This is a genomic window from Pseudochrobactrum asaccharolyticum (genome assembly GCF_003314995.1).
GTDB lineage: Bacteria > Pseudomonadota > Alphaproteobacteria > Rhizobiales > Rhizobiaceae > Pseudochrobactrum > Pseudochrobactrum asaccharolyticum.
Window position 1 is genome coordinate 114,142 of record NZ_QNRH01000008.1, and the last position, 50,136, is coordinate 164,277.

At 50.3% G+C, this 50,136-nt stretch carries 40 protein-coding genes, 2 tRNA genes and 1 pseudogene (1 of these 43 only partly in view); 18 read left to right on the forward strand and 25 right to left on the reverse strand.

Going from position 1 to position 50,136, the window contains the following annotated elements; translation table 11 throughout:
• Both DFR47_RS17435 and DFR47_RS17440 read left to right on the forward strand, forming a co-directional pair.
• Nucleotides 1-12 carry the final stretch of a hypothetical protein gene (locus DFR47_RS17435; RefSeq protein WP_113945719.1) on the forward strand. Its footprint begins 324 nt before the window's first position, so only the last 12 of its 336 coding nucleotides appear in the window; the start codon falls outside the window, past its left edge; its stop codon occupies nt 10-12.
• Nucleotides 13-195: 183 nt separating this feature from the next.
• The gene (locus DFR47_RS17440) at nt 196-1,086 is read left to right on the forward strand and encodes an endonuclease (protein ID WP_113945720.1); all 891 of its coding nucleotides are present in this window, start codon (nt 196-198) and stop codon (nt 1,084-1,086) included.
• Here the strand turns inward: DFR47_RS17440 and DFR47_RS17445 are convergent.
• From DFR47_RS17445 to DFR47_RS17455, 3 genes are all read right to left on the reverse strand, one after another.
• Nucleotides 1,073-1,618 (reverse strand): histidine phosphatase family protein, encoded by a 546-nt coding sequence (locus DFR47_RS17445; RefSeq protein ID WP_170137536.1) that lies wholly within the window; start codon nt 1,616-1,618, stop codon nt 1,073-1,075. The genes DFR47_RS17440 and DFR47_RS17445 overlap by 14 nt on opposite strands.
• 336 nt (nt 1,619-1,954) lie before the next feature.
• A tRNA-Thr gene (locus tag DFR47_RS17450) sits at nt 1,955-2,030 on the reverse strand.
• Nucleotides 2,031-2,449: 419 nt separating this feature from the next.
• Nucleotides 2,450-2,525: transfer RNA gene (locus DFR47_RS17455), tRNA-Thr, on the reverse strand.
• 141 nt (nt 2,526-2,666) lie between these two features.
• Here DFR47_RS17455 and DFR47_RS17460 point away from each other — a divergent pair.
• Nucleotides 2,667-3,440, forward strand: a complete 774-nt coding sequence (locus DFR47_RS17460) for an NAD kinase (protein WP_113945724.1) — start codon at nt 2,667-2,669, stop codon at nt 3,438-3,440.
• Nucleotides 3,441-3,701: 261 nt separating this feature from the next.
• Entirely contained in the window at nt 3,702-5,240 is a 1,539-nt protein-coding gene (locus DFR47_RS17465; RefSeq protein WP_113945725.1) for a DEAD/DEAH box helicase, read from the forward strand.
• Nucleotides 5,241-5,300: 60 nt separating this feature from the next.
• Here DFR47_RS17465 and sufA read toward each other — a convergent pair whose 3' ends face one another.
• Nucleotides 5,301-5,681, reverse strand: coding sequence for a Fe-S cluster assembly scaffold SufA (gene sufA / locus DFR47_RS17470; protein ID WP_113945726.1), 381 nt, complete (start codon nt 5,679-5,681; stop codon nt 5,301-5,303).
• Between the two features lie 448 nt (nt 5,682-6,129).
• On the opposite strand from sufA, the gene DFR47_RS17475 reads away from it, so the two are divergent.
• The gene (locus DFR47_RS17475; RefSeq protein WP_113945728.1) at nt 6,130-6,981 is read left to right on the forward strand and encodes a hypothetical protein; all 852 of its coding nucleotides are present in this window, start codon (nt 6,130-6,132) and stop codon (nt 6,979-6,981) included.
• A 53-nt stretch (nt 6,982-7,034) separates the two neighbouring features.
• On the opposite strand, the gene DFR47_RS17480 is transcribed toward DFR47_RS17475, so the two are convergent.
• Nucleotides 7,035-7,481, reverse strand: coding sequence for a carboxymuconolactone decarboxylase family protein (locus DFR47_RS17480; RefSeq protein WP_113945730.1), 447 nt, complete (start codon nt 7,479-7,481; stop codon nt 7,035-7,037).
• A gap of 87 nt (nt 7,482-7,568) precedes the next feature.
• Between DFR47_RS17480 and DFR47_RS17485 the strand changes: the two genes are divergently transcribed.
• The gene (locus DFR47_RS17485; RefSeq protein ID WP_113945731.1) at nt 7,569-8,063 is read left to right on the forward strand and encodes an RrF2 family transcriptional regulator; all 495 of its coding nucleotides are present in this window, start codon (nt 7,569-7,571) and stop codon (nt 8,061-8,063) included.
• A 182-nt stretch (nt 8,064-8,245) separates the two neighbouring features.
• On the opposite strand, the gene DFR47_RS17490 is transcribed toward DFR47_RS17485, so the two are convergent.
• The 6 genes from DFR47_RS17490 to DFR47_RS17515 form a co-directional block, all read right to left on the reverse strand.
• Nucleotides 8,246-8,662 carry an SUF system Fe-S cluster assembly protein gene (locus DFR47_RS17490; protein ID WP_113945732.1) on the reverse strand — a complete coding sequence of 139 codons (417 nt, stop codon included), beginning with the start codon at nt 8,660-8,662 and terminating at the stop codon, nt 8,246-8,248.
• Nucleotides 8,659-9,903 (reverse strand): cysteine desulfurase, encoded by a 1,245-nt coding sequence (locus tag DFR47_RS17495; RefSeq protein WP_113945734.1) that lies wholly within the window; start codon nt 9,901-9,903, stop codon nt 8,659-8,661. Before DFR47_RS17495 ends, DFR47_RS17490 begins: the two co-directional genes overlap by 4 nt.
• Nucleotides 9,904-10,036: 133 nt before the next feature.
• Entirely contained in the window at nt 10,037-11,326 is a 1,290-nt protein-coding gene (sufD, locus tag DFR47_RS17500; RefSeq protein WP_113945736.1) for a Fe-S cluster assembly protein SufD, read from the reverse strand.
• 8 nt (nt 11,327-11,334) lie between these two features.
• Nucleotides 11,335-12,090, reverse strand: a complete 756-nt coding sequence (gene sufC / locus DFR47_RS17505) for a Fe-S cluster assembly ATPase SufC (RefSeq protein ID WP_113945738.1) — start codon at nt 12,088-12,090, stop codon at nt 11,335-11,337.
• A gap of 90 nt (nt 12,091-12,180) precedes the next feature.
• Nucleotides 12,181-13,704, reverse strand: coding sequence for a Fe-S cluster assembly protein SufB (gene sufB, locus DFR47_RS17510; protein ID WP_113945739.1), 1,524 nt, complete (start codon nt 13,702-13,704; stop codon nt 12,181-12,183).
• Between the two features lie 222 nt (nt 13,705-13,926).
• Complete coding sequence (locus DFR47_RS17515; protein ID WP_113945741.1) at nt 13,927-15,141, reverse strand: cysteine desulfurase family protein; 1,215 nt, start codon at nt 15,139-15,141, stop codon at nt 13,927-13,929.
• Between the two features lie 286 nt (nt 15,142-15,427).
• Here DFR47_RS17515 and DFR47_RS17520 point away from each other — a divergent pair, with 286 nt between their 5' ends.
• Nucleotides 15,428-16,102, forward strand: a complete 675-nt coding sequence (locus DFR47_RS17520) for an alpha/beta hydrolase (protein ID WP_113945742.1) — start codon at nt 15,428-15,430, stop codon at nt 16,100-16,102.
• A gap of 74 nt (nt 16,103-16,176) precedes the next feature.
• On the opposite strand, the gene DFR47_RS17525 is transcribed toward DFR47_RS17520, so the two are convergent.
• Nucleotides 16,177-17,298 (reverse strand): anhydro-N-acetylmuramic acid kinase, encoded by a 1,122-nt coding sequence (locus DFR47_RS17525; RefSeq protein WP_113945744.1) that lies wholly within the window; start codon nt 17,296-17,298, stop codon nt 16,177-16,179.
• Nucleotides 17,299-17,550: 252 nt separating this feature from the next.
• Here DFR47_RS17525 and tyrS point away from each other — a divergent pair, with 252 nt between their 5' ends.
• The gene (gene tyrS / locus DFR47_RS17530) at nt 17,551-18,804 is read left to right on the forward strand and encodes a tyrosine--tRNA ligase (RefSeq protein WP_113945746.1); all 1,254 of its coding nucleotides are present in this window, start codon (nt 17,551-17,553) and stop codon (nt 18,802-18,804) included.
• A gap of 150 nt (nt 18,805-18,954) precedes the next feature.
• Here the strand turns inward: tyrS and DFR47_RS17535 are convergent, their stop codons facing one another.
• Nucleotides 18,955-22,602 (reverse strand): AsmA-like C-terminal region-containing protein, encoded by a 3,648-nt coding sequence (locus DFR47_RS17535; protein ID WP_245416623.1) that lies wholly within the window; start codon nt 22,600-22,602, stop codon nt 18,955-18,957.
• A 354-nt stretch (nt 22,603-22,956) separates the two neighbouring features.
• Between DFR47_RS17535 and bcp the strand changes: the two genes are divergently transcribed.
• A complete protein-coding gene (gene bcp, locus DFR47_RS17540; protein ID WP_113945797.1) occupies nt 22,957-23,466 on the forward strand; it encodes a thioredoxin-dependent thiol peroxidase in 510 nt (169 codons plus the stop codon).
• 351 nt (nt 23,467-23,817) lie between these two features.
• Complete coding sequence (locus DFR47_RS17545; protein ID WP_113945748.1) at nt 23,818-24,174, forward strand: hypothetical protein; 357 nt, start codon at nt 23,818-23,820, stop codon at nt 24,172-24,174.
• A gap of 68 nt (nt 24,175-24,242) precedes the next feature.
• Here the strand turns inward: DFR47_RS17545 and prfB are convergent.
• From prfB to DFR47_RS17560, 3 genes and pseudogenes are all read right to left on the reverse strand, one after another.
• A protein-coding gene (gene prfB / locus DFR47_RS17550) for a peptide chain release factor 2 (protein ID WP_113945750.1) occupies nt 24,243-25,371 on the reverse strand; the annotation gives its coding sequence in 2 pieces (ribosomal slippage) (nt 24,243-25,301 and nt 25,303-25,371; 1,128 coding nt in all).
• 147 nt (nt 25,372-25,518) lie between these two features.
• Nucleotides 25,519-27,981 (reverse strand): penicillin-binding protein 1A, encoded by a 2,463-nt coding sequence (locus DFR47_RS17555; protein WP_113945751.1) that lies wholly within the window; start codon nt 27,979-27,981, stop codon nt 25,519-25,521.
• Nucleotides 27,982-28,300: 319 nt separating this feature from the next.
• Nucleotides 28,301-29,431 (reverse strand): annotated as a pseudogene (locus DFR47_RS17560) (N-acetylmuramoyl-L-alanine amidase); the annotation flags it as partial.
• 1,301 nt (nt 29,432-30,732) lie between these two features.
• Here DFR47_RS17560 and DFR47_RS17565 point away from each other — a divergent pair.
• Nucleotides 30,733-33,732: an Rne/Rng family ribonuclease gene (locus DFR47_RS17565; protein WP_113945754.1), complete on the forward strand. Its 3,000-nt coding sequence runs from the start codon at nt 30,733-30,735 to the stop codon at nt 33,730-33,732.
• 99 nt (nt 33,733-33,831) lie between these two features.
• Here DFR47_RS17565 and DFR47_RS17570 read toward each other — a convergent pair whose 3' ends face one another.
• Nucleotides 33,832-34,935 carry a pyridoxal phosphate-dependent aminotransferase gene (locus tag DFR47_RS17570; protein WP_113945756.1) on the reverse strand — a complete coding sequence of 368 codons (1,104 nt, stop codon included), beginning with the start codon at nt 34,933-34,935 and terminating at the stop codon, nt 33,832-33,834.
• A 597-nt stretch (nt 34,936-35,532) separates the two neighbouring features.
• On the opposite strand from DFR47_RS17570, the gene DFR47_RS17575 reads away from it, so the two are divergent.
• The 6 genes from DFR47_RS17575 (at nt 35,533) to aat (ending at nt 41,081) form a co-directional block, all read left to right on the forward strand.
• Nucleotides 35,533-36,894 (forward strand): M48 family metalloprotease, encoded by a 1,362-nt coding sequence (locus tag DFR47_RS17575; RefSeq protein ID WP_374788324.1) that lies wholly within the window; start codon nt 35,533-35,535, stop codon nt 36,892-36,894.
• 114 nt (nt 36,895-37,008) lie between these two features.
• Nucleotides 37,009-37,782, forward strand: a complete 774-nt coding sequence (locus DFR47_RS17580; protein WP_113945758.1) for a DsbA family protein — start codon at nt 37,009-37,011, stop codon at nt 37,780-37,782.
• 178 nt (nt 37,783-37,960) lie between these two features.
• Nucleotides 37,961-38,410 (forward strand): type II 3-dehydroquinate dehydratase, encoded by a 450-nt coding sequence (gene aroQ / locus DFR47_RS17585; protein ID WP_113945760.1) that lies wholly within the window; start codon nt 37,961-37,963, stop codon nt 38,408-38,410.
• A 115-nt stretch (nt 38,411-38,525) separates the two neighbouring features.
• Nucleotides 38,526-38,999, forward strand: coding sequence for an acetyl-CoA carboxylase biotin carboxyl carrier protein (accB, locus tag DFR47_RS17590; RefSeq protein ID WP_113945761.1), 474 nt, complete (start codon nt 38,526-38,528; stop codon nt 38,997-38,999).
• 106 nt (nt 39,000-39,105) lie between these two features.
• On the forward strand, nt 39,106-40,461 hold the full coding sequence (gene accC / locus DFR47_RS17595) for an acetyl-CoA carboxylase biotin carboxylase subunit (RefSeq protein ID WP_113945763.1): 1,356 nt from the start codon (nt 39,106-39,108) through the stop codon (nt 40,459-40,461).
• A 5-nt stretch (nt 40,462-40,466) separates the two neighbouring features.
• Nucleotides 40,467-41,081 carry a leucyl/phenylalanyl-tRNA--protein transferase gene (gene aat / locus DFR47_RS17600; RefSeq protein WP_113945801.1) on the forward strand — a complete coding sequence of 205 codons (615 nt, stop codon included), beginning with the start codon at nt 40,467-40,469 and terminating at the stop codon, nt 41,079-41,081.
• 134 nt (nt 41,082-41,215) lie between these two features.
• Here aat and DFR47_RS17605 read toward each other — a convergent pair whose 3' ends face one another.
• The 6 genes from DFR47_RS17605 to tig all read right to left on the reverse strand — a co-directional run bounded on the left by DFR47_RS17605 (nt 41,216) and on the right by tig (nt 46,700).
• A complete protein-coding gene (locus DFR47_RS17605; protein WP_113945765.1) occupies nt 41,216-41,662 on the reverse strand; it encodes a DUF2155 domain-containing protein in 447 nt (148 codons plus the stop codon).
• A gap of 209 nt (nt 41,663-41,871) precedes the next feature.
• Complete coding sequence (locus DFR47_RS17610; protein ID WP_113945767.1) at nt 41,872-42,267, reverse strand: NADH:ubiquinone oxidoreductase subunit NDUFA12; 396 nt, start codon at nt 42,265-42,267, stop codon at nt 41,872-41,874.
• A 188-nt stretch (nt 42,268-42,455) separates the two neighbouring features.
• Nucleotides 42,456-42,959 (reverse strand): GNAT family N-acetyltransferase, encoded by a 504-nt coding sequence (locus DFR47_RS17615; RefSeq protein WP_113945769.1) that lies wholly within the window; start codon nt 42,957-42,959, stop codon nt 42,456-42,458.
• Nucleotides 42,959-44,458 carry an Asp-tRNA(Asn)/Glu-tRNA(Gln) amidotransferase subunit GatB gene (gatB, locus tag DFR47_RS17620; protein ID WP_113945770.1) on the reverse strand — a complete coding sequence of 500 codons (1,500 nt, stop codon included), beginning with the start codon at nt 44,456-44,458 and terminating at the stop codon, nt 42,959-42,961. Before gatB ends, DFR47_RS17615 begins: the two co-directional genes overlap by 1 nt.
• A gap of 246 nt (nt 44,459-44,704) precedes the next feature.
• Complete coding sequence (locus DFR47_RS17625) at nt 44,705-45,181, reverse strand: GNAT family N-acetyltransferase (protein WP_113945772.1); 477 nt, start codon at nt 45,179-45,181, stop codon at nt 44,705-44,707.
• 103 nt (nt 45,182-45,284) lie between these two features.
• Nucleotides 45,285-46,700, reverse strand: a complete 1,416-nt coding sequence (gene tig, locus DFR47_RS17630) for a trigger factor (protein ID WP_113945803.1) — start codon at nt 46,698-46,700, stop codon at nt 45,285-45,287.
• A 609-nt stretch (nt 46,701-47,309) separates the two neighbouring features.
• Between tig and DFR47_RS17635 the strand changes: the two genes are divergently transcribed.
• A complete protein-coding gene (locus DFR47_RS17635) occupies nt 47,310-47,807 on the forward strand; it encodes a hypothetical protein (RefSeq protein ID WP_113945774.1) in 498 nt (165 codons plus the stop codon).
• A 71-nt stretch (nt 47,808-47,878) separates the two neighbouring features.
• Here DFR47_RS17635 and DFR47_RS17640 read toward each other — a convergent pair whose 3' ends face one another.
• Entirely contained in the window at nt 47,879-48,316 is a 438-nt protein-coding gene (locus tag DFR47_RS17640; protein WP_245416626.1) for a hypothetical protein, read from the reverse strand.
• 72 nt (nt 48,317-48,388) lie between these two features.
• Nucleotides 48,389-49,858: a metal-dependent hydrolase family protein gene (locus DFR47_RS17645; RefSeq protein WP_113945775.1), complete on the reverse strand. Its 1,470-nt coding sequence runs from the start codon at nt 49,856-49,858 to the stop codon at nt 48,389-48,391.
• Nucleotides 49,859-50,136 lie beyond the last annotated feature (278 nt).

Below are 50,136 nucleotides of genomic sequence, written 5' to 3' on the forward strand. Positions count from 1 at the left end.
AGAAATGAATGACAAAAGCCGAATTTTATAAAAACAAATTTTCTGCGCCTGCAACGCAAGCAAACAGCTTAATCTATACGTGTGCGCCGTTAAAATCTCAGCACATTTTCCATTCGTAAAAACGCTCAGCCCTAATTGTGTCGCTTTCGTAAAACATTAAGAACACCACAGATAAAGACCGAGACAGCAGGCTTCATGTTCCCTCACCATCTTCCCTCGCAAAAAGCGGCACCGGATGATGTGCTGTATCAGTACCCTGCCTCATTGAGAGAACAAGTGGCCGCCTCACCTCAGGTTCCGGGTGTTTATATTCTTCACGGGGCGAACAATCATTATCCGCTCTATATCGGTAAAAGCATCAATATCAGAACGCGCCTGCTCTCCCATTTGCGCACGCCAAAAGAAGCACGCCTGCTAAAGCAGACAGCCCGTATCAGCTATATTCCGACCGCCGGCGAGATAAGTGCTCTCTTACTGGAAGCACAGATGATTAAGCAGCAACAACCGCTGTTTAATCGCAGATTGCGAAAAACCAAAGACACCTGCTCATTTGTGCTGAATGAAACAGGGCTGCATATCCAATATACGGATGACATGTCCAATGAGCCTGACAATAATGTCTATGGCTTATTCAAAAACCAGTTTTACGCCAAAGACCGCCTGCGCGAACTCGCAGACGAATATAAATTATGCCTGAGTGTTCTTGGTTTTGAACCGCACACCAAAGGCAGAGGCTGTTTTAGGTCGGCAATACAGAAATGTGCCGGTGCCTGCTGCGGTAAAGAAGATACAGATCAACACAATGCGCGTTTAGAGACAGCGCTTAAACAATTCACGCTGGCTGCATGGCCCTATAGCAGTGCGATTGCCGTGAAAGAGAGCTTCGGCCGGTTGAAACAATATCATGTACTGCATAACTGGCGCTATCATGGCAGTTATAAATCCATGCAAGGTCTGAAAAACTACCGGCTGGATAAAGACACACTCTTCGACGCCGATATGTACAAAATCCTCGTCAAGCCAATCCTGTTTGGCAGTGCTGAAATTCTGGCTTTACCTGAGCCGTCTCGCTTCAATTGTGAATAGACCTGTACTCTTCGGGCACACGTATAATCGTCACATTAACGACAGCGTTACCTTCATAATGTAACCGGACACCTTCGCAATATCCCGCTGCATCGCCCCACTCAGCATGATTGAGCAATGGTGCGCTCGCCACTGCGCCAAGTTCTACTACACCACCATGCGTAATGATGAGCCCATGTTCGCCATCAGATAGTTTTTCTGCAATCTCTTTCCATAATGCAGCCTGCTTATAGGCATATTCTGCGCATGCACCACCTGATTTTATAATCTGCATCACACCGGAATATGAGTTTGGCCAAGCAATTCCTCTGGTCGTCTCTTCGGAAATGCCACTTAAACCATCAATAATTTCATGTACTTCAAATCCCATGACCAAGGCTGTCTCTATCGCTCTGGGTAAAGGACTAGAAAAAACACGATCATAGGCTGCGGCAGCATCCCCTACCAACCGAGCTAAAGTAATACCATCTTGAGACAAATGAGCCCCTGGTTTTCGCCTCATCGTATGACGCAAGACATCTAGTGTTTTCATTCGGCATCCCTCACTCTTTACCACAAGCACTCTAACCAAAGCATATTCAACTGAGCAATCATATGAAATTGGGTAAAAGCCAGTTTCAAGGCACGCTTCAATACAGCCATGGAATTTTCCATTTTCAACTGCTTGCATGACATGAAAAGAAACACGAAAATAACAGCTTGTTCGCATCAGAATAAGCGATGATTATTGGCAAAGAATATGCATAAAAAGGTCGATGGGATCAGGGAAGAGATAAGAAGCGCCTAAACAAAGCAGCGCTATGCAAGCAAATTTCATCAAAGAAATTCGTTGCTAAAAACACAACAATTACAAAGAGAAGATTGTAAGTGGTGCCCCCAGAGAGACTCGAACTCCCGACCCCCTGATTACAAATCAGGTGCTCTACCAACTGAGCTATAAGGGCAACAACGGCTAGATAGCATATTCTTTTCGTTTGTAAACTGCAAACTCTGCAAATAGATCAGAGAAAACCACAGGATAATGCAAACCGGCACTAAAATGTTGATTTTGTCAGCTGTGTGCTTCTTTTATTGATATAAAATTGCCCAAAATCCCAGCATTTCAAAAACACTAACTGCGACTCACAAAAGCAAAATACCAAACAGAATCAAAAGCACTCTGAAAGTTGAATAGCAAAGATCAGATATATAGCTGTGCTGAAACAGACAAGATCAAACCATAAAAACGCCGGAGCATCCAACAGGTGATACCAGCGCTCAATCGTCAAAATAAAATAATGAGAAAATTTTGTATGCGTTTACAGTACCTATCCTATAAATAGGATCAGTCATAAAATGCAACAATTACAATGAAAGATGTAAGTGGTGCCCCCAGAGAGACTCGAACTCCCGACCCCCTGATTACAAATCAGGTGCTCTACCAACTGAGCTATAAGGGCAACTGACGGCTAGATAGCATATTCTTTTTGGTTGTAAAACGGAAAATCACATCGAACCGTAAAAAATAACAATGTTTTGCCTCTTATCCACATTTAGGCTACAAAACCTCATCCAATCATGCAGCTTTTCGGCGGAAACTGATGAAATATCCATATAAAAAATTCTTTTATATCACCTCAGGCACCCCGGAATCCGTCTCAGCAGCGGAATCATTGCGCAAGCGCTATGGTGAAACACCCGCGGAAGAAGCCGATGCGCTCATTGTACTGGGTGGCGATGGTATCATGTTGCAGGCTCTGCACGACCATATGAATCAGAGCCGCCCGATTTACGGCATGAATCGCGGCTCAGTTGGCTTCCTGATGAATGAGTATCATGAGGATGATTTGCCAAAGCGTGTTGCCGCAGCCCATGCCGAAACAATCCGCCCTCTGGAGATGATTACAGAATCCCTTGAGAGCGGCACCGTCAAAGCATTGGCCATCAATGAGGTTTCGGTTTTGCGCCAATCCTATCAGGCTGCCAAAATCCGCATCAGCATTGATGACAAGGTGCGGCTGGAAGAACTGATCTGCGATGGTTTGATGGTTGCCACACCCGCCGGTTCCACCGCCTATAATCTGTCTGCCCAAGGACCGATCCTGCCGCTGGACTCTCCGCTGCTCGCCCTCACACCTGTCAGCCCTTTCCGCCCGCGGCGCTGGCGCGGTGCCTTATTGCCAAAATCGGTCGCGGTGCGGATGGATATTCTTGAGGTTGAAAAACGGCCGGTCAACGCCGTTGCCGACCATACAGAGGTAAAATCAGTGACTTCCGTGACTGTGCGTGAAGATACACAAAACAGCGTAACCCTACTTTTTGATGAAGAACACACATGGGATGAGCGCATCTTGAACGAGCAATTCCGCTATTAAAATGGCGAAACCAAACACTTCAAGAGCAATGAGCGGCATCTATTAACTTGGCGCAGAGTAATAGCCTGCCATAATGACAATTAAATCACCCTATTTTGCAGCAAAAATGGCATTTTTGTTGACTTTTTGAGCCGTTCCCCGTAACGGCTTTATTAATTTTAACGCAATGCGCAAACATAAGCGCTTTTCCTGTCCTGTTGTCATGCGGACATTACCGGTCGGGTCCAGTGCGCTTCTTCCAAAAAGAGAGCTACGCCTCCATTGACGACATTTGCAGAACTCGGTCTGTCACCGAAAATACTGGCAGCGGTAGAAGCCGCCGGTTACACCACCCCTACTCCTATTCAGGCTGGCGCCATTCCTCATGCTCTGGAACGTAAAGACGTTCTCGGTATTGCCCAGACCGGCACCGGTAAAACAGCATCTTTCGTGCTACCGATGCTGCACTTGCTTGAAAAAGGCCGCGCCCGTGCACGTATGCCGCGCACGCTTATTCTCGAACCAACCCGCGAGCTTGCGGCTCAGGTAGAAGAGAATTTTGTAAAATACGGCGTTAATCATCGTATCAATGTGGCTCTGCTGATCGGCGGCGTTTCCTTTGAAGAACAGGAACGCAAGCTGGAACGCGGTGCCGATGTGCTGATCGCGACACCAGGCCGCCTGCTCGACCATTTTGAGCGCGGCAAGCTGCTGCTGACCGGCGTTGAAATTCTGGTTATCGACGAAGCAGACCGTATGCTGGATATGGGTTTCATCCCTGATATCGAGCGTATCTGCAAGCTGATCCCTTTTACCCGTCAGACCTTGTTCTTCTCAGCCACTATGCCTGCGGAAATCACCAAGCTGACCGAGCAGTTCCTGCATTCGCCAGCCCGCGTTGAAGTTGCGAAAGCATCGACAACCGCAAAGACTGTGACCCAGCGTCTGGTTAAGTCGGCCAAGAAGCCATGGGATAAGCGCGCAGTGCTGCGTGATCTCATTCAGGCTGAAGGTGATGAGCTGAAAAATGCGATCATTTTCTGCAATCGCAAAATGGATGTGTCCGAACTGTTCCGCTCGCTGGTAAAGCACGGCTTTAACGCCGGTGCTCTGCATGGCGACATGGATCAGCGCGCGCGCATGACTATGCTGAGCAATTTTAAAGACGGCAATCTTCAGCTGTTGGTCGCCTCTGATGTGGCTGCCCGCGGTCTGGATATTCCGGATGTCAGCCATGTGTTCAACTATGACATTCCGATCCATGCGGAAGATTATGTTCACCGTATCGGCCGTACCGGTCGTGCCGGTCGTTCGGGCAAGGCTTTCTCGATCATTACGGCTTCCGACACAAAACATCTCGATGCCATCGAAAAGATGATCGGCGAAAAGATCGAATGGCTGGATGGCGATCTTTCAACTCTGCCTGCGCAGGAAGAGACTGAAGAAACCGGTCGTCGTGGTCGCAACAGCCGTGGCAAAAACGGCAAGAAGCCGCGTGATGCAAAAGAACATAAAGAAAAGCAGGCTCAGCCGCGCGTAGCAGAAGAAAAAGCTGCTGAGGCACCGGTAGTGGCAGATATTTCTGCTCTTGATGCGCCGCAGCCGGTTATTCCGGATAATGTTTCTCTCGGTACAGCCGTTACACAGGAGCCGGTTCGCCCTGCTCCGCATAAGAATGGCAATGATGAACGCCGTCAGAACCACACGCAGAATGGCCAGCAGAATAATAAGCGCCATCGTCGTGATTTTGATGATGAGCCGTCACCGCTGGGCTTCGGCGATGATATTCCGGCTTTCATGCTGATACCAATCAACATCTAAAAATAAAGAAACCCGCCGAATGGCGGGTTTCTTTTTATTCTCTGTTATTCAGAACGAAACTCAGGCTGCATTATGGGCAGCGTCCAGAGCTTCCTGCGAGACCGGTGTCAGCTCAACAGATTCACCACAACCGCAAGCCGAGGTCTGGTTCGGATTGTTAAACACAAATCCGGTGCGCAATGTCGTCACTTCAAAGTCCATCTGCGTGCCGAGCAAAAACAATGCAGCTTCCGGAGCGATATAAACTTTCGCACCATCAAGCTCGATCAGATCATCACCGGCTTTGGCTTCCTCAGCCAGCGCGATGGTATATTCCATACCGGCGCAACCGCCTTTTTTCACACCCACGCGAATGCCTAAAGCATCCTCATGGGAGGCCTGAATTTCGCGCACGCGTTCCGCTGCTGCGTCAGTCAGGGTCATTATGGCAAAACGTCCCATAAAATATCTCACTTGTATCTGTACACGGTTCAAGGCCGTGCAGTTTCAACCTGTCAGGCAAGTGGTCAGATTTTCGCATCAATTGCTGAAAACCGGCAAGCCTCTGATATTCTATCTAGTCTCACATAGTCGTCACTGCAAGTAAAGGACGCGGCATATCAGCCATTTAAAGCATTTCCAGCAAAAGTGCGAAGCGGTTTTGCGTAAGGATAATGCGTAAAAACAAAAAAGATAGAGCGGTTACAACGGTTCAATATTAACTGGAACCGCTCTACCTGCATTTTCTGTAGTTTACAGGCGAGAGCGCCGTGCGCCAGACTTAGCAGACGGCGCTCTAAAAGAATAAAATAGAATATTGTCATATAGCGTAAAATTGCCATGATCTGTTTGCAGTCTTTTATTCTGTAAAGACATCAAAGTTTTAGACTTCTGATCAGCGGAGACTTTAATGGGCATTCAGCAGAACCGTCATTCCCCCGCATCACGGCGTCCGGTTGCACTGGCAATCACACAGGATCGTGCTCAGCATCATCGCCTTGCAATCATCCGCCTGCTCGGAACCACAATCATCGGCGCAGCTCTGCTCACCGGAAGCGCACTTTATGCCAAAGCCGCAGGCACCGCTGAAACCAAAGACAAGGCAACGACGCAGCAGAAGGTAAAACCGGAGGCTTTGAAAAAAGCCGGTGAAGCAGCGACCAAAGATTCTGAGGAAGAAAAGGCGAAAGTCGAGAAAGCTAAGACCGATAAAACAGACGCTGAAAAGCCAAAGGAAGAAGCAGCCCCTGCTGATAAGCCTGATGCTAAGAAAGCGACTGAGGCCGAGAAGCCTGAAACCACAGAACCGGAAGCCACCAAAGAAGTTGCCGAAGGTCTGCTGCTGCCGGATTATCTGGACGACCGCAGCACGCCGCAAAAACTTCTCGAATCCTATTACAATGCGATTAACCGCAAAGAATATGCCCGCGCCTATAGCTATTATGCTGAAGGCCAGCTGGGCGATGATTTTGAAAAATACGCCAAGGGCTATGCCGGAACTGAATCTGTAAGTGTCAAAATCGGCAGCAGCGAGCCAGACCCGGGTGCCGGTCAGATTTACTGGTCAGTACCAATTGCAATTGAATCCAAGCTGGCAGAAGGCAAAGCGCAGGTTTATACCGGTTGCTATACCATCAGCATGAGCAATCCTGCCATGCAGGCTGTGCCGCCATTCAAGCCAATGGCAATCATGGCTGGCACTCTATCAAAATCACCCCTGCCGCTGGACAAAAGCGTGCCTGAGGAATGCGGCGCACCTTAATCCCTGTGCTCAGTATTTTAGAAAGCCTGTCATCACTGACAGGCTTTTTTGTTTTACGGCTTACGCGGATGAATAAGCTGCGTGCTGACGCCAATCCGGTTCCACAAATTAATCATACCGACAGCCACAATCAGTTTAGCAATCTCTTCTTCGGAGAACAGTGCTTTCACACGCTCATAAAGAGCATCCGGCACGCCGAGTACCGCAATCTGCGTCAGGTGTTCTGTCCATTCCAGCACTGCGCGGTCACGCTCATAAAAACACGGCGATTCACGCCATGCGCTCGTCATATAGAGTGTCTGCATATCCATCCCGTCCTGATGGGCATCACGAATGTGCAAGTCAGTGCAATAAGAGCAGCCATTAATCTGCGAAGAACGGATTTTCAGAAGATGGAGTAAACGCGGCTCCAGTCCTGCCGCATCAACCGCTGCGTCCAATGCCTGTATGGACTGATAGAGAGCCGGAGCGACTTTCGCGACATTCATTCTGTTTTTCATAACCTATGCCTTGCAATAAGAGTTTGCCTTAAAATCATCGATATAATATATCCATGATTAAGACAAAACAAATCACAGGTTTGTAACATGCGCAGAATGAGTGACGGGGTTGAGGCGGCATTGCATTGCGCTCTCGTATTGTCAGGACTACCGGAGGATAAGGTTCTGGCAGGCAAACATCTCGCAGAGCTGCACGGCGTATCTGAGAGCTATCTGCTGAAGCACCTGCGTGCCCTCACCGCTGCTGATGTGATCATTGCTGTGCCGGGGCCGCGCGGCGGCTACCGCCTCGCGCATCCCCCACAGCAAATTACCTTGCTCGATATTGTGGAAGCGATTGACGGCAAAAAACCTGCTTTTATCTGTCGGGAAATCCGCCGTCGCGCACCCGGAAAGCCAAAAGAACCTTGCCACTACAAACAGGATTGTTTCATCAAATCGCGTATGCTGGCGGCTGAAAAACTATGGCGGGATGCTTTGCGCAGCCAGAGCGTTGCCGATCTCATTCAGGATGGCGAACAGCAAATCAGCCCCGTCAGCAAGCAGGTTGTATCGGATTATCTTAGCCTGCATGCCCGCTAGAGCATTTTCAAATTATGATAAACAGATGAATTGGAACTGCTCTATTTTTTTGTGACGCATTATCCTACGCATCGAAGCGGGTAAGAAAGCAATCCAGTGAATTGCTTTCCCCGCGAAGGCGATTCCCACTTTTGCTGGAAATGCTTTAAATAAAAAACGCTGCGTTTCCGCAGCGTTTAAAATCAGTACCAGCCCACAGCAACCTGAGCTTCTTCGGACATGCGATCCGGCGACCATGGCGGATCAAATGTCATAGTCACTTCCACATGGGAAACGCCCTCAACAGTACTAACCGCATTTTCCACCCAGCCCGGCATTTCACCGGCAACAGGGCAACCAGGTGCAGTCAGCGTCATATCGATTTTGACTGTACGGTCATCCTCAATATCCACTTTATAAATCAGGCCGAGTTCATAAATATCCGCCGGAATTTCCGGATCATAGACAGTTTTCAACGCGCTGATGATATCATCAGTCAGGCGTAGCAATTCCGCTTCCGGAATTGCGGAAGCGGAAAACACCTTTGAGGCGCCGCTTTCATTTTCTGAGGCTACGGCCTCTGCAGCCGGTACTTCCGGTTTCGTATCCATATTCGTCATCCAAAAAACTGTCTTGCTTTTTCAAGCGCTGCAACCAGAGCATCCACTTCCGCACGGGTATTATACATACCGAAGGAAGCACGGCAGGTCGATGTCACACCAAAGCGCTGCAACAGCGGCTGAGCACAATGCGTTCCTGCCCGCACTGCAATACCGGCACGGTCAATCAGAGTTGAAACATCATGGGCATGAATGCCCTGCATTTCAAATGCGATGATCGCGCCTTTATCCGGTGCATTACCAACAATACGCAGCGAGTTGATTTTCGCCAGAGCTTCATGCGCATAGAGACGCAAATCAGCTTCATGGGCAGAAATCGCCTCACGACCTATGTTCTCTATATAGTCAAGGGCTGCGCCCAATCCAATAGCCTGCACGATCGGCGGTGTTCCGGCCTCAAAACGATGCGGCGGATGATTATAAGTGACATTATCAAGCGTCACTTCTTCAATCATTTCCCCGCCACCCATAAACGGGCGCATCTGTTCCAGCATTTCCATACGGCCATACAGCACACCGATACCGGACGGGCCATAGAGCTTGTGGCCGGTCATAATATACCAGTCACAACCGAGACCACGCACATCCACCGGCATATGCACGGCAGCCTGTGAACCATCCACCAATACCGGAATACCGCGCGCATGCGCCAGTTCGACGATCTTTTTAATCGGCAGAACCGTACCCGTCACATTGGACATATGGGTCAGGGCAATCAGTTTGGTTTTCGGAGTGATGCATTTCTCGAATTCTTCAAGGTGGAACACACCTTCATCATCCACCGGTGCAAAAACCAGTTTGGCACCCTGGCGCTCACGAATGAAATGCCACGGGACAATGTTGGAATGATGCTCAAGAATGGAGAGCAGGATTTCATCACCCTCACCGATTTTCGGCATACCATAACCATAGGCGACAGTGTTGATCGCCTCAGTCGCCGATTTGGTAAAAATGATCTCGTCTACAGAACCGGCATTGAGAAAGCTGCGTACTTTTTCACGCGAACGCTCATAGGCATCGGTTGCGGCATTGGAGAGAAAATGCAAACCGCGATGCACATTGGCATATTCATTGGAATAAGCGTGCGTTATCGCATCAATAACCGCCTGCGGCTTCTGTGCCGAGGCACCATTATCGAGATAGATCAGCGGCTTGCCATAGACTTCACGCGACAGAATCGGGAAATCACGACGGATTGCTTCAACATCATAATTTTGCAGTACAGACGATAATTGATTCATAATCGTACTCCTGAGCACTTTGTGCTCAAAAAAGCAGGCAAGAGCACTGCGTGCTCACAAAAATCAATAAGGGCAACAAGTGCTCTATATCAGGGAAGAAGAGCGGGAAATTTCCCGCTCTCTATATGCATTATTATGCGTGCTTTTCGAGCCACGCCTGCAAGATATCTTCCAGCTTTTCAACGAGAACCTCGTTTTCCAGCTCTTCGATAACTTCTGCGATAAAGGCTTTGACCAGCAGGCCACGGGCTGCATTTTCAGGCACACCGCGCGCCATCAGATAGAAAAGGTGATCCTTTTCAATCTCACGCACAGTTGCACCGTGACCGCAGGCTACATCATCAGCAAAGATTTCCAGCTCAGGTTTGGCTGCAAATTCCGCATCGTCTGACAACAGCAATGTGTTACAAGCCATTTTCGCGTCTGTTTTCTGAGCGATCTGAGCAACGCGGATCATGCCCTGAAAAATACCACGCGCTTTGTCTGTCACCACGTTACGCACAACCTCGGTTGAGGTAGTGTTTTCAACGAGATGACCAACATTCATGGTCACGTCAGTCACTGTTTCGCCGCCAAGCAGGTTGAGCGTACGCAGCTGGAAGTCAGAGCCTTCGCCCTGCACATCCACATTGATTTCCTGACGTACCAGCTTGCCGCCGGCATTCATCACGAACAGGATCAGCTTGGAATTCTCACCAATTGTCACATTAATCTGCGACAGCTGTGTGGAGAGATCCGTATGCTCACGCACGATAACCCAGACGATTTCTGAATTATCAGCAATGGTCACATGGCCGACACTGGTTGCAAAGGTCTCAGCTTCGCCACCGATCTGACGCTCAACAAATGTCGCTTTGACATTCGAGCCGATCTTCACCGGAAAACGCACATGGGACTGGCCGGAAGGCTGCAAATTCTGCAACTCAATCGCCTGTTCCAGCTCGGTACCGTCAGCAACAGACAGACCCCAGCCATCGCTGGCATAGGCTGCGTTGATCTGGCCGATCGCATCATCGTCACCACGGACTTTCAGGGTATGGGCAGCAATGCCCTGTCCCAGAATATCGCGGATAGCTTCAACGCGTACGCCTTCAACCTGCACGGATTTCTGCGCAATGCCATTGGCAACGGTCAGAACGGCAGAACTGTCGAGCAGCGGCGCAACAGATTTATGCGTCACATTCGCATCAAACGGCGCAACAGAGCGCAGCAGTGTACGCAGATCTGTATAGTGCCATGTTTCGATACGACGGCCAGGCAGACCGTTGATTTTCAAAGCTTCCAGTGCGTTATCACGGGCGCTCAGAACTTCTGTGTCACCCGGCAGATCACCAACGCGAACAGCGAATGCATCAAGCAAAGCATTCTCAGCCGGTGTTCTGATTTTTGAGGCCGGATTTTGAGAAATGACGTTCATATTCATCCCTCTCTTTAAGCAACAGCGCCGATGATTTCAGCGTAACCGTTTTCTTCCAGATGCAGTGCGAGACTCTTATCGCCGGATTTGATCACCTGTCCTTTGTAGAGAACATGCACGCTGTCCGGTACGATATATTCCAGCAGACGCTGATAGTGGGTGATCACAATCACTGCACGGTCAGGCGAACGCAGAGCATTTACACCATCGGAAACGATCTTGAGCGCATCGATGTCCAGACCGGAGTCGGTTTCATCCAGCACGCAAAGTGATGGCTCCAGAAGCTGCATCTGCAGAATTTCTGCACGCTTCTTTTCACCGCCGGAGAAGCCGACATTAAGCGGGCGCTTCAGCATGGCCATATCCATGTTCAGGCCACCGGCAGCTTCTTTAACGCGCCGCAGCAGTTCAGGAATTTTCAGCTCTTCTTCACCACGGGCTTTACGCTGTGAATTCATCGCAACTTTGAGGAATTCCATTGTGGCAACGCCCGGAATTTCCAGCGGATACTGGAATGCAAGGAAGATGCCCTTGGCTGCGCGTTCCGCAGGATCCAGCTCCAGAATGCTTTCGCCGTTATACAGAATGTCACCGGATGTCACTTCGTAGTCCGAACGACCGGCCAGAATGTAAGACAGGGTGGATTTACCCGAACCGTTCGGGCCCATAATCGCAGCCACTTCACCGGCTTTAACGGTGAGGTTCAGACCACGGATGATCTCTGTATCCGTGTCAGCGATTTTGGCGTGCAGATTAATGATCTCTAACATGAGTGTAACCTTTAATGCCGGATCTCTCAGGATCCGAAAATATCAATGAATGCTGATTAAAGGGGCGAAGTCTCACTCCGCCATCCCTGTTTAACCAACCGAACCTTCGAGTGAGATGCCGATAAGCTTCTGAGCTTCCACGGCAAATTCCATCGGCAGTTCCTGAATTACTTCTTTCACGAAGCCGTTCACGATCAGAGCAATCGCCTCTTCTTCCGGAATACCGCGCTGCATCACGTAGAACAGCTGATCTTCAGAAATTTTCGAGGTTGTTGCTTCATGCTCGAACTGCGCAGTCGAGTTTTTCGCTTCGATGTAAGGCACAGTATGCGCACCGCAATCATTACCGATCAGCAATGAGTCACACTGGGTGAAGTTACGGGCATTGGTTGCTTTACGATGGGCAGAAACCTGACCGCGATAGGTATTGTTGGAATTACCCGCTGAAATACCTTTGGAGATGATGCGGCTCGATGTGTTCTTACCGAGATGGATCATCTTGGTACCGCTGTCGATCTGCTGATAACCGTTGGATACCGCAATCGAGTAGAACTCACCGCGGGAATCATCACCACGCAGAATGCAGGACGGGTATTTCCATGTAACTGCAGAGCCGGTTTCGACCTGCGTCCAGGAAATCTTCGAGCGGTCGCCACGGCAGTCGCCGCGCTTGGTCACGAAGTTATAGATACCGCCCTTGCCTTCCTTGTCGCCCGGATACCAGTTCTGGACGGTGGAATATTTGATTTCAGCATCATCAAGCGCGATCAGTTCAACAACAGCTGCATGGAGCTGGTTTTCATCACGCTGCGGTGCTGTACAACCCTCAAGATAGGAGACGTATGAGCCTTCTTCGGCAATAATCAGCGTACGCTCGAACTGGCCGGTATCTTTTTCGTTGATACGGAAATAGGTCGACAGCTCCATCGGGCAGCGAACGCCCTTAGGTACATAGACGAATGATCCGTCGGTAAAAACAGCCGAGTTGAGTGTGGCGTAATAATTGTCTGAAACCGGCACTACGGAAGCCAGATATTTCTTCACCAGTTCCGGATGCTCACGAATAGCTTCCGAAATCGAGCAGAAAATCACACCGGCTTTAGCAAGCTCAGCCTTAAAGGTGGTGACAACAGAAACACTGTCAAACACCGCATCAACAGCCACGCGGCCTGATGCGTAGACATTGTCAGCCGGATTGCCGTCAATCTCGCTTGGTTCACCCTGTTTGCGTACACCGGCCAGAATTTCCTGCTCACGCAGCGGAATTCCGAGCTTTTCATAAGTACGCAGCAGTTCCGGATCAACTTCATCCAGAGACTTAGGGCCGGTCTGATTTTTAGGGGCCGCATAATAGCGGATATCCTGAAAATCAATTTCCGGATAATCTACGCGAGCCCATTTCGGCTCTTCCATAGTGAGCCAGCGCTTATAAGCGTCCAGACGCCATTCCAGCATCCATTCCGGCTCTTCTTTTTTCGCGGAAATGAAACGGATAATATCTTCGTTCAGCCCCTTCGGAGCTTTATCCATTTCGATGGTTGTTTCAAAACCATATTTGTACTGGTCCACGTCAAGCGTGGCGACCTGATCGATCGTTTCCTGCACTGCAGGCATCGCCGTTCTCCATCCTTGTCAGAGTCAAGGCCCGACAGTTAAAAACGCTATGGCAGCAATCATGTTGCTGTCATAAACATATAGTGCGCATTGATGCGCTATAAAAGTCTGACTGCTGGCCATGTTAAAAACAGGCACGGCTCCAGACTTCGAACTCCGGCCAGTTTTGCATCACATTGCTGTGCGCTCGACATAAACGGCCATTTAGAAGCGCTGAGCCAATCAGGCAGCGCTGTTTTCCGATTCGCCCAAAAGCGGAGCCTGAACCTGACTGCGTGTCTGATCCCGTCTGGCTACCAGTCTTTCGAAAATCGTCAGAAATGCTTCTGCGTCCTGCATTGTTGCCGACTTTTCAGTCGACACGCGTAATGCACCGCATTCATCGTCAAAGCCCATCGCGGCCAGCACATGGCTTGGCCCCACTTTGCCCGATGAGCAGGCAGAACCGGCAGAAAGTGCAATACCGCCCAGATCAAAAGCGATCTGCATGGTTTCAGCCTTCATGCCGGGCAAAGAAATAAAACTTGTATTCGGCAGGCGATCCGTTGCCGCGCCATGCACCACAACATCACCGGCCAGCCTGCGCACACCATTTTCAATTGTTGTACGAATTGTATCCGACCAGCGCGGCAGATTGCTACCCTCTTGCTGCGCTGCTAAGGCCTCACGCGCTGCGGCACCAAATCCTGCAATCAGTGGCAGTGCCTCAGTACCGGCACGATGCCCCTTCTCCTGCCCGCCACCGCGCACCAGCGCAGACGGCATAACCAGATCAGAGATCGCAACCACAGCACCAACGCCCTTAGGGCCGCCGATTTTGTGGGAAGAGAGAATAAGATAGTCAGCAGAGGCCGCAGCAATATCAAGCGCAATGCGCCCTGCGGCCTGTACGGCATCGACAATAAAGAAGCCGCCCGCAGCTTTTACCAGCGCGCCGATTTTAGCTACCGGCTGAATGACGCCGGTTTCATTATTTGCCCACTGCACTGCAACCAGCGGCAGGCCTTTGGATTTGTCATGCGCTTTCAAAGCCTGTTCCAGCACATCCAGATCAACAATGCCCTGATGATCAACCGGCAGCACAGTCATGTTTTCCGCAGCAAAGCGCCCGCCGGACAACATGCAAGGATGCTCGGTCGCAGAAACATAAAGATGTGACAGGCGCAATTCCGAGCGCCCCATTTTATAAACCGGTGTCAGCAGTGTTGTGGCAGCTTCGGTTGCACCGGAGGTAAAAAACACATGATCCGGCTTGGCATTGCAAAGCGCAGCCACATCGCGGCGCGCAGCTTCAATCAGGGCTCGCGATGCGCGGCCTTCCTGATGCACAGAAGAAGGATTACCTGTAATTTGCAAAGCCGCGATCACAGCCTCACGCGCCGCTTCACTTAACGGCGCACTGGCATTATAATCAAAATAGATACGCGGCTTTGACATTGCAGACTCTTTCGCGAAGCACCATATTTGCGTTAAACGCGCAATTATCTTGAAATTTCAAACCAGAGCAGACTATTAAGCTGCATGAGTGTTTTTTACACCCTCCAGTTTTGAAAGATTCTAAAGTCGGTTTTAAGTTTTATGAGCGAAACAGTCAAGGATTTGCTCAGAATTTAAGCCGTAAAGTCGTGATTGGTAACAATCAGGCTTATAAATAACAAATACGACACTTGTGTTGCGAACCGGCCAAATGGTCACGCAACCCGGCGGTTATAGCGGAGTACATATGCCAGAAGTAATCTTTAATGGTCCTGCAGGTCGTCTTGAAGGGCGTTATCAGCCTTCAAGCGAAAAGAACGCACCAATCGCCATCATCCTGCACCCGCATCCGCAATTCGGCGGCACTATGAATAACAAGATCGTTTATGATCTGTTTTACATGTTCCAGAGCCGCAATTTCACAACGTTGCGGTTTAACTTCCGCGGAATCGGACGCAGTCAGGGTGAATTCGACCACGGCGCCGGTGAACTGTCCGATGCGGCGAGCGCACTGGACTGGGTACAGTCTTTGCACCCTGATTCGAAAAATTGCTGGGTTGCCGGTTATTCCTTCGGCGCGTGGATTGGTATGCAGCTTCTGATGCGCCGTCCGGAAATCGAAGGTTTCATGTCGATTGCACCGCAGCCGAACACTTATGATTTCTCGTTCCTCGCACCTTGCCCTTCATCGGGTCTGATTATTCATGGCGATCAGGACAAGGTTGCGCCACCAAAGGATGTGCAGGTTCTGGTTGATAAGCTGAAAACCCAGAAGGGTATCACCATCACGCAAAACACGATGGCCGGTGCCAACCACTTTTTCTCCGGCATGGGCGATGAACTGATTGCCGAATGTTCGGAATATCTGGATCGCCGCCTGATGGGTGAGCTGACAGAGGTACGCCAGAAGCGCTTGCGCTGATAGCATCAATAAAGCAGCGTCTGCGCTGATAAAATCGCAACAAAAAAAGACCGGCTAATCGCCGGTCTTTTTATTTATGCCTTTACCAAGACCCCGCCACTCACTGGCCTGTCGCAACCGGTTGTTGAGGGATAAGTCAACGGCAAACCTTTCAAACTGCGAACAGCCAGATAACCCCAGGCCTCAGCCTCCATGGAATCACCATCCAGTCCTGCTGTATCCGCATCAATCACCACTGCACCTTCAGCTTGTGCCAAAGCAGTCAGCTCGGCCATGATTGCTGCATTCTTACGTCCCCCGCCACTCACAACATAGCTGCAAGGCTTTTGCGGCAGATGGGATGCCGATTGCAAAATAGAAGCCGCCGCGACATAGGCCAATGTGCGGGCACCATCTTCCAGTGATACAGCACCTAGCGAAGGCACGGAAAAATCCCCGCGATCCAGTGAGCGGCGCTGATTGCCGCTAAAGAATGCATTGCTTAAGTAATGTGCTGCCAGATCGCTATTCACCGTGCCACGCAATGCCAGTGCACCACCCGCATCAAAACTACCCTGCGCGTGCAATTCCATCCACTGATCAACCAACATATTGCCGGGGCCACTATCAAAAGCTGCCAATTTCCCTGTTTCATCGACATAGGTCAGATTAGAAATCCCGCCAATATTGACGAAAACAACCGGCATATTCGGCTTCTGCTCCAGATTATGCGCTAAGGCCGCATGATAAGCGGGGATCAGCGGCGCGCCCTGCCCGCCATAGTGCATATCCTCTGCGCGCATATCATATACCACATCAATTCCGGCTTCCTGTGCCAGCAATGCACCGTCACCGATCTGTACTGTCAGTGCATCATCAGGGCGATGCAGAACCGTCTGGCCGTGAAAACCGATTACATCCACGTCATCCGCGCTCAAACCATGCGTGAACAAAAAGTCCTGCACGGCAACGGCATGCAGCAATGTCAGATCATGCTCAAGCTGTTTGAGGATACCACTTCGCTCATCACGCTGCGTCATGCCTCTGGCATCAACAAGCCCTTGTTTCAGACGGGCACGAAACGCATCAGAATAATTCTGACTACCCGCAGCAATACGCTCCACAACCTGCTCGCCGTCTGTTTTGATCAGCGCCAGATCAATACCATCCATGGAGGTGCCGCTCATCAGTCCGATGGCGCGATATAATGCGGTCATAATCACTCTTTCCGGTTCAAGGCATTGCCGTTTTATCACTCATACAGACGCAAGCAGATCACATCTCATACAAAAACAGCATAAAACGACAGTATTTTGCCACGAAATCAACGTCAGGCTAGCAATACCTTTATTGTGGTTTGCCCTGCAATAATGTTAAAGGCTGGATTGTGTCAGTTACCGGAATAATATTCACGGCCTGCTCTCTGGGGTTTCCCCTATCACAATCCTTTTGTCAGACAGGAAAAATCAATGTCCGGCTTTAAGTCCGATTTTCTACGCACACTATCCGAACGTGGCTTCATCCATCAGATGTCCGATGAGTCGGGTCTGGATGAACTCTTCACCAAGGAAACTGTGACTGCGTATATTGGCTTCGACCCGACAGCATCCAGTCTGCATGCGGGCGGCCTCATTCAGATCATGATGCTGCACTGGATGCAGAAAACCGGCCATCGTCCGGTTGCGCTGATGGGCGGCGGCACCGGCATGGTCGGTGATCCGTCATTTAAAGAAGAAGCTCGCAAGCTGATGACGGTTGAAACCATTGCCGACAATATTGCAGGCATCAAAAAGGTTTTCACCAACTACCTCACTTTCGGCGAAGGCAAAACCGACGCACTGATGGTCAATAATGCCGACTGGCTGGCAGGTCTCAACTACCTCGAGTTCCTGCGTGATGTCGGCCGTCATTTCTCCGTCAACCGCATGCTGTCCTTTGACTCGGTTAAAACCCGCCTCGATCGTGAACAGTCGCTGTCGTTCCTTGAATTCAACTACATGATCCTTCAGGCTTATGACTTTGTTGAACTGAACAAGCGCTACGATATGCGTCTGCAGATGGGCGGTTCGGATCAATGGGGCAATATCATCAATGGTATTGATCTCGGCCATCGCATGGGCACACCACAGCTCTACGCACTAACCTCGCCGCTGCTGACCACTGCGTCAGGTGCTAAAATGGGCAAATCGCTCAATGGCGCAGTCTGGCTCAATGCGGATCTGTTGAGCGCCTATGACTTCTGGCAGTACTGGCGTAATACAGAAGATGCCGACGTAGAACGCTTCCTCAAGCTCTACACCACCATGCCTATGGATGAGATTGCTCGTCTGGCAGCGCTTGGCGGTTCGGAAATCAACGAAACCAAGAAGATTCTGGCCACCGAAATCACCGCTATGCTCCACGGTCGTGAAGCTGCGGAACAGGCTGCGGAAACTGCACGTAAAACTTTTGAAGAAGGTGCAATTTCTGACAATCTGCCAAGCCTGAGCATTGCCAAAGACGAACTGGCTGCCGGTCTCGGTATTCAGGCTCTGCTGGTTAAAGCTGGCCTTGCATCATCTAACGGTGAAGCCCGTCGTCATATTCAGGGCGGTGCGGTGCGCATCAATGATGTGGCTATTCAGGACGAACGCGCCGGTATCACTGCCGGTGACGTGACTGAAGACGGCATCATCAAACTGTCACTGGGTAAGAAAAAGCACATTCTGGTACGTCCGGAATAAGCTTTTCCACACCGAGGAAAATACCAAAAAAAGCGGACAGAGCGGTTTATACCGCTCTGTTTTTTTATAACGCAGTTTCGGACGAAAAACCGGCTTCCACTTTTTCTGAAACTGCTTAAATCCGCGCTTTTTTATTTGTCCGATTACAAATCAGAACTCGAAGATCGAGCGGAAAATACCGGGTGCAATAACCGAAATCGGATTGACGATAATATTCGGCTGCTTGGCGTTCCCTGCCAGCTTGTAGGTAATCCCGATCAAACCGCGATCGCGACCATTGCCAAGAATTGCACCCAGAACCGGAACCTCGCCGAACAGGCGGTTGAGGCCATAGGCAGGCATGAATGTACCGGTAACAGACATATTGCCGTTACGGTCATACAGAACACCCTGAAAAGTCGCGCCGATCAGCGGCCCGCGGATCACACCATTTTTCAGCGTCAGATAGCCGGAGCCTTTTTCGATCTGCGCATAACCACGCTCAAAATCCACCCGCGTCACATCAATATTCTTGTTTACAGCCTGACTAAGACTCTTACCACCACTGGAGCTGCTGGAAACCAGCTTATCGAGACGCGGCTCATTGATCACCGAGAAATCACGGGCATCAATATTCCCGTAAAGCGGCCCTTTGCCCTGCGAGGTCAGATTGACCGTTATTTTGCCGCCGCGCATCTTATCGTAGAAATCAAAAAACCGCAGCACAGCGCCCGCATTGGCCGAGCTGAGTGCCACAGAACTGGCATCATTCTGACTGCTGGAAGTGGCGCTGACCTGCGCATTATTCGAAGTTACAGCGTTCAGCGACACACCGGAGACTTTCGCCCCTGCGGTCTCGTAAGACACAGTAACATTGCGCAGGCTCTCGTCATAAAAGCCTTTAACATCATCAATCTGGGCATTCACAACGATGCGTGGAATAACTCCGCCCTTGCCTTGGCGGTCTTTCTTCTCATCCACATTGCCGGAAACAGCCTGCTGGATCAGCGCCCGCGCATCAAAAGCCTTGCCGCGCACATCGGCACGGAAGCCATTACCGGATTTGCGCACCTCAAGACTCAGATCATCATTGCGTGTCAGATTAAGCTTACGGATACTTGCTGATTGCAATTCGTTATTCTCAAGTGTCAGATCACCGTTAACGTGAAATCCTGTGCCACCAAAGACGAAGTTGCGCACTAGTACCGGCCCTTTGCCATCCTTCGGCAGCTTCAGATCAAGTGTCAGTTTTGCCGGAATGCCTGAGCCTTTTTTCCAGCCGAGCCAAGGCAGGCTCACTTCGGTCTTGCCAAGATCGGCAGAGATTTTGCGTGTATCGCCCTGCTCTTCACCCAAATCCAGTGTCAGAGGACCTTTGAATATTTCATTCAAAGCCGGATACTGGGCAGCGCGGGTTTTGTCATCCAATTCCAGCCGCACATTCTGCTGGCGCTTGATCGTCGTATCAGCCAAAGGCTCAATCAGTGATAATTTGGCCGGAATATTATTGAGCTTTGCTGTGGCATCGATCTTAGCCACATCCTCATTCACGCTCAGCTTGCCGTTCGCCTGTGTCACAGTCTGCCCGTTGAACGGCTTTTTCATTGCCACATCATTGAACGCCAGATCGGCCTGCCATTGCAGGCTTTCTTTCGGGGCATTTTTCGTCACTGAAAAAGCCACTTTGACCTTGGCATCCACATTGCCGCTCAAATCTTCCGCACTGAAAGGTAATTTACGCAGTGCATTGATCGGCTTGTAGCCCACCAGCTCTGTAATCGCGGATGCCTCACCGTTCAGATCAAGATCAAGATCGGCAATCACCGGACGCTGGCGTCCCCACGGTACAAATAATGTGCCGCCATCAACATGGATGCTGCGATTGGCAGGCGTAAAGGCCGTACCTTTTTCAAGTTTGATGGTTGTATGGGCACCACGCACCGCAATAGTGCCTGCAGCGTCACGCACCGGCGGTATTTCACCGATCACATCAAACCGCACACCTTCTACTTTAAAGTCCGCTTTAATATCCGATTCCGTGAGATCAGGCGGCAAACCCGGACCATTGAAATGCCCTGCGGCCAGCGCAATATCAATCCGGCCTTCAGTCATATGGCCACCGAAAAGATTTTTCAGCACCCAGTCACGCGCACCGTCAGCCACATTCAGCGGCCAAAGCTGCTTGGCCTGCGCTACCGGCATCCCCGGAATACGCAGCATAAAGATCATCGCCGGAGAGCCATGACCAAAGATCATACGCCCCTGCCCATAGAGCTCACCGGAATCGGTTTTGACATTCAGATCATTGAAATCAACACGGCTGGCATCCTGCATCAGCCGTCCGGCAATTTTCACGCCAAATGGCAACGGTGCTTCCGCTGAATTTTCCGGCGCGCTGATCGCGCTGCGGGAAAGCAGTTCAAAACGGTAAGCCGGTTTTTCTGCAATATCTGCAACGGCTGGTGCAGGTGTATTCGTAATGGTTTCAGACGGCCGGATTTTCAGCGCCGGTAAGGTTTCAGCCTGTGAAGCCGCTTCAGAACCATTGGCAATGCGCTCTGCCTGTTCACGGATTTTCTGTATCGCCTGCTCGGTATCGCTCACCGGCTCCAGACCAAAAGCACCTTCAAGCACAGTGGCTAAACCGCCGAGATTGAGTTTCAGCGTTTTGATTTCCAGCTTTTCTTCACCGGCCACATGCTCAAAATCCAGCGCCAGATTGCCTTTGATCCCGCGCTCGCGCCCCATATCAACGGTCGCGTCATCCAAAACCAGCTTGCCGGATAATATTTCTTTATGTTCCGCTGTTTCAGCCCGTCCGGATAAAGATACCGACGCCACGCTGTTGACGTGGAAATAAGCAGGATTCGGCCGGTCATCAGCAATTTTCGGCATCACCTCTTCCGGTGAACCAAGACTGACGGGAATATTGCTCAGTTTCAGCGCAAAATCTGAAGCATGTTTCGGATCATCCGAACGCGTCATTTCTGCTGTCAGCGCAGTGACTTTGCCCTGCCAGACAAATTCGGCATCAAGCGTTACTTTTTTCTCGGTCTGATTGACATGCGCATTGCGGATCAGAATTTCCTGATCCTTATTCATCGCACGGAAGGCAAAGGTCACATCATGCATGGCAATGGCTTTGGTGCCACGCAGATCAAGCAGAGCCAATGTCTGGTCAATCCCTTCAAACACCTCGCGCGACAGCAGATCAAAATCAACCAGCCCCCTGTCATTCAGCGGCAGACGGATAAAAGGCTTAGGCTTATCGTTGTTTTCTTCCAGCCGGATAACAGCATCACCAAGCTCAACACGTGCCACCTGAATGGAGCCTGTCAGCAGCGGCAGCGGTGCTAAACCCAGCTTAACCACACCGAGTTTTTCGACGGAAATGTCTTTAATACTGCTCTCAAGTGCCACATCTCGGGCTTCAAGCGCGAGTTGACGATTACTGTCCAGTGACACATGCGCTTCGCTGATTGAAACACCGGCATCAGGCCCCAATATCGTTTGCAGGCGCTGCTGTGCTTCATCACGCAGCATCTCACTGCTGATACCCGAGCGCAAAACCAGAAAACCAATCCCCGCCAGCACAATCAGCGCAAAGCTGACAGATGCAAAAGCACGCCAGCATTTTGCGGCAAAACTTTTGCGTTTGCGGCGGGCTTTCCGCGCAGCTTTTCTGTTCAGTACCGCATTATAATCAGGGCAGTCTTTCAGCACAGCTTTATTGTCAGCTCCCGCACCGGATGACGGGTACTGATCCAGATGCTGGATGTCGCGCTTATTGAAGCGGATTTTTCTCGGTTTGTCTTTCAAAAACTTAAATCACTATCCGGTTTGTCTGCATCTGACCTGCATAACTTTCAAAAGAAAATATGCGTTCAGCCGAAACGAAATCAGAGCAATCTGTTCCGCATAAATGAATCGTCATTTCAAAGCCTTGATAAAAAACAAAATCCCAGAAACAACAGATGATTACAAGTCACAGGCCGCAATCAAATCACTTTGCCCCTGTAAAAACACTACTGATAAAAATGCAGCTCGCTTTTCCTGTCACCGGAATTTGCCTGATGCCTGTCTGTCAGTAAAATCACACTATTCATCAGGCTGAATCATTCGTTTAGTGTTATTGCTTAATCAGCCCGATTAAAGATGAAGAAAGGCGCTCTTATGACCAAAGAAACGGACAATGCCGCAAATATCGTAGAAAGCACAGCTTTGCAGGCAGGTGATACTGCTCCGGCATTCTCTCTTCCAAAAAACGGTGATGACACGCTTTCATCAGCTACACTGCAAGGCAAAGCCTATGTTTTGTATTTTTACCCTAAAGATGACACCAGCGGCTGTACCCGTGAAGCAATTGATTTCAGTGCATTGAAACCGCAATTTGATGCCATCGGTGTCAGTATTATCGGCGTCTCACCCGACAGCACAGTCAAACATGACAAGTTTATCAATAAACACGATCTTGCTGTTGAATTGCTGGCAGATGAAGAAAAATCTCTCAGCACTGCCTACGGCGTCTGGGTGCAAAAGAGTATGTATGGCCGCAAATATATGGGTATTGAGCGTTCCACCTTCCTGATCGGCAAGGATGGTAAAGTCGCGCAGGTCTGGCGCAAGGTTAAAGTTGCCGGTCATGCAGAGGCAGTACTGGAAGCTGCCCGCGTATTAAACTGACAATTATGTCAGTAAAAGAAACCCTTTATTAACGCTGTAACGGTGTATGATCTGAGCAACAGTCCAGAACAGTTTTACCCATGAGCACAGTTTGTTATAGTTGCAGCATTTCCAGCAAAAGTGGGAACCGGTTTTGCGCTGGATAATGCGTAATAAAGAAGAGACAGAGCGGTTCTACGCTTCAAAGTTACTAGAACCGCTCTGGAAGTGATCCGCTCAAACGGCAAGTTCAAGGCAGCAAAGGCAGCATATTCTGCCATATAAAACCCGCAAACCTGTCTGAAAGCTAATCACAGAACTGCTTTTTTTTGCGAAAGGCAGAACATCATGCAGGCTCTACGGGATAAGACGATGTCAGTCACAGGTAAGATCATGATCCGTAACGGTTCAAAAAAATCCGCCTCTGCTACACTGCTGCGCTTACTACGCCGTGCGGGTAATTTTCTGCTGGCCGGTCTGCTTGGATACAGCATAGGCGCCAGTGCACTTGTTGCCGGTGCTTTGGCGGCATCCGTGCTGTCTGCACAGGCTCCCTTGTCTGAAACGGGCCTGACATTGCAAACAGAACAAACAGTTGCGGCACAACCAATGCCGCCAATGCCGGATCAGGTCTATGATGCGCGGTTCCATGAAGGCGCTGCTGATCTTGAGCGGCCTGCCAGCTTTGCCGGTATCGACCCTTTCATCACCGGCCCAGTCCCTAAATAACAGATTATAAAAAAAGCCGCCGGTGAGATAATCTCACCGGCGGCTTTTTTGTTCTTTAATGCAGGAGATTAGTCAATATCCTGTACGTCGGTCTGTGTGCCATGCACGCGCTGTGCCAATGCCGCTTCCATGAATTCGTCCAGATCACCATCCAGAACATCATCAGGGCTTGTGCTTTCAACGCCGGTACGCAAATCTTTGACCAGCTGATAAGGCTGCATGACATAAGAGCGAATCTGATGTCCCCAACCAATATCGGTCTTGGAAGAGTTGATCTCGTTGGCAGCATCTTCACGCTTCTTCAGCTCTTCTTCGTAAAGACGCGCACGAAGCATCGACCAGGCCTGCTCACGGTTTTTATGCTGCGAGCGCTGTGTCTGACACTGCACCACAATACCGGTCGCAATATGCGTAATACGAACCGCAGAGTCGGTGGTGTTAACGTGCTGACCACCGGCACCGGAGGCGCGGTAGGTATCAATACGAACATCCGATTCTGACACCGCAACTTCAATATTGTCGTCGATCACCGGATAGACCCAGATACTGGCAAAAGACGTATGACGACGGGCATTCGAATCGAATGGTGAAATACGCACCAGACGATGCACGCCTGATTCTGTTTTCAGCATACCGTAGCTGTTATGACCCTTCACGAGGATCGTCGCGGATTTGATACCCGCTTCTTCCCCGTTCTGAATTTCCAGAACTTCTACTTTACGGCCATCGCGCTCACCCCAGCGCGAATACATGCGCAGCAGAATGGACGCCCAGTCCTGACTTTCTGTACCACCGGCACCGGCATGCACTTCCAGATAAGCATCATTGCCGTCAGCTTCACCGCTGAGCAGCATTTCAATCTGGCGCTTATCAAGGTCAGCCTTAATCGCACGGATACCGTTTTCCGCATCGGTGATGATGGACTTATCGCCCTCTTCCTCACCCATAGCAATCAGCTCGATATTGTCTTCGAGCGAACGGGTCAGTGCAAGAATACCGTTGATACTATCGTCCAGCTGCTGGCGCTCACGCATCAGCTTCTGGGCTTCCTGCGGGTCATTCCACAGGGTCGGATCTTCGGCACGGCTGTTCAGGTATTCGAGTTTCTTCAGTGACTGATCCCAGTCAAAGATGCCTCCTCAGCAGGCTTATGGCCTGCTTGATTTCGACAACCAAGTTCTCAATCTCGGCACGCATAGCTGCGGCTCCTTTGTCAGTCTTAAATAATTTCGTGTCAGTGCCTGACTTTAACAAAAAAGCATACAGGCACTGCTCAGAGTGCCTGTATGCTGATTGCGATAAAGCCTGTCAATATTTCAGGCGATATTTCCCGTCATCACAGTCTTAATAAAGACCGCCCGAGCCGGAATTGATTGCCTTATTGGCCTGCGGTGACTGCGGCTGAACCGGTGAACCTTCCTGGAAACTATCCGCACCGATAACAGAATAGCTGTCTGCAGGTCCTGTTCCCGGTTTAAAGGCTTCCATAATCACATCAGGACCACCCGGTGTTGCACGCATACCTGTACGACGGTTAATCGCGATCATGGTCATGCCTTCAGGCACACGGAAATCAACCTTCGGCGTATTTGCCAGAGCAACGGTCATGAAGTCTTTGAAAACCGGAACAGCAAGGCCGGAACCTGTACCACCACGCCCCAGCGGTGCAGGCTGATCCATACCGAGGTAAAGACCGACAACCATATCCGGCGTGAAACCAACAAACCACGCATCTTTTTCATCATTTGTCGTACCGGTTTTACCCGCGAGCGGACGGTTTAGGCTCATCAGCATACGGGCAGTACCGCGCTTAACAACGCCTTCCATCATCGAAGTGATCTGATAAGCGGTCATCGGATCAAGCACCTGATCACGATCATCGATCAGCTCAGGCTCTTCCTGATTACTCCACTCTTCAGCATTACAATTCTGACACTGACGCATATCATGTTTGAAAATGGTCTTGCCGTAGCGATCCTGCACACGGTCAATCATCGAAGGCGTGATCGAACGCCCGCCATTCGCCATAATCGAATAACCGGTAACCATACGCAGCACAGTGGTTTCACCGGCACCGAGTGACATGGAAAGCACCGGCATCATCTTGTCATAGATGCCGAAGCGCTCTGCATATTCCGCAACGGTTTTCATGCCCATATCCTGTGCCAGACGCACAGTCATCAGGTTACGTGACTGTTCAATACCGTAGCGCAGTGTCGAAGGGCCGGAGAATTTACCGGAATAGTTTTTCGGGCTCCAGACACCGAGTGCCCCGCCCTGATTGACCGAGATCGGACCATCCAGCACCACGGATGCCGGTGTATAACCATTATCCAGTGCTGCCGCATAAACAAACGGCTTGAAAGATGAACCCGGCTGACGATAGGCCTGCGTTGCACGGTTGAATTCTGACTGTGCATAGGAGAAGCCGCCAACCATTGCCAAAACACGACCGGTATGCGGATCCATAGCAACCAGTGCACCGGAAATTTTTGGCACCTGACGCAGACGATAGGCGTTACCGTCTTTTTTCTCGACATAGATTACATCGCCGACATCAAGCACACCGCCCGGAGATTTGGCCGTTGAGCGCTTGCCTGCGATATTCATGCGCATTGCCCATTTCATATCGGCAGCGGCTACACGACCGGTCACGCGTTCTTCACTGATTTTTCCCGAAGGATCGCGGACAGGCTGAAGACCGATTTCGAGCGCATCCGGCGTCGCATCCAGAACCACCGCCAAATGCCATTCAGGCACGTCGGTCAGTCCGGCAACCTCGCCGAGTTCTTGCCCCCAGTCGGTATTCATAGACAGTTTCTTCACAGGACCGCGATAGCCCTGCGCTTCGTCATAACGGATAAAACCGTTGTGCAATGTCTTACGCGCCTTGATCTGCAACTGCGGATCAAGCGTTGTACGAACCGAAAGCCCGCCTTCAAGCAGAGAAGCATTGCCATAACGCGAAACGATCTGACGACGCACTTCCTCAGCGAAATACTCGCTGGCGAACAGACGTTCATCGGCATTATGCGGTTTCACGCCAAGCGGCGTTTCTTTGGCTTCTTTGGCATCTTCTGCACTGATGAAACCGTTTTCCGCCATACGCTCGATAACCCAGTTGCGGCGCTCCAAAGCGCGCTGCGCATAGCGATACGGATGGTAGTTTGCAGGGCCTTTGAGCAATGCTGCCAGATAGGCAGATTCGCTGATGGTCAACTCATTCACGGACTTGTCAAAATAGGTCAGCGCGGCACCGGCAATACCGTAGGCGCCCATACCGAAGAACATTTCATTGAGATACAGCTCAAGAATCTGGTCTTTGGTGAAAGTACGCTCCATGCGCAGCGCAACAATCGCTTCCTTGATTTTACGGTCATAAGTCTGCTCAGAAGAGAGCAGCATATTCTTCGCAACCTGCTGGGTGATCGTAGACGCACCGACAGGGCGACGGTCATTACCGGTCAGCTTATTGACGATATTGGTGCTCATCGCACGGGTCAGACCGAGATAGTCCAAACCGTGATGCTGATAGAAGCTTTTATCTTCCGCAGAAACGAATGCCGCCTTCACACGATCCGGCACAGCCTGAATCGGCAGAAACATGCGGCGTTCTTTATAATATTCAGCCATCAGACTACCGTCTGCAGCATGAACGCGCGTTGTCACCGGCGGCTCATATTTGGCCAGCACTTCGTAATCCGGCAGATCCTTGCTTATGCTGTTGACGAAGAAAGCAACGCCCCCCGCCACGATCAGCATCAGCACCGTACCGATGCCGAAAAAATATCCGATAAGCCGTACCATATTTTATCCGGTGTTCCGTTTCAGATTATCTGCATTATATATCATTAACTTAGTAAAAATTCACAGGCAAATTTAGCAGGCTTTGCAGCGCTAAACTATTTTATTCCTGTTGAACTCCTCCAAGCTGCCCACTCTTTACCCTGATCTGAGCAAAAACCAAACCGCTCAACCAGAACAAATCAACAAACCATAGTCTGACAGAAATGTGCAAAGGGGTAGTGAACAGCAAATGCGTCAAAGACAAGATGAATTTACTGTTTTTAACTCTTTATTCATTTCCGTGACACTTTTGACGCAACTTTAACAACAGATTTTGTTATTATGGCAGCGCCTGCACATTGTTGCGAAGCGTATAATATTTCGCCACAGCATGCGCAATTCGCTCAACTGCCAGTTTGCGCCAAGCTGCATCTTTTAGCAATTTCTCATCATCTTTATTCGACAAATAACCGATTTCCACCAAAACCGATGGCACATCCGGTGCACGTAACACCTGAAAACCGGCAAAACGATGAGGGTTGTTGATTAAATTAACCTCGCCCTGCAAAGATTTGATCAGCCCGTCAGCGAAATTCAGTGAAAATGAATGGGTTTCGCGCTGTGTCAGCTCCATCAGAATATCATGCACGACCGGCGCCTCTTCACTCGCAACACCTGCATTGGCATCCGAATTATTTTCACGCTCAGCCATTGCCTTAGCCACGTCGTCCGAAGCCTTGTCTGAAAGCGTATAGACTGTTGCCCCGCGTATATCCTTATGACTGATTGTATCCGCGTGGAGAGAAATAAATAAATCAGTTTCATGTTGGCGCGCCAGACGCACACGCTCACTCAGACGTAAAAATGTATCATCCTCGCGGGTCATCAGGACATTGATGTCTTTATACTTCATGAGCTCATCACGAAGCTCACGCCCAAAGGAGAGCGTTACATTTTTCTCTAAAGTACCCGCAGCACTCTCCGCACCGCTATCAATGCCGCCATGCCCGGGATCAATCATCACAGTAAACTGATGACTGGACCCCAATGTATCACTGATACCGGGTGAAATCCCCGCCTCTTCCCCGTCCAGCGCAGCATCTGACTTTGTCTGAGAGGCTAAGGCTTGTGCAAATTCACGGTCAGAACCTGCAACAATATCAACGACCATCCGGTAACCGCTGGAAGATTCGTTTTTGAGAACCTCAAGCTTTTCAACCTTAAATGGTCCTTTTGCATTTAAAATCAGACGTGAGCGGTTTTGCGCGATCAAGCCATAGCGCACTTCGGTGATCAGGCCGCGCGGTTCAAGTGATTCTTTATCAAAGCCGAAATTTGTCTCCGGCAAATCAATAACAAGACGATGCGGGAGCGCCAGAAGATGTGTCTCTGCTTTCGGTTCAGCATCAAACATCACAACAATGCGGCTGCGCAGCTCATCTCCGGCCATCCGGAATGTCAGCGCCGCCAGTTCAGCCTTGTTGTTTTGCGTAGCAGCCTCCGCCCGCAATGGCAGCATAACCACCAATGCCGCAAGCGCCATTGTTATCGCATTTTGCCCGTAGCTGAAAAAATCCGGCAAACGACCGGTAAACGGGTTGTCAGAGATTTTAAAAAACATCGTCTTGATCAAACTGCTGCAAAGCTGGGTTTCATGAATAATGCCCGCACAGAGCTATCACTATGCACCGGCAAAAAATGATCCGCACAAAGAACCGGAACATAACAGGCTTTACGGCAGATACATGGCACCGCTGTAAATTTCATATCCCGCCCCCCCGAGGAGGAAGATAAATTCCCGTTATTTTTCACATGCGAACATTTCAGAAATTAGAGCTTTATCGTTAATGAAATCTTTTGTCAGGCTTATCATTTTCACAGTAGCACCGGCATTTGTATATATATTCAAATTTCGCCGGTTTTGAGCAGCAAATCACATCACAGAACAAATATTGCTTCGTGCAAAGCCGGCTTAGAAAATTCTACCTGATCCCCCGTCAAAGATGCCCACATCGCCCTTTGGAACGACATTCTAATTTATTGAAATAAAACATAAAATTTTAATTTCAGCAGATTATTCGTTTGTAGAGTGCGCAATACTCTATTATATTCTGCTTGTCACAGGGCTTATCAGGTCCTAAAAGCATTATCAGGTTACAGATTTGCCATCGGAATCATTCCCTGTTCAGCGTCCGGTTTATACCCGCGGACAGGCTCTTATCGTGGCAGATCAGCACAGAACCTGACGGTGAAAACCGTCAGAAAACTGGACAGCCGCATGGAGGGGTGATTTTTCAGATCAACCGGCGGCAAATGTAACTGAAGAAGAATTCAGCTCTGGCACGGTTTGACCGGCCGCAGCTCATAAAGACTGCAGACTATGTGAGAAATCATAATCGGCAATCTGTTATCCGCGGCATCGCGCGTTGTTAGAAACGCTGTTTAAAATGCCGCAACACTTTTGAATTGCTGCATATTTTATCCATACGGATATGTGCGGCACTATAATCGGCCTGTTTATCAGGTCTTTCGAGGTCGTTTCGATCGGAACCGCTATGGGTCACGCAGACTTGACCAGTACCAGCCTGAAAATCGCGAGTGCCGCAAGGCATCAGCGCGTGAAGACTGTACTCTGCGTTCCGGCGAAGCTCAATTTATCCGGCAATCGCGAATATATACGAACCAGCGCTCAGGTAGCGTCTCTGGCTGTCTCTTTGTCAGAGCCATTGGTTCCTCTGGATTTGCGTTTTTCCGCCGGAAGGAAAAACACATATGTCGAACAAAATGCTTATCGATGCCTCCCACCCGGAGGAAACGCGTGTTGTAGTGGTGCGCGGCAATAAGATCGAAGAATTCGATTTTGAATCTGAGCATAAAAAACAATTAAAGGGCAATGTATATCTGGCACGCGTCACCCGCGTTGAGCCATCATTGCAGGCTGCTTTTGTTGAATATGGCGGCAATCGCCATGGCTTCCTTGCCTTCTCGGAAATTCATCCTGATTATTATCAGATTCCGGAAGCAGATCGCAAAGCTCTGCTCGAAGCAGAAGCCCGTGCAGCCCGCGACGAAGATGATGAAGAGCGCGAAGAGCAGCCGCAGCGTCGTGGCGGCCGTCGTGGTCATAATGACCGTCGCGGCTCAGGTCGCAACCGTCGCGGCCATAACAACCGTGCTGCTGCACCGTTTATTTCGGCACCGGAATTTGTCGGTGATTTTGCTGCTGATGCTCAGGCTGCTTACGCGCAGGCTCAGCTCAATGCCGCTCCGGAAACAACAGATGAAGATGCGGAAGACAATACAGCCGTTATGGCCGCTTCTTCCGATCAGCCGGTGATCCGTGAAAAAGCACCGCGCAAACAACACGCATCTGACAATGACGACGATGATGACGACCATGATGATGAAGATGATCAGGTTGAATCTGTTGGTGCAGAAGATGCGATGGAAGAGCTGCCAGGCAGCAATCGTGTTCACCGCAAGCATTATAAAATTCAGGATGTGATCAAGCGCCGCCAGATTATTCTGGTTCAAGTGGTTAAAGAAGAGCGCGGCAACAAAGGCGCAGCTCTCACCACTTATCTTTCGCTTGCCGGTCGTTATTCCGTATTGATGCCGAACACCGCGCGCGGTGGCGGTATTTCGCGTAAAATTACAAATATTCAGGATCGTAAGCGCCTGAAAGATATCGTCAAGGAACTCGAAGTGCCGCAGGGCATGGGTGTGATCCTGCGTACAGCCGGTGCCAATCGCACCAAAGCGGAAGTACGCCGCGACTATGAATATCTGATGCGCATGTGGGATAATGTTCGCCAGCTGACTATGCAGTCGCAGGCACCTGCCCTCGTCTATGAAGAAGGCAACCTGATCAAGCGCTCGATCCGCGATCTTTACAATAAAGACATCACCGATATTCTGGTGGCTGGTGAAACCGGCTATCGTGAAGCCAAAGATTTCATGCGTATGCTGATGCCGACCCACGCGCGCGTCGTCCAGCCATACCGTGAAACCACACCGATCTTTGCCCGCACCGGTATTGAAGCACAGCTCGACCGTATGCTGCACCCGCAGGTGACGCTGAAATCCGGCGGTTACATCATCATCAACCAGACCGAAGCTCTGGTGGCGATTGACGTGAACTCCGGCCGCTCGACCCGTGAAAACTCGATTGAAGAAACCGCTCTTCAGACCAATCTGGAAGCAGCAGAAGAAGTTGCGCGCCAGCTGCGTCTGCGCGACCTTGCCGGTCTGGTTGTGGTTGATTTCATTGATATGGAAGAAAAGCGCAACAATCGTGCCGTTGAAAAACGCATGAAAGATTGCCTGAAAGATGACCGCGCCCGCATTCAGGTTGGTCGTATTTCGCATTTCGGCCTTCTGGAAATGTCGCGTCAGCGTATTCGTGCTTCCGTGCTGGAAAGCACGATGCAGCCTTGCCCGCATTGCGCTGGCACTGGTCTGATCCGCTCAGATTCCTCGATGGCACTCCATGTCATCCGTTCGATTGAAGAGTTCCTGCAGCGCAACTCCCAGAACAATATTATTGTTCGCGCACCGCAGGCGACAGCTCTGTATGTCTTGAATAACAAGCGTCATCTGCTTGCAGAAATGGAGACCCGCTTTGGTCTGACCATTGAGCTGCAAATTGATGAAACTGTTGGTCATCAGCATCTTGCCATTGATAAAGGCACACCGGCTGCCGGCCCTGTTAATCCTGTTCCGCAGACCATCCAGTTCATGCCTTATGACGAGGAAAATGATCCGGAAATCATCGACATTGAAGATGAAGGCGAAGCAGAAGCCGGTTCTTCCGATGAAGACAATGCACGGGACGATTCCGGCGATGACCGTAAGCGCAGCCGTCGCCGTCGCCGCCGTCGTAACGGTCGTGAACGCGATGCAGCTGATGCGCAGAGCGAAAATGCATCGGATGAAGACGATGGCGATGATGCAGAAGACACATCATCCCTGTCGGAAGAAGACCGTCGCAAGAAGCGTCGTCGCGGTCGTCGTGGCGGACGCAAGAACCGTCGCGGTGAATATGACAACCGTACACCGGCTGTTGAATTTATCGGCTTCAGCCGTGATGAAGCAATTACCCGTCTGAATGCCCATAAGCAGGCTGCCGCTAAAGCTGCCCGCCCGGTACCGGCACCGGAATTTGTAGGCTTCAGCCCGAACGCAAAACCGGCTGCGCCGACAAAGCAGCAGGCACCAGCTAAGGCCGAAGCTCCTGCAAATACTGTGACTGAAGCAACCGCGCCAGCAGAAGCTGATAAGAAAGCTGCTAAACCGGCACGCAAACGGGCTGCCAAGCCACGTGGTGCAAAAGCAGCAGTTGCAGCAGCGGCTGAAACAGCAGTGGAAATCGAAGCCGTTATTGCAGTAATGGAAACAGTTGCAGAGCCTGAGATTGTTACTGAGACTGAAGCGCCTGTTGTTGAAGCTGTATCCGATGAGGCACCAGTGAAAACAACACGCAAAAAAGCTGCGGAAAAGCCAGCCAAACCAGCCCGCAAGCCACGCGCTAAAAAAGCTGCAGAGCCGGTTGAAGAAGTAAAAGCCGAAGCTGTTGAAACCGCTGTGGTGGTCGAGACTGCTGAAGTGGCTGCTGCTGAACCTGCGCCTGAAAAGCCGGTACGTGCACGCAGAAGCACACAGGAAGCTTCCAAGCCTGTCGTAACCTCACAGGTTGCCCAGTCTGAAAAGACAGAAGAAACAGCCGATCAGCCTAAGCGCGGCGGCTGGTGGCAGAAAAAAGGCTTCTTTTAAGCCTTAATCAGTGAATATAAAAAGCCGCCGGAAATTCCGGCGGCTTTTTTGTTGCGATAATGATTAGAAAACCAAACCTGCGTCACTTAATCATTGATCTCAGAGCCAGCTTTCCAGACGGCGCATGGCTTCACGCATTTCCTCTGCGGTTCCTGCATAAGAGAAGCGCATAGTGCGATGGCCTTCCAGCGGATCAAAATCCAGCCCCGGTGTTGCGGCCACATTGATCTCTGCAATCATTTTACGGGCAAACGCCATACTGTCATTGGTGAAACGCGACACATCACAATAGGCATAGAAAGCACCGTCCATCGGTGCAGCCAATGTCAGCCCCATTTTCGGCAAACGCTCACCAAGGATTGAGCGGTTCAGCGCATAACGCTGTTTGATAATGTCCAGCTCGTCTGTTGCCTTGAAGGCTTCAATCGCGGCAATCTGCGATAATTCCGGCGCAGAAATATACAGGCTTTGCGCAATGCGCTCATTCGGACGTACAGCCTCTTCCGGCAGCACCATCCAGCCGATACGCCAACCGGTCATGCAGTAATATTTGGAGAAGGAATTGATGACCGTCACATTATTATCAAAGGCCAGCGCGGTCTGATCCGGGCGGTCATAGGTCAGGCGATGATAAATCTCATCAGAGATTACACGGATATTGCGTTCCCGTGCAGCTTCAAGAATAGCCTTCAGTTCATCATCCTCAATAATCGCACCGGTTGGATTTGCAGGGCTCGCAAACAGCACGCCTTTCAGCGGCTTTTCTTCATGGGCAGCAATCAGGCTTTCGGCGGTGAGATTAGGGCTGATCCCCTCACCGGTACCGATCTCAACAACTTCAACACCAAGTGCTTTCAGAATATTGCGATAGGCAGGATATCCGGGACGGGTAATCGCCACACGGTCACCCGGATCAAAATAGGTCAAAAATGCCAGATTAAAGGCGGCAGATGAGCCGGTAGTGACAGCAATGCGCTGCGGGCTGACGTCAACACCGTATTGCTCGGCATAATGTGCGGCAATGGCTTCACGCAAACCAATGAGACCAAGAGCATCCGTATAGCCGATTTTGCCATCGACGAGTGCTTTTTGCGCGACTTCGCGCACTCGCAATGGTGCCGGATCAGCTGGCTGCCCAACAGCCATTGAAATCATCTGTGCGCCTTCTGCACGGCGACGATTGGCTTCTGCCAGCACATCCATGGCATGAAACGGATCGACATCACTCCGGTAGGAAAAAACTCTCACTCTTCTGCCCTTTAAAACGCCCCTGAGACAGTCATTTTCTGCAAAAACACACAACAGCCATGCAGGGATTAAGAATATGCCAGTTGCATAGCCCGAACAGACCAATGCAACAACCATCCGATAGTCACAAAAGATGCCCTTGAAACGATAAAACACTGTGAAACTTTAGGCTTCTTAAGCCTGACTTCAGTTTAGGTCATAAAAAAGGCCTGAAATGCCATGAATAAAACCGCGAACACAGGTATGAATTCTAATTTTGCTTTTCGTGCTCTGTAAGTTAGCCCATTCCGAAAAGTGTGAAGCGGTTTTCGGGATAAAATGCGCGTAAAACAAAAGATAGAGCGGTTTCAACGTTTCAATATTAACTGAAACCGCTCTAAAACAGCATTATCATTGATGTTGCTGATTCACGCCTGCCGCTTGCGGTAACCTGCTCTTGATGGTTTATGAAACGGGATTTTATTGATGGCCAAAACCGAATTCCTTCGCACCATGCCTGCGCCACAACCGGCAGCATCTGTGCCGGTTCATGCCCGCAATAGCTCAAAACATATGCTGCGCCTGCCGCTTTCGCTGATAATTTCAGCCGCTGTGCTCGCAAGCTCTGCCTTCACGGCCTCTGCACAGTCCCGTTCAGTACCGATTGTCCGTGATGCGGAGATTGAAGCCCTCGTCAGCGATTACACAACCCCTATTCTCAATGCGGCGGGGCTTGGCAAACAGCGTATCAAAACAATTCTGGTCAACAGCCCGAGTTTCAACGCTTTTGTCGACGGGCGCCGCATCTTTATCAATACGGGTGCCCTGCTTCAGTCTGAAACACCCAATGAGATTATCGGCGTGATCGCGCATGAAACCGGCCACCTTGCCGGCGGTCATCAGGATCGTCTGCGCGAACAGCTGAAACAGGCCAAGACCATGGCGGTTATCGGTACATTGCTCGGTCTTGGTGCCGGTATTGCCGGTGCGGCTGCGCGGAACAGCGCCATTGCCGGTGCCGGTGGCGGTATTGCGGCTGGCGGCGGTGAAATCGCCATGCGTAGCCTGCTGTCCTATCAGCGCTCGGAAGAAGCCGCGGCTGACCGCTCCGCCATCAATTATCTCAACAAAACCGGTCAGTCAGCCAAAGGCATGCTGGTGACATTTGAGCGTTTTGCCAGCGCGCTTTCAATCAGCGGCACGCAGGTCGATGCCTATCGTATCAGCCACCCGCTGCCGCGTGAGCGTATCGCCAACTTGTCAAATCTCGCCCAACAAAGCCCGTATTTCGAGAAAAAAGATCCGGAAAGTCTGCAACTCCGCCATGATTTGGCGCGCGCCAAAATCGCCGCTTATTCCGGCGGCATGGGCTCGTTGCAACGCATTTTCCGCAATAATCCGCGCGGCTTGGGCGCACGCTACGGCGATGCGATCTCAACATTCCTCACCGGCAATGCGCGTAATGCCATTCCCAAAATTGATGCCTTGATTAAAGAACAGCCGAAAAATCCTTATTTCCGTGAGATGAAGGGCGACATTCTGCTCAAAGCCAATAATCCGGCAGGTGCTGCTGCCGAGTTCAAACAGGCTGCTGCTCTCGATCCGCGCAAATCCAGCCTGATCCGTATGAGCTATGGCCGTGCATTGATGCTCACCGGCAACAAAGCCAATATGCAGGCAGCGATTACAGAGCTCAAAGCCGGTGTTGCGAGAGATCCTGAATTCTCAGAGGGTTACGGCTATCTGGCACAGGCCTATGGTCAGTCAGGCCAGATGGCACTTGCCGATCTGGCAACCGCAGATCAGCATTATTATGCCGGTAACATCAATGAAGCCAAGATTTTCGCAACCCGCGCACAGACAAAACTGAAGTCCGGCTCACCGGACTGGCTGCGTGCGCAGGATATCATCAATACGAAAACCAAAAAGAAATAATGCATAACAGAGGTGCGTTTCACACCTTCCTGCATATTGCGAACAAACATAGTCCGCCTGCCGGGCTGACAGTCTTAACCCAAACTATAAGGCCGGTTTATCCGGAGTGATCCTATGACCATTCAATTCAAGCGCCGCTTAGCTACCACTGTTTTCGGCGCCGCAGCTCTGGTTTCCGCAGTTGCAATGAGCCACGCACAAGACGCGAAACCACTGGATAAAGCCGCTGTAGAAAAAATCGTCCGCGAATATCTGATCGCAAATCCGGAAGTAATGCTGGAAGTACAGGACGCTCTGGAAGCCAAACAATCGGCATCTGCCCGTGAAAGCCAGACAAAAATCATTACCGAAAATCATGATTCGATTTTCAATGATGCCAATGATGCTGTTTACGGCAACCCGAAGGGTGATGTGACTATTGTTGAATTCTATGACTACAATTGCGGCTATTGCAAACGCGCTATGCCGGATATGCATGAGCTGATCAAAGCCGATCCGAATGTACGTTTTGTACTGAAAGAATTCCCGATTCTCGGCCCTGATTCCATGCGCACCCACCTCGTGGCACAGGCATTTAAGCGCTTAATGCCTGAAAAATATATGGAATTGCATCAGGCTTTGATGAGCGAGCCAAAAAGCTCAACCGAAGAAAGCGCTTTGAAAATCGCTGTTTCTCTGGGCGCTGATGAGGCCAAACTGCGCGAACTGATGAAAAGCAAAGAGGTCGTAACCTCCTTCCAGAACGCTTATACCGTTGCACAGGCGCTCAATATTTCCGGCACACCATCCTATATTATCGGCAATGAGCTGGTTCCGGGTGCTGTCGGTCACGATGTTTTGAGCGAAAAAATCGCTGAACAGCGTCAGTTAAATGCTCAAAAGAAATAAACCGCCACAATTTTATCTATAAAATTTGAATTTAGTGCCGGAAAATGCGGTTAAAGCCTGTACGGATATGATTTACAGGCTTTAACCGCAACGCATTCCCCATTATATGGGTAGGGATAAGACTTCAGACAGACTGAAGTTATCCGAACAACGGAATTGCAAAGCGACAGCGCACCCGATGGCACAAGTGATTTTCATTCTGAATGGTCCTAACCTGAATATGCTGGGTAAAAGAGAGCCGGCAATTTACGGTTCGACGACCCTTGATGATATTCACGCAAACTGCCGCAAAGAAGCTGAAAAGCTGGGTGTGGAAATTGACTTCCGTCAGTCTAATCACGAAGGCGATCTGGTCACATGGATTCAGGAAGCCGGTGAGAAAGGCGCGCAGGTTCTGATTAACCCTGCAGCATATACCCACACATCTATTGCGCTGCTTGATGCCATTCGTGCAGCTCAGGTGACTGTCGTAGAGGTTCACCTCTCAAATATTCACGCCCGTGAAGAGTTTCGCCACAAATCCTTCGTTTCTCCGGTTGCCAAAGCGGTTCTGTGCGGCTTTGGCGCAGAAGGTTATTTGATGGGACTTCGTGCTCTCGCGGGCTATCAGCGTAATCCTGAAAGTTGACCGGATTTTCAGAGTGGATTATGCCACGCATACCAAACCAGCATAGTGTGCCCTGACCGTCAGGCTTATGCTCTAAAACAAACAACAATATATTAGCGGTAAAGGGGCAAGACCCATGACAAATAAAAGCTCCGGTATCGATCAAGCGGTTATTCGCGACCTCGCGAACATCCTCAAAGATACCGATCTGACAGAAATTGAAGTTGAACAGGACGATCTGCGCATTCGCGTTTCGCGCAATGTAACAGTGCAGGCCGCTGCTCCTCAGCAGTATTTTGCACCGGCACCAGCCGCTGCTCCGGTTGCAGCCGCTGCGGCTCCTGCAGCAGAAGCACCCAAAGCTGCTGACAAATCGAAGAACGCCGTTCCATCCCCAATGGTTGGTACTGCATATCTCGCACCGGCACCAGGCGCCAAGCAGTTCGTAGAAGTTGGTCAGAGCGTTAAAGAAGGTCAGACTGTTCTGATCATCGAAGCGATGAAAACCATGAACCAGATTGCTGCACCGCGTGCAGGTACAGTGACTGCTATTCTGGTTAGCGACAGCCAGCCAGTTGAATTCGGCGAACCGCTCATCGTCATCGAGTAAGATCTTTTGCAGATCGCGGCTGTGTTTTGAACAATGCAGCCATCGTTGACCTATTTGATTTAATGCATAGTCTGCCAAACGGACTATGCCTGAGGCAGGAGCACCGATGTTTCAAAAAATCCTCATAGCCAATCGCGGCGAAATTGCCCTGCGGGTGCTGCGCGCCTGTAAGGAGCTTGGCATCAAGACTGTTGCCGTTCACTCCACTGCAGATGCGGATGCCATGCATGTTCGTCTTGCAGATGAAAGCGTTTGTATCGGCCCGCCGCCATCGCGCGACAGCTATCTGAATATTCATCAGATCGTTGCTGCCTGCGAAATCACCGGCGCGGATGCAATCCATCCGGGTTATGGCTTCCTCTCCGAGAATGCTAAATTCGCGGAAATTCTTGAAGCACACGACATTACCTTCATCGGACCGACCGCTGCGCATATCCGCATCATGGGCGATAAGATCGAAGCGAAGAAGACTGCTAAACGTCTAGGTATTCCGGTTGTTCCGGGTTCCGACGGTGGTGTGGCCAGCGAAGAAGATGCCATCCGCATCGCGGCTGAAATCGGCTATCCGGTTATCATCAAAGCATCTTCCGGCGGTGGTGGCCGCGGGATGAAAGTTGCCAAATCGGCAGAAGACATCTCCGTTGCCTATAATACTGCACGCTCCGAAGCTGCTGCTGCATTCGGTGATGATGCTGTTTACATCGAGAAATATCTCGAAAAGCCGCGTCACATTGAAGTACAGATCGTTGGCGACGGTGCCGGTAAAGCTGTGCATCTGGGCGAACGTGACTGCTCCTTGCAGCGTCGTCACCAGAAAGTCTGGGAAGAAGCAAACTCCCCTGCTCTGAACTCTGAAGCCCGTGACAAGATCGGCATGATCTGCGCCAATGCGGTTGCAGAGCTTGGTTATCGTGGCGCCGGTACAATCGAATTCCTCTATGAAAACGGCGAGTTCTATTTCATCGAAATGAACACCCGTCTGCAGGTGGAACACACGATTACTGAAGCCATTACCGGTATTGATCTGGTTCATGAGCAGATTCGTATTGCTGCAGGTCTTGGTCTTTCGATCAAGCAGGAAGATGTCCGTTTCTCCGGCCATGCGATCGAGTGCCGTATCAATGCGGAAAATGCCCGCACATTTACGCCGTCACCTGGTACGATCAACCACTACCACACACCGGGTGGTCTCGGCATTCGTGTCGATTCCGGCGTGTATAGCGGCTATCGCATTCCACCTTACTATGACAGCATGATCGGCAAGCTGATCGTTCATGGCCGTAACCGCGTCGAATGTCTGATGCGTCTGCGCCGTGCGCTTGATGAGTTTGTGGTTGATGGCGTTGATACAACACTTCCGCTCTTCCAGGATCTGATTGCCAATCCGGATATCGCCAACGGCGATTATGATATCCACTGGCTTGAAAAATATCTGGAAAAGCAGGCCGCTTCAGGTCGCTGATTTTGGTGGCGGGACGTAAATCCCCACCGCCTCAAGAATTAAGTCCGGAGCTTCTGCTCCGGGCTTACGCCTCCGGCATTTTCCCTATGTCAGAAAGTGCTGATGATCCGGAAATTTTCTGGGTACGTCCGGAACAACGCGGCATTATCCCGCTCGATCAGTTCCACATCTCCCGCAGTCTGCAAAAAACAGTAAAACGCGCTCCGTTCGAAATCCGTTACAACACCGCTTTTGAACAGGTTTTGCAAGGCTGTGCCATAAGGCTTGATCCTGAAGCAGGAAGCTGGATTAATCAGACCATCCGTCAGGGCTATATAGGCCTTCACAAGGCCGGACACTGCCACTCAGTGGAGGCATGGCAGGGCGAGCAGTTGGTGGGCGGCCTTTACGGCGTATCGCTTGGCGGAGCGTTTTTCGGTGAAAGCATGTTCAGCCATGCAACGGATGCCTCCAAGGTCTGTCTGGTGCATCTGGTCGAACGTCTGCGCGCAAACGGCTTCAAGCTTCTCGACACGCAGTTTACAACCGAGCATCTGCAGCGTTTCGGTGCGATTGAAATTCCCGCTAAAGATTACGAAGAAATGCTGCTGCCAGCGATTTTAACACCGGCACAGTTCTGAAACGCAATGCGTACATAGACCGGAGCGCCATCAGCCAGCGCTTGGCACATGAAAGTCGCTCTAATTATCTGTTTTAACGCACATCTTTGTCCGAAAACCGTTTCACACTTTTCGGGATGCGCTCTAATTGAGAATTATTTTGGTGCCGGAATATCGGATGTCTGCTTGCAGTTTTTCAGCCAGATATCATAAACCGGATGATCAACAGCATTCAGACCCGGACTATCGGCAAACATCCAGCCGGAAAAGATACGGCGGATTTTACGATCAAGGGTGATTTCATCCACCTGCACAAAGCTGTCTGTGCGAGGCGCTTCATTTTCAGAACGGCTGTAGCAAACCTTAGGTGTTACCTGCAGCGCACCAAATTGTACCGTTTCATTGATATAAACGTCAAAAGTCGTGATACGGCCGGTAATTTTATCAAGACCAGAAAACTCGGCGACTTTATTGGCAATGCGCTCGGCTTTCGCCTCAGAAAACCCACCCAGCCCTGTTGCAGTCAAACCGGAAACCGCAAGTCCTGCAACCAGCAGAAATGTTGTTCCAAAATTTCGTCCGGAAGAAACATTCATACACATTCTGCCTTTGGTCGTGGTTGCATAAATAGTGCACAATAGCACCAGCAGGAAATTAGCCTGTTCTTTACGGCATTTGTGAGAAAAAGTGCAACTAAGCATAGTTTTCCCCAAGCCTGATCAATAGAACAGAATGATCAGATATAGCCTGTAAAAATGCAAAGGCGGCACACTTTTTAGGTTGCCGCCTGCACATATCGTCAAGATTCAGATTAATTCGGTGTCCAGGCATCGTAATCGCCGGTCACAGCAGGACGCTGACCGGAAGCAGAAATCGCACCCTGCGGACGATAAGCCTGCGGGGAACCAGTCAGGTTTGGCTGGTGAGGCTTCTGCCATTCACGCGGCTGATAATTCTCTTCAGTCGGCGGCGTATCGGTGCGGTGATGCATCCAGCCGTGCCAGCCGGCAGGAATTGCACTGGCTTCGCTGTAACCGTTGAAGATAACCCAACGGCGTGTGCGGCCTTCAGAATCCTTGCCACCGGTGTAATAGACATTGCCGAACTCGTCTTCACCGACGCGTTTACCCTTGCGCCACGTATGAAAACGGGTGCCAAGGGTCTGGCTGTTCCACCAGGTAAAGACCTGAGTAATAAATTTTTTCATAGCACTTCCAGATCCTGAACTATCCTGAGCATAAAGGCACAGGATCATGCAGATTATTCCCTGCTTATGGCCTTATCTGAGGCTGCGCGCAAGGGTCAAGTTGCCGCTCTTAAAAGCATATCCTGCCTGTAATCACCGTTTTAATGGCTATCATAACGATGATAAAGGTTGGATTTCAGAGCAAAAAATCACATAGACCAGCCGGTCAGCGGCTTTTCCATTTTGATAACATTGATATCAAGTTTCAGTGTGCCCCAGTCTTTCGTCTCGCCGGTCTTTTCAAAACCCTTGCGACTATAGAAATCCAGAGCTTTCTGATTCTTTTCAATCACCTCAAGCGCTAGCTTTTCAACGTCAGGAAAAGCCATCTCGATTTCAGCCAGCAGCATGGTGCCGATACCCTGCACCTGCTGTTCCGGATCAACATAAAGCTGATGCAGCTCCGCAACGCCCGCTTTGCTCTGGCTGGCAAAAGCCATGCCGACAAGGTTGCCCTCGCCGTCATCGGCCACAACAAACTCCGAATAAGGTTTCGCCAGATTACGGGTCAGCGCGGCAACAGAATGATATTCGCCCGTAACCGTGTTGACAGTCTCAACACCCAGCACGTCATCAAATGTGGCGTGCCAGGTTTTGACCAGCAATTGGTGCACGGCTTTGAGATCATCTTTATTTGCGGAGCGCAGCCACATTATTCGATGCCCAGCTTCGCTTTAACCAGATCATTCACAGCCTGCGGATTTGCTTTACCGCCGGTAGCTTTCATCACCTGACCAACAAACCAGCCGGCAAGTGTCGGCTTTTCTTTGGCCTGAGCAACTTTTTCCGGATTAGCAGCAATGATTTCATCAACGGCTTTTTCAATCGCGCCGGTATCAGTTACCTGCTTCATACCGCGGGCTTCAACGATCTCTTTCGGATTACCGCCTTCATTCCAGACGATTTCGAAAAGATCTTTCGCGATCTTACCGGAAATAGTGCCTTCCTTGATCAGATCGAGAATTGCGCCCAGCTGTTCCGGTGAAACCGGTGCGTCTTCAATATCCTTACCAGCCTTGTTCAAAGCGCCGAGCAGATCATTGATAACCCAGTTTGCGGCAACTTTACCGTCACGGCCTTCTGCAACCGATTCGAAATAGTCAGCAATGGCTTTCTCAGTGATCAAAATAGAGGCGTCATAGACAGACAGACCAAGGGTCTCAACCAGACGGTTTTTCTTATCGTCCGGCAGTTCCGGCAGCTTAGCGGCCAGCTCATCCACATAGGCTTGTGTAAATTCCAGCGGCAGCAGATCAGGATCCGGGAAGTAACGGTAATCATGCGCTTCTTCTTTCGAGCGCATCGAACGGGTTTCACCCTTTGCCGGATCGTAAAGACGGGTTTCCTGATCGATCTTGCCGCCATCTTCCAGAATACCGATCTGACGACGGGCTTCGTACTCAATCGCCTGACCAATGAAACGGATCGAGTTCATGTTCTTGATTTCGCAACGGGTGCCGAATTCACCGCCCGGACGACGCACAGAAACGTTGACGTCAGCGCGCATCGAGCCTTCATCCATGTTACCGTCGCATGTGCCAAGATAACGCAGAATGCTGCGCAGCTTGGTCATATATGCACGCGCTTCATCGGAGGAACGGATATCCGGTTTGGAAACGATTTCCATCAGCGCCACACCGGAGCGGTTCAGGTCAACAAAAGACATGCTCGGATGCTGGTCATGCATGGATTTACCGGCATCCTGCTCCAGATGCACGCGCTCAATGCCGACTTCAACATCTTCAAACTGGCCTTTGGAATCAGGGCCGACAGATACAATCACGGTACCTTCGCCAACGATTGGCTGTTTGAACTGAGAAATCTGGTAGCCCTGCGGCAGATCCGGATAGAAATAGTTTTTACGATCGAAAACCGACTTCAGATTGATCTGTGCTTTCAGTCCGAGACCGGTACGAATGGCCTGCGCCACGCATTCCGCATTGATCACCGGCAGCATGCCCGGCATGGCGGCATCAATCAGCGAAACATTAGCGTTCGGCTCCGCACCAAATTCAGTGGAAGCACCGGAGAACAATTTGGAATTGGAAGTCACCTGCGCATGGACTTCCATCCCGATCACCACTTCCCAGTCACCGGTGGCACCGGAGATCAGGCGTTTCGGGTCTGGTGTGCGTGTATCGATAAGGGACATGGGCTCTTAAATCTCTGTTTTTGCGGCGCGAGCAATACTCTGCCGTTTTCTCATGCTTCTGGCTAAAACAAACCGACCTGACTGGCAAGTGTTCTCTGGGATTTCAGTCTTGTTTCAGCACGGATCAATTATCATTGTGCAGACTATAAACATTCTACCGCGCCAGTGCACCCTGCATTGACAGAAAAAATGCAAATTCCTGTAACAAAGCATGGGCTTGTAAAGATAAATGACCGGAGAGCACGATCATACATCCACCATACCCAGACGGCGGTAAAGGCGCTCCGCACCAAAAGGATTATTCTGATCAACTTTGAGGCAGATTTTATCTGCACCACGCGCATAAAACACCTGAAAACAATGCAGCAGCAGTGCCTCAGCAATACCTTGTTTGCGCCATGAAGGTTGCACGACAATATCCTTGATAAAGCCACTGTTCCAACAATGTGCAAAAGCAATCAGCTCACCCTGCCCGCTAACAACCGGCAAGATCAGCGCAGCCTCATATTCCTCATCCGCAGACAATACCTGCCACCACGCAGTCAATGGCGGTACATGATCGCCCACGGCCTCATAAGAGCTGGCGAGCAAAGCATGAAGCGCGGCAATCATCTCCGGCGCATCTGGTCTAAACGGCACTAAAGCCACATCGTGCGGCCATAGCGGCTGCGGCATGTCACCATTCAACGCTTTGCATAAATGATAGTGAGGTTTCACAGTCATACCCTGCCCCTGCCTGATTAACGCGATCTGCAATTATTATACACCAGCAAACAAAAAAGCCGCGTTTTGCAACGCGGCTTCCTCGTAACTCTATGCGGGCTGATTATTCAGCTGCATCGTCAGCTTTTTTAGCTGCTTTTTTCTTTGGAGCAGCTTTTTTAGCTGGCTTTGCTTCTTCTGCGCCTTCTTCGTCAGCTGTCAGCTCTTCTTTAGTCACTTTTTTATCGGTGACGGAAATTGTGCTGAGCAGGTGATCAACAACCTTTTCTTCAAAGATTGGTGCGCGCAGGTTAGCAACTGCATCAGGAGTTTTACGCAAGAATTCATAAACCTGCTGTTCCTGACCTGGGTAGCGACGAACCTGATCGTAAACAGCGCGCTGCAGTTCTTCTTCGGTTACTTCTACACCGGCTTTTTCACCGATTTCGGAGAGAACCAGACCAAGACGTACACGACGTTCAGCCAGCTTACGATATTCTTCGCGAGCAGCTTCTTCAGTGGTTTCTTCGTCTTCAAAAGTTTTGCCAGCCTGCTGCAGGTCGAAATTGATCTGCTGCCAGATATTGTTGAACTCAGCGTTTACCAGACGTTCTGGTGTTGCGAACTGATATTCTGCATCCAGACCGTCGAGGATCTGACGCTTAACTTTCTGACGTGTGATCTGGCCATACTGACCTTCGATCTGTTCACGAACAACTGTACGCAGACGATCAAGGCTTTCGATGCCGAGCTTCTTAGCAACTTCGTCGTTCAGTTCCAGCTCAGCAGCTTTAGCAACTTCCTTCACAGTGATGTCGAAGGTTGCTTCTTTACCGGCCAGATGAGCAGCGCCGTAGTTTTCAGGGAAAGTAACTTTGATCTGCTTTTCGTCACCGGCTTTAACGCCGATCAGCTGATCTTCAAAACCCGGAATGAACTGGCCGGAACCGAGAACCAGCTGTGCATCCTGATCAGCACCACCTTCAAACGGCTCATCGCCAAGCTTACCGAGGTAATCCATGGTAACGCGGTCGCCGTCTTCAGCTTTGCCTTTTTTCGCTTCGAAAGTACGAGCGGAAGAAGCGATCTTCTTAACCTGCTCTTCAACTTCTTCGTCCGAAATATCAACAACTTCACGGGTCACTTTAAGACCGGAAACGTCTTTGATTTCGATTGCTGGCAGAACTTCGTAATTCATGGTGAATTCGAAATCAGCTTTACCGGCCAGAACCTTTTCGGCTTCTGCTTCGTCTTCGCTCATTGCAACTTCTGGCTGGGTTGCAGCTTTTTCGTTGCGGTCAGCAAGGATCGAACGGGTTGAATCGTTCAGAATTTCATTCACGATCTCAGCCATGAAAGACTTGCCGTACATCTTACGCAGATGTGCTGCAGGAACTTTACCAGGACGGAAACCATCGATCTTAGCGCGACCGCGAGCGGTTTCGAGGCGCTCAGCGAGCTTTGCTTCAAGATCCTGTGCCGGAACCACGACTTTGATCTCGCGCTTCAGCCCTTCATTGAGCGTTTCGGTAACCTGCATGTCCAAACCTTCACTTTTGTCTACGTTTCGCATGATCGGCCGCATGACCGTAGCCGCCGAGGCTAGCGAATTTTTGTTTTTCTGTTGCCACATACCGCGCACAATAATGCGCAAAGGCTATGTAACATCCCTGAACGGATATAAAATCCGCCGATGAACGGCCGCGACTCTATATATAAATGGTACGGATTTAAAGCAGCCATACCTGATTTCTGCTATTGAATTTCCTGCACAATATCTGCTCATTCAACAGCATACCGCCACATTTCGTGCCGGAGCCTGTGCCGCAGCATTGCGCCAGAATCCCATTTATCGCAAACCCATTACAATCAGCGCCTGCAAAATACAAGATGCGATTGACTAATCGCCCTGCAAACCATCTGATTTTATGAGCCGGATGCCCTTAAATGCCGCTGTTTTGCGTTAATTATGGCAGAAAGCAAAATTATCCTGAGCGGGACAACAGACAAAGCAGAGTAACAACCATTCCGGCTGGTTAAAACCGGCTCTTTTACAATCATATATCTTTTGATACAGGGCGGCGCCGGTTGCACCATCTCTGCGGCATAGTCCGTTATTACCGCTCTTCTGTTTCAAGGAATTTATAAGATGAAATTGCGTTTCGTTTGCCTGCTGTCGCTGCTGTTGCCGCTTGCACCCCTGACCTCCCATGCACAGGAAGCAGGTCTTGCCGAGCGCCGTGCGATGGCCGCTTATGCGAAAGACATCTGGCCTGCCGCAGAAAAATCCATTCAGGATGCCGCCGGTTTTCCGGTTGTGATTGAGCTGAACCTCAACAGCCTCGCACTCGCGGGCTATGCGGATTCTTATACGGATGCTGATTATCTGAAGAATACGGTCATTGAACCTGTTATCCGCTCATTCCAGGCGATTACCATTGACGAAATGGGCAAAACAGCACTGAAAGAGAAGCTGAAATCCTTGACCATTCTCTATGATGAAAAAACAGCACCGGCTTCCAATTATGTTGACGGCCTTACTTTTGAAGACGGCAAGCTGACAATCAACTGGAAGCCTTTTTCCAATGCCGGCGATATTGAGCCGCGTACAAAAGCACTGACCACCCTGCTGGAAAGCAAGCTGTAAGACAGCTGGTTGTTGCAAATATCAAAGCCGCTCCGATAGCCGGAGCGGCTTTGCTACGTGCTCAGGTAACCTCAACGGTTCTTATAAATATATGCCCTGCAGCGTTCCGCATCGTTGCGCGGCGGTTTATCGCCGGTAAAAACGCCGATAGTGATCTGCTCTGGTACCGCCATCCAATAGACAATGTAAGAAACATCACCTTTACCGCATAGGTACTTTCCGTCTTTCAAAGCAGGATCAGCAGGTTGCGCAACACGATATACCGATGCTGGCAGCTCTTTCCCGTCAACTTCATATGTCTCTGCAACCAGCTCCGAGAATTTCATCGTCGCGCCGGTTTCAAAACGAATACTGAAATCATCAATCTGAATATCGCCGGTAATAGCCTTAGCCTCTGCGCTGACCGGCAGGTAATAATCCCCTGCTGTAAAGGCATGAGAAAATGAGACTGAAAACAGCGCAATTATCGTGACAGCCGATGCGATCAGTTTCATTTTACCAGTACGCATTCCAGTTTCCTCACCTCAAAACAAATACGGCCGGAATATCCGGCCGCAGAAATATTTCATCACATCAAAAGCTCATGCAGCCAGTGTGTTCTTATGAATTACACCGTCTTTGATGATCAGCTTCATATTTTTGTCCGGATCAGCAATCAGAGAAATATCTTCCAGCGGATTGCCATCAATCAGCAGCATATCTGCCATTGCACCCTTTTCAATCACCCCGATAGCACCCGCATAAGGATTGCGGTTTCCGGACATTGCCAGCAATTCCGCATTGGTGCCGGTTGCCATTTTCAGCACATCCGCATTATCAAACCAGCGCGCCAGTTTCGTCAGCTGACGCCCCTGTGACGCAGTGCCCTTCGGATTGAACAGAATATCCGTACCCCATGCCATTTTGACATTATATTTCGGCCCCAGTTCAAAGGCGCGGATTGTGCCTTCCGCAATCATCTTCTGCTGATCGCTCTGTACCTGTGAGGCATAAACATTGGCATCCTCATCCGCCAGAAACGGCTGAATGCTCCACCAAGCACCGGCATCAGCCATTTGCTTGACGGTTTCCTCATCCGCAAGCTGGCCATGCTCAATCGACTGCACGCCGCAAGCCAGTGCGCGCTGAATACCCGCCGAGGTATAAACATGCGCACCAACATAAGTGCCCCAATCCTTAGCAGCCATAACTGCCGCACGGATTTCAGCCTCGGTAAATTGCAGAGAATCCAGCGGATCATAGGCAGATGCAACGCCGCCGCCGACCATAATCTTGATCTGGCTCGCACCCAGCATCAACTGTTCGCGGACACGGCGCAGCACTTCGGCCTCACCATCAGCGATAGTGGCAATGCCTGCCGATTCCGCAAGGCTCAGATCATTGGCACTATGGCGCGGAATATCGCTTCGCTGGCGGAAATCGCCATGACCGGAGGTCTGCGATACCATCGCGCCGGACGGATAAATGCGTGGCCCCGGAATACGCTTTTCATCAACTGCACGCTTCAGTGCAAAGGACGGCCCGCCCATATCACGTACTGTTGTAAAACCGCGCATCAGCGTGCGCTGCGCTTCCTGCACTGCAACAAGATGCACATAGGCGATATCAGAGGTCATCGCCACCATCTGCGGAATAGCTGCCAGAATACTGTGCCAATGGGCATCAATCAGCCCCGGCATCAAAACGCGGCCACCGCAATCAACCTCTTTGGCGTCAGTAACTTTTTCCGAAGCTTTAAGAATATCCGCAATCCGGTCACCGCTGATCAGGACATTCTGCCCTTCGATCAGCTTTGAGGATTTACCGTCAAAAATACGTAGATTTTTCAGCAGCACCGGCTGAGCAACTACTGCTGCAGGCACTTGCTGCGCCAAGGCTGATACCGGATCAGCAACCACAGCACCGGCCATAATAGCTGCAAGACCACTCAGAACAGAACGACGGCTCAGCCCCTGACTGATACGTTCATTCAGTTGCGTAATTTCAGGACTATGGCACAAGCATCCGAAACCATGAGCATATTGCCGGTATCGCGCACTATAGTTTCTCATCGTTTCAGCCTTTCCATAAATGCTCCAAAACCTGTATCCGCATAATCTCTGCAGATATCAGCCTGTATTAAGGTAAGCCGAAACTTCGGTGATAAAGTTTTAGAATTTATGAAATTTACTGTCACACAGCAGGATATATTTCCCGCAGGTAATATAATGACAGATTTTCAAAGAAAAGAAGAGTGGTGCGGATAGAGAGCAGCCGCACCTAAACACAACCATTGATATTATTAAATAAAATGCATATTTTTCGACACTACGTATCCCAATTTGTATCA

Bases quoted from the DNA above. Each gene is read 5' to 3' on its own strand.
- DFR47_RS17440 (WP_113945720.1), top strand. From the start codon at position 196: ATGTTCCCTCACCATCTTCCCTCGCAAAAAGCGGCACCGGATGATGTG.
- DFR47_RS17445 (WP_170137536.1), bottom strand. From the start codon at position 1,618: ATGAAAACACTAGATGTCTTGCGTCATACGATGAGGCGAAAACCAGGG.
- DFR47_RS17460 (WP_113945724.1), top strand. From the start codon at position 2,667: ATGAAATATCCATATAAAAAATTCTTTTATATCACCTCAGGCACCCCG.
- sufA (WP_113945726.1), bottom strand. From the start codon at position 5,681: ATGGGACGTTTTGCCATAATGACCCTGACTGACGCAGCAGCGGAACGC.
- DFR47_RS17475 (WP_113945728.1), top strand. From the start codon at position 6,130: ATGGGCATTCAGCAGAACCGTCATTCCCCCGCATCACGGCGTCCGGTT.
- DFR47_RS17480 (WP_113945730.1), bottom strand. From the start codon at position 7,481: ATGAAAAACAGAATGAATGTCGCGAAAGTCGCTCCGGCTCTCTATCAG.
- DFR47_RS17485 (WP_113945731.1), top strand. From the start codon at position 7,569: ATGCGCAGAATGAGTGACGGGGTTGAGGCGGCATTGCATTGCGCTCTC.
- DFR47_RS17490 (WP_113945732.1), bottom strand. From the start codon at position 8,662: ATGACGAATATGGATACGAAACCGGAAGTACCGGCTGCAGAGGCCGTA.
- DFR47_RS17495 (WP_113945734.1), bottom strand. From the start codon at position 9,903: ATGAATCAATTATCGTCTGTACTGCAAAATTATGATGTTGAAGCAATC.
- sufD (WP_113945736.1), bottom strand. From the start codon at position 11,326: ATGAATATGAACGTCATTTCTCAAAATCCGGCCTCAAAAATCAGAACA.
- sufC (WP_113945738.1), bottom strand. From the start codon at position 12,090: ATGTTAGAGATCATTAATCTGCACGCCAAAATCGCTGACACGGATACA.
- sufB (WP_113945739.1), bottom strand. From the start codon at position 13,704: ATGCCTGCAGTGCAGGAAACGATCGATCAGGTCGCCACGCTTGACGTG.
- DFR47_RS17515 (WP_113945741.1), bottom strand. From the start codon at position 15,141: ATGTCAAAGCCGCGTATCTATTTTGATTATAATGCCAGTGCGCCGTTA.
- DFR47_RS17520 (WP_113945742.1), top strand. From the start codon at position 15,428: ATGCCAGAAGTAATCTTTAATGGTCCTGCAGGTCGTCTTGAAGGGCGT.
- DFR47_RS17525 (WP_113945744.1), bottom strand. From the start codon at position 17,298: ATGACCGCATTATATCGCGCCATCGGACTGATGAGCGGCACCTCCATG.
- tyrS (WP_113945746.1), top strand. From the start codon at position 17,551: ATGTCCGGCTTTAAGTCCGATTTTCTACGCACACTATCCGAACGTGGC.
- bcp (WP_113945797.1), top strand. From the start codon at position 22,957: ATGACCAAAGAAACGGACAATGCCGCAAATATCGTAGAAAGCACAGCT.
- DFR47_RS17545 (WP_113945748.1), top strand. From the start codon at position 23,818: ATGTCAGTCACAGGTAAGATCATGATCCGTAACGGTTCAAAAAAATCC.
- DFR47_RS17555 (WP_113945751.1), bottom strand. From the start codon at position 27,981: ATGGTACGGCTTATCGGATATTTTTTCGGCATCGGTACGGTGCTGATG.
- DFR47_RS17565 (WP_113945754.1), top strand. From the start codon at position 30,733: ATGTCGAACAAAATGCTTATCGATGCCTCCCACCCGGAGGAAACGCGT.
- DFR47_RS17570 (WP_113945756.1), bottom strand. From the start codon at position 34,935: ATGGATGTGCTGGCAGAAGCCAATCGTCGCCGTGCAGAAGGCGCACAG.
- DFR47_RS17575 (WP_374788324.1), top strand. From the start codon at position 35,533: ATGCTGCGCCTGCCGCTTTCGCTGATAATTTCAGCCGCTGTGCTCGCA.
- DFR47_RS17580 (WP_113945758.1), top strand. From the start codon at position 37,009: ATGACCATTCAATTCAAGCGCCGCTTAGCTACCACTGTTTTCGGCGCC.
- aroQ (WP_113945760.1), top strand. From the start codon at position 37,961: ATGGCACAAGTGATTTTCATTCTGAATGGTCCTAACCTGAATATGCTG.
- accB (WP_113945761.1), top strand. From the start codon at position 38,526: ATGACAAATAAAAGCTCCGGTATCGATCAAGCGGTTATTCGCGACCTC.
- accC (WP_113945763.1), top strand. From the start codon at position 39,106: ATGTTTCAAAAAATCCTCATAGCCAATCGCGGCGAAATTGCCCTGCGG.
- DFR47_RS17605 (WP_113945765.1), bottom strand. From the start codon at position 41,662: ATGTGTATGAATGTTTCTTCCGGACGAAATTTTGGAACAACATTTCTG.
- DFR47_RS17610 (WP_113945767.1), bottom strand. From the start codon at position 42,267: ATGAAAAAATTTATTACTCAGGTCTTTACCTGGTGGAACAGCCAGACC.
- DFR47_RS17615 (WP_113945769.1), bottom strand. From the start codon at position 42,959: ATGTGGCTGCGCTCCGCAAATAAAGATGATCTCAAAGCCGTGCACCAA.
- gatB (WP_113945770.1), bottom strand. From the start codon at position 44,458: ATGTCCCTTATCGATACACGCACACCAGACCCGAAACGCCTGATCTCC.
- DFR47_RS17625 (WP_113945772.1), bottom strand. From the start codon at position 45,181: ATGACTGTGAAACCTCACTATCATTTATGCAAAGCGTTGAATGGTGAC.
- tig (WP_113945803.1), bottom strand. From the start codon at position 46,700: ATGCAGGTTACCGAAACGCTCAATGAAGGGCTGAAGCGCGAGATCAAA.
- DFR47_RS17635 (WP_113945774.1), top strand. From the start codon at position 47,310: ATGAAATTGCGTTTCGTTTGCCTGCTGTCGCTGCTGTTGCCGCTTGCA.
- DFR47_RS17640 (WP_245416626.1), bottom strand. From the start codon at position 48,316: ATGCGTACTGGTAAAATGAAACTGATCGCATCGGCTGTCACGATAATT.
- DFR47_RS17645 (WP_113945775.1), bottom strand. From the start codon at position 49,858: ATGAGAAACTATAGTGCGCGATACCGGCAATATGCTCATGGTTTCGGA.